The sequence below is a fragment of the Persicitalea jodogahamensis genome (assembly GCF_014651615.1).
GTDB lineage: Bacteria > Bacteroidota > Bacteroidia > Cytophagales > Spirosomataceae > Persicitalea > Persicitalea jodogahamensis.
In genome coordinates this window covers 2,392,532-2,450,202 of sequence record NZ_BMXF01000001.1, presented here as the reverse complement: position 1 = coordinate 2,450,202, position 57,671 = coordinate 2,392,532, and the positions used below count along the sequence as shown (strand labels likewise).

The 57,671-nt window shown below is 50.8% G+C and carries 43 protein-coding genes and 2 pseudogenes (2 of these 45 running past the window's edge); 24 read left to right on the top strand and 21 right to left on the bottom strand.

Going from position 1 to position 57,671, the window contains the following annotated elements:
• The 7 genes from IE117_RS10100 to IE117_RS10070 form a co-directional block, all read right to left on the bottom strand.
• On the bottom strand, window positions 1-2,851 hold the 5' portion of the coding sequence (locus IE117_RS10100; protein ID WP_189564148.1) for a SusC/RagA family TonB-linked outer membrane protein. 326 nt of this gene lie to the left of the window's left edge; the window shows 2,851 of its 3,177 coding nt (coding positions 1-2,851); it begins with the start codon at window positions 2,849-2,851; the stop codon falls past the left edge of the window.
• A gap of 702 nt (window positions 2,852-3,553) precedes the next feature.
• Complete coding sequence (locus IE117_RS10095) at window positions 3,554-5,131, bottom strand: RagB/SusD family nutrient uptake outer membrane protein (protein WP_229580611.1); 1,578 nt, start codon at window positions 5,129-5,131, stop codon at window positions 3,554-3,556.
• A gap of 29 nt (window positions 5,132-5,160) precedes the next feature.
• A complete protein-coding gene (locus tag IE117_RS10090; RefSeq protein WP_189564147.1) occupies window positions 5,161-8,307 on the bottom strand; it encodes a SusC/RagA family TonB-linked outer membrane protein in 3,147 nt (1,048 codons plus the stop codon).
• Between the two features lie 416 nt (window positions 8,308-8,723).
• Window positions 8,724-9,137 (bottom strand): RNA recognition motif domain-containing protein, encoded by a 414-nt coding sequence (locus tag IE117_RS10085; RefSeq protein ID WP_189564146.1) that lies wholly within the window; start codon window positions 9,135-9,137, stop codon window positions 8,724-8,726.
• Between the two features lie 60 nt (window positions 9,138-9,197).
• Complete coding sequence (locus tag IE117_RS10080) at window positions 9,198-12,047, bottom strand: family 78 glycoside hydrolase catalytic domain (RefSeq protein ID WP_229580600.1); 2,850 nt, start codon at window positions 12,045-12,047, stop codon at window positions 9,198-9,200.
• Between the two features lie 57 nt (window positions 12,048-12,104).
• Window positions 12,105-12,968 (bottom strand): phosphoenolpyruvate hydrolase family protein, encoded by an 864-nt coding sequence (locus IE117_RS10075; protein WP_189564145.1) that lies wholly within the window; start codon window positions 12,966-12,968, stop codon window positions 12,105-12,107.
• Between the two features lie 71 nt (window positions 12,969-13,039).
• The gene (locus IE117_RS10070; protein ID WP_189564144.1) at window positions 13,040-14,269 is read right to left on the bottom strand and encodes a Tm-1-like ATP-binding domain-containing protein; all 1,230 of its coding nucleotides are present in this window, start codon (window positions 14,267-14,269) and stop codon (window positions 13,040-13,042) included.
• A gap of 63 nt (window positions 14,270-14,332) precedes the next feature.
• Here IE117_RS10070 and IE117_RS10065 point away from each other — a divergent pair, with 63 nt between their 5' ends.
• Complete coding sequence (locus IE117_RS10065) at window positions 14,333-14,920, top strand: Crp/Fnr family transcriptional regulator (protein ID WP_189564143.1); 588 nt, start codon at window positions 14,333-14,335, stop codon at window positions 14,918-14,920.
• An 85-nt stretch (window positions 14,921-15,005) separates the two neighbouring features.
• Window positions 15,006-15,572, top strand: coding sequence for a DinB family protein (locus IE117_RS10060; protein WP_189564142.1), 567 nt, complete (start codon window positions 15,006-15,008; stop codon window positions 15,570-15,572).
• A 7-nt stretch (window positions 15,573-15,579) separates the two neighbouring features.
• On the opposite strand, the gene IE117_RS10055 is transcribed toward IE117_RS10060, so the two are convergent.
• Window positions 15,580-16,497: an LEA/WHy family protein gene (locus tag IE117_RS10055; protein WP_189564141.1), complete on the bottom strand. Its 918-nt coding sequence runs from the start codon at window positions 16,495-16,497 to the stop codon at window positions 15,580-15,582.
• Window positions 16,498-16,617: 120 nt separating this feature from the next.
• Between IE117_RS10055 and IE117_RS10050 the strand changes: the two genes are divergently transcribed.
• Window positions 16,618-16,851, top strand: a complete 234-nt coding sequence (locus IE117_RS10050) for a hypothetical protein (protein WP_189564140.1) — start codon at window positions 16,618-16,620, stop codon at window positions 16,849-16,851.
• Window positions 16,852-16,984: 133 nt separating this feature from the next.
• Here IE117_RS10050 and IE117_RS10045 read toward each other — a convergent pair whose 3' ends face one another.
• The 5 genes from IE117_RS10045 to IE117_RS10025 all read right to left on the bottom strand — a co-directional run bounded on the left by IE117_RS10045 (window position 16,985) and on the right by IE117_RS10025 (window position 21,210).
• Complete coding sequence (locus IE117_RS10045) at window positions 16,985-17,683, bottom strand: hypothetical protein (RefSeq protein WP_189564139.1); 699 nt, start codon at window positions 17,681-17,683, stop codon at window positions 16,985-16,987.
• 9 nt (window positions 17,684-17,692) lie between these two features.
• On the bottom strand, window positions 17,693-18,073 hold the full coding sequence (locus IE117_RS10040) for a GntR family transcriptional regulator (protein ID WP_189564138.1): 381 nt from the start codon (window positions 18,071-18,073) through the stop codon (window positions 17,693-17,695).
• Window positions 18,074-18,088: 15 nt separating this feature from the next.
• Window positions 18,089-18,874 (bottom strand): hypothetical protein, encoded by a 786-nt coding sequence (locus tag IE117_RS10035; protein ID WP_189564137.1) that lies wholly within the window; start codon window positions 18,872-18,874, stop codon window positions 18,089-18,091.
• 54 nt (window positions 18,875-18,928) lie between these two features.
• Window positions 18,929-19,762 carry an ABC transporter ATP-binding protein gene (locus IE117_RS10030; RefSeq protein WP_189564136.1) on the bottom strand — a complete coding sequence of 278 codons (834 nt, stop codon included), beginning with the start codon at window positions 19,760-19,762 and terminating at the stop codon, window positions 18,929-18,931.
• Window positions 19,763-19,932: 170 nt separating this feature from the next.
• A complete protein-coding gene (locus IE117_RS10025) occupies window positions 19,933-21,210 on the bottom strand; it encodes a hypothetical protein (protein WP_189564135.1) in 1,278 nt (425 codons plus the stop codon).
• A 138-nt stretch (window positions 21,211-21,348) separates the two neighbouring features.
• Between IE117_RS10025 and IE117_RS10020 the strand changes: the two genes are divergently transcribed.
• From IE117_RS10020 to IE117_RS09985, 8 genes are all read left to right on the top strand, one after another.
• On the top strand, window positions 21,349-22,566 hold the full coding sequence (locus IE117_RS10020; RefSeq protein ID WP_189564134.1) for a DegT/DnrJ/EryC1/StrS family aminotransferase: 1,218 nt from the start codon (window positions 21,349-21,351) through the stop codon (window positions 22,564-22,566).
• 88 nt (window positions 22,567-22,654) lie between these two features.
• The gene (locus IE117_RS10015) at window positions 22,655-23,581 is read left to right on the top strand and encodes an NAD(P)/FAD-dependent oxidoreductase (protein ID WP_189564133.1); all 927 of its coding nucleotides are present in this window, start codon (window positions 22,655-22,657) and stop codon (window positions 23,579-23,581) included.
• Between the two features lie 85 nt (window positions 23,582-23,666).
• Window positions 23,667-23,990 (top strand): DUF3817 domain-containing protein, encoded by a 324-nt coding sequence (locus IE117_RS10010; protein ID WP_189564132.1) that lies wholly within the window; start codon window positions 23,667-23,669, stop codon window positions 23,988-23,990.
• A gap of 103 nt (window positions 23,991-24,093) precedes the next feature.
• Entirely contained in the window at window positions 24,094-24,702 is a 609-nt protein-coding gene (locus tag IE117_RS10005) for an RNA polymerase sigma factor (protein WP_189564131.1), read from the top strand.
• Between the two features lie 79 nt (window positions 24,703-24,781).
• Window positions 24,782-25,891: a FecR family protein gene (locus tag IE117_RS10000; protein WP_189564130.1), complete on the top strand. Its 1,110-nt coding sequence runs from the start codon at window positions 24,782-24,784 to the stop codon at window positions 25,889-25,891.
• Window positions 25,892-26,073: 182 nt separating this feature from the next.
• A complete protein-coding gene (locus tag IE117_RS09995; protein WP_229580598.1) occupies window positions 26,074-29,433 on the top strand; it encodes a TonB-dependent receptor in 3,360 nt (1,119 codons plus the stop codon).
• A 38-nt stretch (window positions 29,434-29,471) separates the two neighbouring features.
• Window positions 29,472-31,181 (top strand): RagB/SusD family nutrient uptake outer membrane protein, encoded by a 1,710-nt coding sequence (locus tag IE117_RS09990; protein WP_189564129.1) that lies wholly within the window; start codon window positions 29,472-29,474, stop codon window positions 31,179-31,181.
• 91 nt (window positions 31,182-31,272) lie between these two features.
• The gene (locus tag IE117_RS09985) at window positions 31,273-32,829 is read left to right on the top strand and encodes a sulfatase family protein (protein WP_189564128.1); all 1,557 of its coding nucleotides are present in this window, start codon (window positions 31,273-31,275) and stop codon (window positions 32,827-32,829) included.
• A 67-nt stretch (window positions 32,830-32,896) separates the two neighbouring features.
• Here IE117_RS09985 and IE117_RS09980 read toward each other — a convergent pair whose 3' ends face one another.
• Window positions 32,897-33,079 carry a hypothetical protein gene (locus IE117_RS09980; RefSeq protein ID WP_189564127.1) on the bottom strand — a complete coding sequence of 61 codons (183 nt, stop codon included), beginning with the start codon at window positions 33,077-33,079 and terminating at the stop codon, window positions 32,897-32,899.
• 16 nt (window positions 33,080-33,095) lie between these two features.
• On the opposite strand from IE117_RS09980, the gene IE117_RS09975 reads away from it, so the two are divergent.
• From IE117_RS09975 to IE117_RS09950, 6 genes and pseudogenes are all read left to right on the top strand, one after another.
• Window positions 33,096-34,535 carry a sulfatase gene (locus tag IE117_RS09975; RefSeq protein ID WP_229580595.1) on the top strand — a complete coding sequence of 480 codons (1,440 nt, stop codon included), beginning with the start codon at window positions 33,096-33,098 and terminating at the stop codon, window positions 34,533-34,535.
• A 21-nt stretch (window positions 34,536-34,556) separates the two neighbouring features.
• Window positions 34,557-36,725 (top strand): acetylxylan esterase, encoded by a 2,169-nt coding sequence (locus tag IE117_RS09970; protein ID WP_189564125.1) that lies wholly within the window; start codon window positions 34,557-34,559, stop codon window positions 36,723-36,725.
• A gap of 39 nt (window positions 36,726-36,764) precedes the next feature.
• Window positions 36,765-37,865, top strand: a complete 1,101-nt coding sequence (locus IE117_RS09965) for a YncE family protein (RefSeq protein WP_189564124.1) — start codon at window positions 36,765-36,767, stop codon at window positions 37,863-37,865.
• 110 nt (window positions 37,866-37,975) lie between these two features.
• Window positions 37,976-38,932, top strand: a complete 957-nt coding sequence (locus tag IE117_RS09960) for a 3-keto-disaccharide hydrolase (RefSeq protein ID WP_189564123.1) — start codon at window positions 37,976-37,978, stop codon at window positions 38,930-38,932.
• A gap of 125 nt (window positions 38,933-39,057) precedes the next feature.
• Complete coding sequence (locus IE117_RS09955; RefSeq protein WP_189564122.1) at window positions 39,058-39,972, top strand: pirin family protein; 915 nt, start codon at window positions 39,058-39,060, stop codon at window positions 39,970-39,972.
• 167 nt (window positions 39,973-40,139) lie between these two features.
• Window positions 40,140-40,358: pseudogene (locus tag IE117_RS09950) on the top strand (VOC family protein); the annotation flags it as partial.
• Window positions 40,359-40,508: 150 nt separating this feature from the next.
• On the opposite strand, the gene IE117_RS09945 reads toward IE117_RS09950, so the two are convergent.
• The 5 genes from IE117_RS09945 to IE117_RS09925 form a co-directional block, all read right to left on the bottom strand.
• Window positions 40,509-42,287, bottom strand: a complete 1,779-nt coding sequence (locus IE117_RS09945; protein WP_189564121.1) for an AAA family ATPase — start codon at window positions 42,285-42,287, stop codon at window positions 40,509-40,511.
• A gap of 504 nt (window positions 42,288-42,791) precedes the next feature.
• Complete coding sequence (locus tag IE117_RS09940; protein ID WP_229580592.1) at window positions 42,792-43,916, bottom strand: sialidase family protein; 1,125 nt, start codon at window positions 43,914-43,916, stop codon at window positions 42,792-42,794.
• 163 nt (window positions 43,917-44,079) lie between these two features.
• Complete coding sequence (locus IE117_RS09935; RefSeq protein ID WP_189564120.1) at window positions 44,080-44,436, bottom strand: hypothetical protein; 357 nt, start codon at window positions 44,434-44,436, stop codon at window positions 44,080-44,082.
• 570 nt (window positions 44,437-45,006) lie between these two features.
• The gene (locus IE117_RS09930; RefSeq protein ID WP_189564119.1) at window positions 45,007-45,267 is read right to left on the bottom strand and encodes a glutaredoxin family protein; all 261 of its coding nucleotides are present in this window, start codon (window positions 45,265-45,267) and stop codon (window positions 45,007-45,009) included.
• Window positions 45,246-46,430 (bottom strand): cation:proton antiporter, encoded by a 1,185-nt coding sequence (locus tag IE117_RS09925; RefSeq protein WP_189564118.1) that lies wholly within the window; start codon window positions 46,428-46,430, stop codon window positions 45,246-45,248. Before IE117_RS09925 ends, IE117_RS09930 begins: the two co-directional genes overlap by 22 nt.
• A 509-nt stretch (window positions 46,431-46,939) precedes the next feature.
• Between IE117_RS09925 and IE117_RS09920 the strand changes: the two genes are divergently transcribed.
• From IE117_RS09920 to IE117_RS09900, 5 genes are all read left to right on the top strand, one after another.
• Window positions 46,940-49,057, top strand: a complete 2,118-nt coding sequence (locus IE117_RS09920; RefSeq protein ID WP_189564117.1) for a hypothetical protein — start codon at window positions 46,940-46,942, stop codon at window positions 49,055-49,057.
• Window positions 49,058-49,654: 597 nt separating this feature from the next.
• Window positions 49,655-50,851, top strand: coding sequence for a trypsin-like serine peptidase (locus IE117_RS09915; protein WP_189564116.1), 1,197 nt, complete (start codon window positions 49,655-49,657; stop codon window positions 50,849-50,851).
• Between the two features lie 8 nt (window positions 50,852-50,859).
• Window positions 50,860-51,330, top strand: a complete 471-nt coding sequence (locus IE117_RS09910) for a hypothetical protein (RefSeq protein ID WP_189564115.1) — start codon at window positions 50,860-50,862, stop codon at window positions 51,328-51,330.
• On the top strand, window positions 51,327-52,589 hold the full coding sequence (locus IE117_RS09905; RefSeq protein ID WP_189564114.1) for a lipid A-modifier LpxR family protein: 1,263 nt from the start codon (window positions 51,327-51,329) through the stop codon (window positions 52,587-52,589). Before IE117_RS09910 ends, IE117_RS09905 begins: the two co-directional genes overlap by 4 nt.
• 435 nt (window positions 52,590-53,024) lie before the next feature.
• Window positions 53,025-53,630, top strand: coding sequence for a hypothetical protein (locus IE117_RS09900; RefSeq protein ID WP_189564113.1), 606 nt, complete (start codon window positions 53,025-53,027; stop codon window positions 53,628-53,630).
• A gap of 167 nt (window positions 53,631-53,797) precedes the next feature.
• Here the strand turns inward: IE117_RS09900 and IE117_RS09895 are convergent.
• Window positions 53,798-55,183 (bottom strand): annotated as a pseudogene (locus IE117_RS09895) (M28 family peptidase).
• Between the two features lie 228 nt (window positions 55,184-55,411).
• Here IE117_RS09895 and IE117_RS09890 point away from each other — a divergent pair.
• Window positions 55,412-56,347: an alpha/beta hydrolase gene (locus IE117_RS09890; protein ID WP_189564112.1), complete on the top strand. Its 936-nt coding sequence runs from the start codon at window positions 55,412-55,414 to the stop codon at window positions 56,345-56,347.
• A 96-nt stretch (window positions 56,348-56,443) separates the two neighbouring features.
• Here the strand turns inward: IE117_RS09890 and IE117_RS09885 are convergent, their stop codons facing one another.
• Window positions 56,444-57,208 (bottom strand): Ig-like domain-containing protein, encoded by a 765-nt coding sequence (locus IE117_RS09885; RefSeq protein ID WP_189564111.1) that lies wholly within the window; start codon window positions 57,206-57,208, stop codon window positions 56,444-56,446.
• A 208-nt stretch (window positions 57,209-57,416) separates the two neighbouring features.
• Between IE117_RS09885 and IE117_RS09880 the strand changes: the two genes are divergently transcribed.
• A protein-coding gene (locus IE117_RS09880; RefSeq protein ID WP_189564110.1) for a Gfo/Idh/MocA family oxidoreductase crosses the window boundary here: on the top strand, window positions 57,417-57,671 show its start. The gene runs 1,155 nt beyond the window's last position; only the first 255 of its 1,410 coding nucleotides appear in the window; its start codon is at window positions 57,417-57,419; its stop codon lies off the right edge, out of view.

Genomic DNA, 57,671 nt, shown 5'->3' with positions numbered 1-57,671 from the left:
GGATGTCAATGTGCTTGGCATTACCGTAACCACCTGAGCTCATCAGCCCCTGGTATCCGCTATCATATACTTTTCCACCAATTTGGTACACCATGATACCGGAAAGTGAAAGACCTTTGAAGCTCAACGTAGTGGTTAGGCCTCCTGAAATCTTCGGAATAGATGATCCGTTATAGTGAAATCTTGCATTGTTGACACTGGTAGTCAGCGTGTCTCCCATTTCATTGATTAAGGAGTTAGCAGCAACGAAGTTCTCTGCCCGGTACAAGGCCTGGCCCGTAGCAGGGTCCACTCCTTTAAATTCCCGCAACCAGTAATCATAGATTGAACTACCTTCCTTCAGTTTTTTAGTACCGTCAATCACTTCGGGGTTTTCCTCGGGCATTTTGGTGATACGGTTTTTGTAGGTCGTAGCATTCATACCCAGTGTCCAGGTGAAATCACCCGCCCGGACAATATCACCGCTCAGTTCTAGCTCGACACCCTTGTTGTACATGGTACCAATGTTCCGGGTCTCGGTTTTGATACCGGCCGAAAGGGGCAACGGCACATCAAAGATCAGGTTGGACGACTGACGATTGAAATATTCGACGGTACCCGAAAGGCGGCTGTTGAGTACGCTAAACTCCAAGGCCACATCGAAAGCATTGCTTGATTCCCATTCCAGGCTACGGTTGCCCAGGCTGTTCTGCAAAATTCCCGCCTCAGCTGCGTTGTTCCAGCCAAGATTGTAAAGCGGCTGCCATGCGTAATAGCTGATAGAAGTACCCTCTTGGGTATTTCCACCACCATCGTTACCCGTTTGGCCGTAGGAGCTTCTGATTTTCAACAGGTTGATGGTCGGGATAGCTTTGATGAAGCTTTCCTGATCCAAACGCCAGGCACCGCTGATGGAGTAGAAAGTACCCCAGCGGGTATCCCGGAAGAATTTGCTGGAACCGTCGCGACGAACCGAGGCCGATACGAAGTACTTCTCATTGTAGTCGTAGTTGACCCGCGAAAAATAACCTTCTACGCGACGGATGTTGTAGCGCGAGTTCAGGTTGGTAGTATTGGTAAAGTTGATCAACTCCACGTTTCCGTCCAGAATCTGATTGGCGCGTGAGCCCGTCAGGTTGTTGTCGGTAACCTGGAAGTTTTCGTGTCCAACCAATACACCAACGGTATGATTGCCGAATGACTTGTCGTAGTTCAGCAGTTGGTTGAGGTTATAGCTTGCAATACTCTCAAACTCGTGCGTCGAGCGACCGGCGGGCGCACCATCCCCGATTTCCGGGTTGCCAAAAGTAACATTGTTGAGATTGGTCAAATCGACACCTACATTAGTCGTGAATTTGAAATCCCGCAAAAAGGAAATTTCGGCGTAGCCGCGTGCACCAATTACATTGCGACGGAAGAAATTCTGGTTCAGTTCCGTTTCAGCAATAGCGTGACGTCCACCGTACTGAGGGCGGTTGGGCAGGCCGAGGGCATTGAGGTTACCATAGTCATAGCGACGACGACCATCAGGCAGGGTCAGGAACTGACCGGGATTTGCAGGGTCGAAGGCATAGACGGGATAAATCGGCCCCATGTTTCTTGAAAAGAAGAATGGGTTCACAAAACTAGTGTTACCGTCCGCATCGGCCTGATTGGACTTCGTAATTGTCGCAGAGAGGTTGGCACCGGTTTTGAACCAGGACTTCATCTGAGAGTTGACATTCATCCGGCCCGTAAAGCGATCGTAGTCCGAGCGAATCAGAAAGCCCTTGTCTTTAAGGTAGGACATTGAGATGTAATAATCCGTTTTGTCCTGCGCACCGGAAAAACTCAAATTGACCTCGTCGCGGCTACCCTGCCGCATCAGTGGGGAGGTCCAATCCAGATCATCAGGACTATAGACAAGTTGTGCATTTGGATTAAACGTCCCGTCTGTACCAACTAATTGATCATTGGGAACATTATATATGTTGTAGCCTACTAACGATACCAAACGAGTCGATGCATCGGCATTTGCAGCAGGAAGCGCTACAGGATTGGTTGCCCGGTAGGCAACACTATTCCGGTAGGTCTCCCACATCAGCGGATAGTACTGTCCTGGACCAATGCGGTCATACTCCGGCAGAGCACGGGTGTTGACACCCTTGGTAAACTTCACGTTGATATTGTTTTTACCTTTCTGTCCTTTCTTGGTGGTAACCATCACCACGCCGTTCGCGGCACGTGCACCATAGAGGGCGGTTGAGGCAGCATCCTTCAAAATCGTGATGTTCTCGATGTCTGATGGGTTCAGGTTGGCGATGCTGGCCGTATAGGGAATTCCGTCAACTACGTACAACGGATCGTTACCAGAAGAAATAGAACCAAAACCCCGGATACGAATAGCGGGAGAAGCACCAGGCTGTCCGCTACCGGCCGTAGTTTGCACGCCCGCCGTAGTACCTGCAATGGCCTGAGCAAGAGTGGTTATAGGCCTAATGGCTATTTTTTCGGCACTGATTGTACCCGCAGAACCCGTGAAAGATGCCTTTTTAGCGCTACCAAAGGCCGTGACAATCACTTCTTCCAAATTAGCCACGTCAGGAGCCAACGAAACGTTGATGGTCGACTGCCCACCTACGGTAACCTCTTTTGCTAAAAATCCTACAAAACTGAAAGCTAGCGTTGCATTCCTTGAAGCGGCAAGGCTGTACTTACCGCTGGCATCAGTGGTCGTGCCGCGTGTGGTTCCTTTCACCACGACGCTTACGCCTGGAAGGGCGCTCCCGCCTTCGTCAGTCACGGTTCCCGTGACAGTCATGTCCTGGGCAAAGGCTGACATTCCTGTCAACATAGCTCCCAGCAACAGAATTAGTAGAGAAATTCTTCTCATTTTTTGGTTGGTTGGTTTGGTAGATAAATAAAAATTGAAAAAGGAAACAGAAGCCAAACGGCTTTTTTGTTGGTAAAGTAGTTGCTTATACAACTATTGGACAGACAAAATTTCGCGCAAATATAAGTGTAGAAAATTATTATTGGTCAGGTGATGAGTTTTTTTTTGAAGAAAAACATTATTATTATTTTTTATTAATACACCTACTTACTAATTGACTGTAAATAAGCATATTAATTTTTTTATATTTTAAGTATTTCAAGAAAGGAAATTCTAATTGTAGAGCTTTACTCCAGATTATTGCGGCAAGTATCGAACTACCCGATAGTTTGCACCCGGGTCTAAATCAGCTAGTACTCAACGGTTACGTAAGAAATAAGGCAGGAATTTCAGGTCCAGGCGGACAGTTTTTGTTCTAATGCAGTTTGATAGCAAAATCTGCTTTACCGCTACCATGTATACGTGTAGCTTTTTGCCAGAAAGCCTCGAAGGCTATGTGATGGGAAGGTCGCGATTCTTAGCCTTGACCCGTTTTTTTGACCCACTCGTGTATATGGTGCGGTCGTTGCGTACCATGACAGCCCCGAAATCCTGCAAGCCGTTTGAGACTAAGTTATTGATCCGCCTTCTGAAGAAAAAAAGGAGGGGAACCACTGTTGGGTCCCCCTCCTGCTTATTTCATAATTAATTTAGGCCAGGCTATCAATAGCCGGGATTTTGCTGGGTTGCCAGCGTGGGATTTCGTGAAACCTCATCCGCCGGGAATGGCCACAAAAAGCGATGGTCGCTGTAAGGAATAGCGGCGATCGTTTTGGTAAGCGTCGGCGGAGTCACGAAGTTATAGGTAGCGAAGGTGGCGTTTCCATAGGCCATTTTGGCTGGAATACCCCCTGTGCCGTATGCCGCCTCCGGCGCAAGCCGATGAATATCCGCCCAGCGACGCCCTTCGGCCAGCAACTCGATGCGACGCTCAACCAGAATTGCCTTAACGAAATCCACTTTGGTAGCAAAATCGCCCGCTGCGAATACGGCGCTTGCCAAACCTCTGCCACGGATGGCATTCAGGAGTGCCAGCGCGCGAGGCGAAACCGGGGCCGCAGACGCCCGTGCCTCGGCCTCGCTCAGGTTCAGAATGACCTCGGCGTAGCGGATGATCGGATTGTTGTCAGACCGATTGGTGTAGTCGAAGAACTTGGCCGTGTAGTAGCTGCGCGCATCTTTCACCAGCAAAGCACGACGAGCATCGTCGGCGGGCCACTCTTTCAGATTATACGAAATAGGGCTCACCCGGATCAGGCCGCGACCTCCCAGGGCAAGGTTACCCATCATGCTGGCTAACGCTCCGTTCACTCCGGGGTTATCCTGTTCGTTGTTCTCGATAGAGAATACCGCCTCTGCCGAAGCCTGGTTCTGGAAAGGACCCGCTGCGGTGGGCAGTAAGGCGAATCCACTGATGGGGCTCGTAAAGGGAGCCGATGCCGATACGATTTTGTTGCCTTCCGTAATCACCCCAGCCCAGTCCTGCTTGTGAAGCTTGACGCGCGTTTTCAGGGCAATGGCCGCTCCCTTGACAGAACGGAACACCCGCAGGTTGCCTGTACGGGTCGCGGGCAGGTTGGTTTCCGCGAAGTCCAGATCGGCCAGGATAAAGGCATAGTTTTCGGCTACCGTACTGCGACCAGTTGCGATGGCTTTATCCACTGTGGCGGGGGAAACTACCGCAAAATCACGAATGGGCATGCCAGGGTTAGCACCGTTATTGTCCGAATAAGGACGGGCAAAATGCGTCAGGAGCTCGTGATAAGCCAGTGCCCGCAAGAAACGCGCCTCCCCCTCGTAGCCCAGGGCTACGTCCTGGGTGATGATACCGTCGGTTGCGGCTTTTTGCACGCCTTCGATCGTCACGTTGCACTGGTTGACGAGCGTGAACAGCGTATTCCACATCCAAACGTTGTTGGCCGAAAACGGCGTGTAGGTACTTTCGTTGGTGATGGCATAGAAAAGGGCCTGGTTCAGCATGTCCTCGCCGCGCATCTCGCTTTGCTGCACGTTAGCCGCTCCGAAGGGATAGCCACGCACGACATTGCCCGCGTAGGTGCCACTTTGGGCCGCATTGTACATTCCGATGACCGACAGTTCGACCCGCTGGGGTGTGCTGAAAGCGGTGGTTTCCGAGAAAGCATCCGCTGGCTGCAGGTCGGTGATATCCTGGCAGGAAGTGACTGCCAGCAGGCCAAGTGCAGTTCCGAGCACTGCCCCGATCATTTTATTATTTGACATAACTATCATGAATTTCTGGATGATATAGATTAAAGTCCAATGCTCACGCCAACGGAAGAAGTCCGAATAATCGGGTTGGCGTTGGCATCTACGCCAAAGGTGCTGTTGCCCGTAGTGTTGATGCTGATCTCCGGATCGAGTCCTCTGTAACTGGAGAAGACGAACGGGTTCTGGAGCTGAGCGAATACCCGCGCGCTGCGGATGCCATTCTTACCCATTTTGTCCAGTAGGGTTTGCGGCACACGGTACCCCAGCACAATGTTCTGGATACGGAGGAAGTCTCCCTTTTCCAGGAAACGGCTGTCAGCGGCTCCCGTATTATTGATGGCCGACTCCCGACCGATCCACACCTTAGGCACTTCGGTCACCTGCCCGGCGGCAGTCCAACGATCCAGGATTTCTTTGCCGTTGTTCTGGAAGCCCATGTTGAGGAGCGTAGCCTGACGCGTTACGTTCATGATCATGTTGCCTCCCTGGTAGCGAGCAAAAATTTCGAAATCGAAGCCTTTGTACCGGAAATTGTTGGTCAGACCGCCCTGCCAGATCGGATTGGAGTTGCCTAGCAGCGTGCGGTCGTTGGTCGAGCTCAGGGTAGCCGCAGTGGCTACGTTAGCGGGCTCGCCGGGCACGAAGGCCTTATACGTGTTGCTGGCAATGTCGTACTGTACGATGTCATTGGTCAAGCCACCCTTGCCGTCACCTTTGTACCACATGGGGTTGCCATTCGCGGAATTGACGCCGGCCCAGGTATAGCCGTAGAATGAGCCAATGGGCTCTCCGATCCGGTTGATGTGGTAGGTGTAAATGATATCCTCGTTGTTGTTGAGGGCCGTGATCTCGTTCTTAATGTTGGAGTAGTTGAAATTCACGTCCCACTGGAAATCACCCCGCTGGACAACCGTCGCGTCGATCGACAATTCGATCCCCTTATTGACGAGTGCCCCGATATTCTTGTTGATGCCATTACCCGGCACACCGAGCGAAGGCGCGGTGGGTGCGAACAGCACCAGGTCGTCCACATCGTTCTTGAAGTAGTCGGCGGCAATTTTCACCCGATTGGTGAACAGCCCCAGGTCGAGACCAAAGTTGGTTTTGCGGCTGCGTTCCCAGCGTAGGTCGGGGTTACCCGTATTGTCGAAGGCGATCCCCGTTTGGGAAGCATACTGCGCGGCACCAAAAGTACCCAGGTAAGGGAAATTGCCGATGTCGGTGTTGCCCACCACAGCGTAGGAAGCTTTCAACCGAAGGTCGGAAACAACCCGACCGAGCGGGCTGCTTTTCCAGAAATCTTCTTCGGAAACACGCCAGGCGAGCGACCCTCCGGGAAAAGTACCCCGGCGGTTAGCCACGGGCAGGGAGGAAAGTGCGTCGTTCCGAGCCGTTACACTCAGGAAATACTTGTTGGCGTAGTTGTAGTTGATCCTTCCAAAATAGGAATCAAACGAATTTTGTATGAATCCGCCGCTGGACAATTGCGTGGAGTAACTACCGTCGATGAGGTTGTTTTGCTGAAAGAATAGTTCAGAAAAACCCTGGCCCTGCGCATCGATATACCTCGAAGTGCGTTTCTGGTATTCTACGCCAGCCACCACGTTGACGGTATGCTTATCGAAGGAGCGATTGTAGCTGGCGGTGTTCTGCCAGTTCCAGAGCTGAGTAGGACGGTAACGCTGAAAGATACTACCATTGGCACCGCGGCCATCGCCGTGGCGTGGGTCGAGGCTACGGAAATCGTCCTGCGTCAGCAAGTCCACGGCAATCTGAGAGCGCAGTTTGAACCCTTCGAAAGGAGAAATTTCACCGTAGGTATTGGCTATGATCCGGCTGTTGTTGGTTACGTACTTGTTGTTGGCCAGTACGAAAGCAATGTTTGTAAAGTTGTTGTCCACCGCCCGCAGGTTGGAACCCATGCCCAGCGCCGCTCCGTCCGGTGTGACATTATAGCCGCCGAAGCGTGTGTCGTTGGCATCGAAAGGAGAAACGTTGGGCGGAAGCCGTCCCGCACCGACTACGTTCCCCGACAGCGCGTTATCACCCGTGTTCAGGTTGTTGTAGCTAGCGTAGGTGTAGCTTAGGCTAGTACCCAATGTCAGCCACTTATTCACTGTGTGATCCAGGTTGCCACGGAAGTTGTAGCGCTTTTGGGAATTGGCTACGATCGGACCTTCGTTGTCGAGGTACCCCAGCGAAAAGAAATAATTCGTTTTGTCACTTGCCCCATTGAGGGACAGATTGTGGCTCTGCACCAGCCCATTACGGAAGATCAAGTCCTGCCAATCCGTATCGACGCCAGTCGGGTCGGCAATGGCCTGTACGGGTTGGCCTGCGTTGGTGTACTTTTCGTTGGCGATCTGCACGAATTCTGCCGCATTCAGCAGGTCGAGCTTGTTAATGGCCTTGTTTTGGCCCAGCGTAAAATTGTAATCCACCGCGACGCGTCCTTTGCTACCCCGGCCCCGTTTGGTCGTGATCAGGATTACACCGTTGGCTGCCCTTGAGCCGAAGATAGCCGTAGCGGCACCGTCCTTAAGTACCTCGATCGACTCAATATCGTTGGGGTTGATGTCAGCCAAAGGTGAGGCTTCACCAACGCCGCCAAATGAGTTGGTGGCCACAGGAACGTTGTCGATCACAACCAGCGGACCTGCTCCCGAAGAAATGGAGTTGGTGCCGCGGATGCGGATGCGGGGAGCCTGCCCCAACAGACCGTTGGGAACCGACACCTGTACGCCCGCCGCCCGGCCACCTAGCTGGCTGGCGAAGTTGGGCGTCACGAGACCGGAGATTTGGTCCCCCTTGATGGAGGTGAGTGAACCCGTCACGTTGGATCTACGCTCGGTACCGTAGCCGATGACGACCACCTGATCGAGTTGACGCGAATCATCGGCTAACTCGACATCAATTACGGAGCGGTTGTTGATCGCCACCTTTTGAGCGAGCATCCCAACAAAGCTGAAAACGAGCGTTTGGGTGGGTTCGGCCTGGATACTGTAATTCCCGCTGTAGTCCGTTTGGGTACCCTGATTGGTACCTTCCACTTGCACGGTCACGCCAGGAAGGGAAGAGCCATCGGAGGCCGCTGTCACTTTTCCCGAGACAGTCTTGTTCTGGGCAAAAGCCGACGGTCCCATCAGCATGGCTCCCAGACACAGCAACAATAGAGAAATTCTTCTCATACTTGAGTTGGTTGGTTGGATTGATTGATAAAAAAAGGTTAAAAGGAAAAGATGAAAATTACGGTGAATGGTAATTTCATGAATAAAATTAGTTGTCTGCACAAATAATTAACAGACAAAATTTCGTGCAAATATAAGTGCCGAAAATTACTTACAATCAAGTGCAAAAATTTTTCTTGAAAAAACAGCAGAAAAAATCTTTAATAAAAAGATTAAATAATCATAAAGTACTAGTATTCAATTATTTAAAAGAAAATGGACTTTAAGTATTTCAAGAAAAAATTTTATAATTAGACGAAACAGAATACAGGCGTTTATGTCTGGAGCGCCTGAAAAGGCAGTCCAGGATCACAACTGAATACGCTTAGATTCAGCTGGTACGGAAGTAGGATGAGATTGGTTTCAGTCCGATCGGACTATTTTTTTCTGAAGGTATTTTTTTTGCCGAAGCTGGTGCTCCCACCATCTGGCTTCCGGCTTGCACTTGCTTTTTTGCCGCCAGATTTATCATAGCGGTCATTTGAAAATTTGCCCTTGGGAAGAGGGGCTGGTTTTTCAGGGCGGCCACTGCTCTCCCGGCCCTCATCACGCTGGAATTTGGTTTCGTTTACCATCAGCGGCACGCCATCTATCTCGCGGCCATGAAGGGAAGCTATTGCATCGAGGCCCTGCAAGCGGTCGGGCATCTTCACAAATCCGTACCCTTTGCTCTGCTTGGTGTCGTAATCAATCACGACGGTAGCCGAGGAAACTACGCCGTACTTCTCGAATATTTCCTGCAGTTCCCATTTTCTGAGGGCAAGGGGTAGGTTTCCGACGAAGATTTCCATGACTTTCGACTTTTGGGTGAGATGGGTGAATTCTGCAAAAGTAGTTTTTTTTAGCCTTACTCACCTTTTGCTGACAATTTCGTAGTTCCCCGAGCCTACGAATAGCACCAGATAGCCGTTTGCCTGGCTTTCCACCCTGATGTCGGGCGAAGCCAGCGCTTCCTGCCCGTCCACCACTACCTGGCCCGCTGAATCGGCCGGGACAAAAACTTCTGCTGTAGTATTGACAGGTACGCTTACATTCATGAGTATACCGTCGCTTGTTTTTTGCCAGGCAGACAGGATGGGCCCACTGACACTATGATAGCCGGCACGCAATCGGTTGATTCGGTCGGAGCCTGATTTGGGATCAATCTCGGGTCGGATTCGGAAATGCCGGTATCCGGGAGCGAGCTCCTGAATACCCGCCGCGTTACCGAACATCCACTCGCAGACCGCCCCGAATGAATAGTGGTTGAAAGAGTTCATGGCAGCGTTGTACCGGAATCCATCTTCTTTGGTGTAGCTATCCCAACGCTCCCAAATGGTCGTGGAACCGTTGGCGACCTCGAAGCCCCAGGAAGGAAATTCGGTGCTGAGAAACAAATCGTACGCCAGACCGGAATGGCCCGTGGCCGAGAGCGCCGGTAGGAGCGGCTTGGTACCCAGAAAACCCGTGGCCAGCTTACCGTCGTTCTGTCGAAGAAGTTCGGCCAGGTACTTGCCCATCTGCGGCATCGATTTGGGCGGCACGATGTCCATGTAGATGGCATTGGCATACGCCGTTTGGGTATGAGCCATGAAACCTAACTTTCCGTCCACGTAACCCGCCCCGTCGCCGTAGGGCAGCGTATCGGTTTTGAAGCGGCCGTTAGAAGCCTGATAGTGATCAAGTAGGGCTTTACGCACCTTCTGACCCATCTCCTGAAAACGCTTCTGGTCGTCGGACTCACCAATGGCCCCGGCCATTTCGGCCATCATATCGGCGCAGTAGGCAAAGTAGAAGGATGCCAGCATGTCGGGTGGCGTTTTTTTGCCAAAAGACAGCCAATCCCCGAATCCACCCTTCGGGCTGAGGTCTTTGAAGGTAGCCTCGGTAAAGAAGTAGGTACCGTTACTCCGCTTTTCCAGGAAATCCATGAAATGCCCCATATTTACCCACCCTTCCCTGATTAGCCGGGTGTCGCCGTAGCTGCGGTAAACCTGGTAGGGGCAAATGATGCCTGCCTCCATCCAGCCCGGCGAATACGTGTCCGTTTTGCGCAAGTTTGGGCGTGGGGCATAAAGTGGATAAGCGCCGTTCTCGTACTGTGCGTCGTTGAGGTCCACCGTCCATTTGGTAAAAAAAGCGGACACGTCGCGGTTAAAAGTCGCCGATTTGACGTACACATGGGCGTCGGCGGTCCAGCCCATGCGCTCGTCGCGCTGCGGACAGTCGGTCGGGATATCAATGTAGTTGGAGCGTTGCGTCCACTCGATGTTGCTGTACAACTGGTTGACCATCGCATTGTCGGTTTCGAAAGTACCCACCCTGGGCAGCTCTGAACCGATCACCAAACCCTCGATCGTTTCGGGCGCAGGTGCCGCCCGCAAGCCGCTTATTTCAATGTATTGAAAACCTTTGTAGGTAAATTTCGGCATCCATTCTTCGCCGTTTTTGTCGCCTTTGAGGATGTAAGTATCCGTAGCCCGCGCCATGCGCAGATTTTCGGTCATCAGCTGTCCGTCGGGAAACAATTTTTCACCGTAGCGCAACCGGATGGTATCCCCTGCCTTCCCCTGCACGCGCAGCCGGATGGTACCCGCAAAATTCTGGCCCATGTCCAATATGTACGAACCATCAGGACGCCGGGTCTGGCTTTGGACGGTCAGGGTTCCGGTGATTTGTACCGGAGGTGCCGGGTAAGTTTGTACCAGGCGACCGGGACGATCGGGATACACTTCGGCCTTCTGCCATTTCCTGTCGTCGAAGCCGGACTTTTGCCAACCGGGCCATTCCAGCCGGGCGTCGTAAGTCTCGCCATGCATCAGGTCTGACTCCAGCAACGCCCCGAAGCTGGCTTTCCAGTTTTTGTCCGTGGCGAATGTTTCGGTATGGCCGTCGGGGTACTCTACTTCCAGTTGCGCTTTCAGAAGGGGTACTTTGCCGTAAAAAGCCCGCACCACCGGATTCTTGACTAACAAAGCGTATCCCAGGTACCCTGCGTACCAACCGTACGACAGCTGAGAGGTCAGGACGTTGGTCCCGGATTTGATCTGGCTGGTTACGTCGTAGGTCTGGTAGTACACCCGGCGGTCGTAATCAGTCCAGCCGGGAGTCAGGAAGTCATTGCCTGTTTTGGTACCGTTGAGAGAGAATTCATACAGGCCAAGCGCCGTCACATAAAGTCGCGCCTTGCGGAAGCCAGGTTTGACTTTGATCTCTTTGCGTAAATAAGGCGCGGGCGGCAACTGGTATATTTTACCCTTGCCCAGAGTATCCGGGTCGAGGCCAATCCACTGGGCCCGCCACTCATTCTTATCCAAAAGTCCCATTTCCCAGTGAGCGACCTCACTCCACGCTCCCGGTTGGCCGGCTTTATCCCAACTGCGTACTTTCCAATAGCAGATCTGGCGAGACGTCAGGGTTTTTCCGGCGTAAACTACCTGCGCGGTGGCGCGGCTGTTTACTTTCTCAGAATTCCACAAGTCTGCGCTCGGCTCCGTCAGCTTTTCCGGCGAACTGGCTACCAGAATCTGGTAAGCCGATTGTATCTGGTTGCGCTCCGGCGAAGTCAATTCCCAACTCAGCCGAGGCGCAACCACATCCGTAACCGGGCTGACCTTGTACTCGGTGCGGAGGTAGTTGGCTACCAGATTTTGGGCAGAGCCCCTGTTCAATCCAAAAGTTAGAAGAAGGAGTGCAGCAACAAAATAGCGGAGCGTTTTCAAGGGAAATGGCTTTGGTAAAACAATACCAATAGGACGCACAAAATGCCCCAATCTACCCTATTTATTCAAGGTTAACGCTTTGAACCGCCGCGTCAGGTCGGTCAGTGACTGCTCCACGCCCATGCGCTCCAATGACGACGCCCCCACGAAACCATGCATATCCGTTTTGTCCAGAATTACCCGGACATCCTCCGGTGTATTGACGGGACCGCCGTGGGCCAGGAAGAAAATATCGGGATTTATTGCCTTTCCGGCATCCATGATCGCCTGACTGCGCTCGATGGCTTCGTCCATACTACAGGAGGCTTCAACCACCCCAATGGAACCGCCGACCGTCGTACCTACGTGAGCGATGATAGCGTCGGCACCGGCCTCGGCCATCTGCGCGGCTTCCTCGGGCTTGCCTACATAGACGATCGAAAACAGATCCATCTTCGAAGCCAGCCGCACCATTTCTACTTCTTTGTCAAAGCCCATTCCGGTTTCTTCAAGTACCTGACGGAAATGTCCGTCCACGATGGATTGGGTAGGAAAGTTATTAATACCGGAAAAGCCCATATCCCTTACTTTCAACAGATGGTGCCACATTCGGCGGCGCGGATCGGAGCCATACACACCGCAGATCACCGGAACTTCTTCCACAACCGGAAGTACTTCGTACTCGCCAATGGATAGTGCCTCGGCGTTGGCGTCGCCGTAGGCCATCATCCCCGCGGAAGAGCCGTGCCCCGCCATGCGGAAGCGTCCCGAGTTATAAATGATTATTAAATCGGCCCCTCCCTTCTCTATGAATTTGGCGCTGATTCCAGTTCCCGCTCCGGCGGCGATGATCGCTTTTTGCTGATTGATCGTGTTTTGCAAGCGATCTCTTACTTCCTGTCTGGTATAGGGGTTTCCCTTCCCCGTCCATTGATTTGGCATTTCTTGGTTTTGAATGAGTGAGTGAAAAATAATTTTCAAGGTAAAACAATGGCTGAATTTTAATGCATCACCTACCTTTCAAGTGCCTGCGTTGAATGTATTTTCTCTAAGAGTTTTTTTACCAAAATCTCAGAAAAGGCTTGGTCATTAATATGATAATCGGCTTCGATTACTTCCAGGCCGGGTTCGGCATTTTCCTTTATAGAGTTAAACAAGGCTCGGTTCACCTCTGGATTATGAAAAATATCCCCTTCGGCGTCAATTTGGGAGAGGCCTTTCAGGGGTAGTACAATACTGGCGTTTGCCCCTTCCAGCTTACTTCCTATTTCTTTTCCCAATACCCTATTCTCGGCAACATCGGTGCGCATGAGCGTCACGTTGGGTGCCCAACTGTACAGTTGCCGGTCGTGGTACTTCGGCGGCACGGTATCGGGCTCGGCGTAGTTGACCATGTCGAGGCACCCCGGCACCACTACCTGCGGCACGTCCGCTTCGGCTGCGGCGGTCAGGCGGGCAGGACCGGCGCTGCACACGCCCCGACAAAGTTCGTCGGCGAGTTCGGTGGTTGTCACGTCGAGAACTCCGGCGAAAACACCCTCCCTGATCAGCGCTTCCATCGTTGATCCCCCTACCCCATTAGCGTGGAAAGCCATTACCTCGTAGCCCGCTTTTTCAAGCAGACCGGTGCATTGGTTGACGCAGGCGGTCGTATTGCCGAACATACTAATGGCGATACTGCCACGGTGGGTAGTTTTCTCAGAACTTTGCAAATTCGCCATCGCGCAGATGGCTGCCGCCGCTTGTCCGATAATCGGCTGGATAATGCTGTTTAGTCCCGCGACATCTACCACCGACGGCATCAACGTAATATCTTTATAGCCCATCGGCCGGGACAAATCTTTGGCCGCTAAGGTAGTAATACAAAGCTTGGGAATCCCCAACGGAATGCCCTGCATGGCGGAGAGCGCTATAAAAGTACCGCCCCCCCCGCCCATGCTGATCGCGGCTTTCAGATGCCCCCCGGCCACGAGTTGCCCGATGATTCCAGCTGCTCCCGCGCCCATTTTTGCGACAGCCTCGCCCCGGTCATTAGCCTTTCTGATTTTTTCCAGCGTCGTACCCGCGGCTTTCGCAACGGCTTCCGCTTCAATATCCACGGGGAAAGCGCTGGTGCTTCCCATCGTACCGGTGTTCATGGTTACGACCCGCTCGCCTAGTTGCAGAATCTGGTCGCGGAGGTACTTAAATACTTCGCCTTTCGTATCAAAACAGCCAAGAATTAGTATATACGGACTTTCCACGCTTTATTTTTGGAGTAAAAAAGAAAGTAAGTATAAAATCGCATGATGGTAGATTTTACTCATATGTCAACGATCGATACCAGTGCCTTGCGGGAGGCGGTCATGCGAATTCACCCGCTGAATGACGAGGAAATGAGTGATTTTCTGGCGGTATGGACCCCCGTACCAGCCAAACGAAAGGAAATTCTGACGCAGGCAGGCAGCACGGAGACAAACCTGTACTTTATTCAGAAGGGGGTACAGCGATTATACTACTTGGACAATGAAGGCCGGGAAGCTACCCTCATGTTTTCTTATGCGCCCTCGTTTGGCGGGGTAATCGATTCGTATTTCACGCAGCAGCCATCGCGCTATTACTACGAAACCCTCACGGCATCGGCCATGCTCAGAATGTCGGCTCAGGACATTGACCGGCTGTTGTCAAAGTACCCCGCGATCGAAAAAATGATCAGGATCGGCATGAGCGGCATTGTTTCGGGCCTCATGGAGCGGATGGTGGAAATACAGGCATACTCGTCCGAAGAAAAATTCCGCGCCCTGCTCAGGCGCAGTCCGCACATCCTGCAGATTGTGCCGCACAAGTACCTGGCCAACTACCTGGGCATGGATGCTACCAATTTCAGTAAATTGCTCAACCGCGTCAGGATTTGAAATGATGGTAAATACCAAGATTTTTCTTGCAAGGCATGCCGACCTTTGAGAAACAAATCAAATTTATTCCCAAAGCTTCCAATCAATGAAAAATCAGGCACTTATTCAATGGATCGAACCGCTGGAAGAGGTAGTTGAAGCACACCTGCTGAAAGCGACCAGCGTTTATCAAAACTTGTCAGAGGAAGCGCTTTCGGCCAAACCTGACCACGATGGCTGGTCGGCGGCCCAATGCATCTATCACCTCAATACGTACAGCGATTTTTATCTGCCAAGAGCCCAGAAAGCGCTCAGTCGGGTGACTCCCAGGCATGATAACCGGGAGTTCAGGAGTGGCTTTCTGGGAAAGCTGTTGAAAAACACGATCAAACCCGAAAACAAATTAAAACTTAAAGCCTTGAAGGCACATCGGCCCGCCGCTGATGTAATAGGAGCAACAACCGTGGCACAATTCATTGAGCATCAAGAGCAGTGGCTTCGGCTGATAAGTGAAGTTGAAAGTGTCAACCAACTCGACGCGCGGGTTGAGTCTTCCATTTCTTTTTTGATTCGATTCAAACTGGGCGATGTGTTTGCCTTTATGAAAGCGCACGACGCTCGTCATCTGCAGCAAGCCGACAGGGTTTTAGCTACGCTCCCGGAGAAAGTGTAGACCAGAGCTACTTTTTTTCCATCATGGCTTTCAGCTCCTTCAAGTCTTGCATGGTGCCGTCTACAACGTAGTTCAGGTCGCTGTTGTTGAGCATCTCGTTGTCTGAAGCCAGCTTGCATTTGAAGTTGAACTTGAAAGGCAGATCATTTCCCTGAAAGAGAAGTTGACCGCCAGTTTTGAGCAACTCCCCCATATCAATGGTGAAAGGCACTTCATAGATTTGGCTGCTGTTCTTGCCAACTTTTGTACCACCGGAGCTGGTACCTCTCATGATATTGCCCTGCTCTCCGACGTCGAGCGAGTAACTGGGATTCTTGAATTCCAACGTAAACGGGTTTTTGTTGGTCACCTGCAGCCTGAGCAGTACTTCGGATTGGTTCAGCCGAAATTTTTCCAGATTAAAACCGACAACCTTAACCTCCGGCAAATGGTATACAAAGGCCCGCTTATCCATCGCCAAGCGGAGCGTGTCTTTACCCAAGAAAGGCTTTCTCAGGTGAAATACTCCTTCAAAATGGTAGTCGGCGCTGTCATTCCCCAGCTTATCCTGTTGATTGACTTCGGCGATGAGGTTTTTGAGGTTCAGCTGCGTGGCAATGTCCAGCGAACTGCTATCGCTAGCCTTCACTACAAACGCCTTAGCGTAGTTGTCTTCAAGAATGACCGTCTCATTCATGCGGACTGAATAGGCCATGTCTGCCACATCCAGCCCAACAGGGAGCGGGTTGTGCAGGAGCAAATTCAGCGCCACATCCAGGGTACTGTCCGTAATGGCCCCAATGCGGACTTCCGCCATTTCAAGCCGGGGCTTTAAGCCTGATTCAGGATTACCACTTTCTTTTTTGTAGAAATACCAACCTGCCGCGCCAAGTAGAACAAGTACGAATACGATTAAAAGGGTTTTAGCGGTTGTACTGAGATTCATGAATAGTATGGGTTATGATTTGACCTGCTTGGCGAACAGCAGTCTCTGAATTTTCTTTGACTTATAGGCCAACGGAATGATTCTTTATGCAATTCCGTAAACCTATAAAAGCCTAAGACCATGAAAAAGATCATTATTAACGTGCCAGACCATCAATTTACATCTTTCATGCAAATGATGAATACCCTTGATTTTGTTCAAATCGAAAATCAGGATCAATTGGAGAATTCGCTCACTGACGAGCAGAAAAAAGCCTGGGAGAATGTCAAGATGGAATTTAAGTCACAGGGACTTGTAGAGGATGACGAGGAGAAGACTCGCCCGGTTGAAGCTTTGCTGAATGGATTGGACTAAATTTTATGGATCAATAGCTAATTCGCGCAGAGTCCTGTTTTCAGCCTTTTGCTAATCTTGCTTCATAAATTAAAAGGCCGCCCAGTGTTCGATTATGCTGAACACTGGGCGGCCTTTTGGCTAGTAGATGCTTTTATAAGTTAATATTTTTATTCAGGAGATTTCCCGGAAGCGTGACGGTTGAAGTACTATCGACCTGCATCTGAAAGGTTTTGAAGACATTTTTATCAGCCTGGAACGTGCTGCTATCCCGTACTTGCAGGCGAGTGCTACCAAGATGGTTATCCGTGAGTGCTGCCACATAACCCCGCCCTTTTGAAATTATGCTGAGGTTATCAAAACCATTGTCCGATAAATGCATCCCGCTTCCTGATTGAACCACACTGAAATCTCCACCCGGCCAACCCGTGACCTTACTTACAATTCCTGTCGAGTTGATGCCCGACAGCTCGGGGGCCAGGATGTAAATTCCCACGCCCTGATTAAGAGCCTGGTAAACGTCATAATGGGGATTGTAGACTTCTCCTTTCTTGAAATTTACGTAAAGTGTATCAGAAACTACCTCCCATTTTACGGTAGGTTTGCCCGGATAATCCTCAAATTCCAGGCCTCTGATTTCGAACTGCTTGCCCGGCCGAATTTGGGTCAGGGTGAAGTTGCTTCCCCGAAGCTTTATGTATTTAAAAGGTTTTAAAGGCTCTTTGGAGTAGCCGTAATAAGGGTCGTTTCGGTCGATCCGCGCGAACTCCTTTTTGAGAGAGAGATCCACCCCGACCATAGCGATGAACAAAAAAGAAAGTAGCCCGAGAAGTAACAGATTACTGGTTTTCATAATGTTTTTTTAGGTAGTTGACGGATATTCGACTGCTACGAATTTGGCGTAGCGGGTTCGTAGATCTTCCAGGCTGATATTCAGCAAATACATGGTTTTAAAAAACTCGGGCAACTCGGTTTCCAGAAAACGCTCTCTCCGGTCGGCCTGAATGAGATCAATTGCATTTTCCGCCGCCGAATACCCAATGCCCCGCTGACTGGAAATGATATTTTTAGCCTGTAAAAATTCGTACGTGCGAACTACCGTATTCGGGTTCACCTCCAGTGAAGCGGCCAGATCGCGCACCGAAGGTATACGCTCCCCCGGCGGCCAGAAACCCAGTAAAATCTGCTCGCTGATGTAGTCCGCAATTTGAATATAGATAGATTGTTTCTCTTTAAATTCCATTTTTTGGATACTGGGTTAAACTTCTTTCTCCACCAACCGCACATAGGTAATATACCAGAGTGCCAGCATAATAATAATCGGTAATCCGCTGACGAAAAGTTGCATTGACTCCGGAAGATCAACGTTATAAAATGGCCCTGCGTCATTCAGGCGTATTCGCCAGGAACTGAAAGGCGTGGCGGAGAAGTAGGTAGATGAAGGCATCATGCTTTGGGCCATGTAGTTGTTGGCCGCCGCCCCCAAACCAGCTATGACGATAAATGTTGCGGCAGTTTTAATGTAAGCGGCTTTTGTAAAGTACATTGCGCCAAAAAATACCACACTCTGGATGACCATCGTCAATGTGATAACAGTGTTTATTACTGATCCGGGAAGCCTTTCGTATTTGTCTTCACCGGAAAGCAAATGATTGTTTGCATAATCTATTGTCCAGAAATGCAGCCCCCAAGCGAGCAATACGAAGGGCACAATAAATGCCAGATTTAATACCAGCGTACTCAGGAACTTTTCCAATCGGGAAGCGGGCACCATCAGGGCAGCGATGGTGGAGTTGGTTGTATCGTATTGTACGAAAACCTGAATTGTATAAAGGCTTCCGCCAAAAAGTACCAGTAACAGCAGGGCTAGGCTGTGAAGTTCGCTAAGCGAAGTGCGGTATTCCGTGCTGAACATAATCGGGAGCATCATAAGCAGCAATGCGCCGACCATGACCCCTGCCATCAACAACTGATTCCGCCCTTTTTCGGCAATTTCCAGTCTGGTCATCAGCAGGAAGCGTTGAAAATCGAAAGTCTGGTTCATATGGGTTGAATTGATTAGTCGGTTTTTAGTTTCTGCGAATTCTTTATTCCTCTCTCACCCAAACATCTCCTTTATTTTTCCCGGATTCTTCATCACCGCATTGAACAGCTGTTCCAGATCCACGCGGCTCTCTTCGCGTTCTGAATTCTCTGTCACCGCATTGTAGCCGTGCAGCGATGGCTCGGCGTAAAGTACCTGCGTGTCGTTTTCAAGTTGGCTTCTGGTTCCAAAGTACAGCCGTTCGGCCACTGCTTCCAGATTGTGCTGAATTACAATCTGGCTGTCATCCAGAATGATGATGTGGTCGATCAGGTTGTCGAGATCGCGTACCTGGTGGGTGGAGATCAGCATCAGGCGGTCGGGCCGCAGGGCGGTGGAAACAATTTTCCGAAACTGGCTTTTAGACGGAATATCCAGGCCGTTGGTCGGCTCGTCCATGATAAGTACCCTGGTGTTGGTGGCCAGTGCGAAAGCAATCAGGACTTTCTTCTTCTGGCCAAAGGACATGCCGGTCATTTTGTTGCCTTCCGGGATATCGAATTCAGTCAAATAACGCAGAAACTCCGATTCGTCGAAGCGGGGATAAAATGGCGCAAGCGTTCCGGCGTATTGGTCCACGGTCACCGACGGCAGGTAGATTTCCTCGGGCACGAAGAAAACATCCTGCAAAAAAGCGGGCTGCCGTTTCTTCGGCTCGTAGCCATTTACCTCGATACGGCCACCGAATGGATAAAGAAGTCCGGTCATCAGTCGAAGCAGACTCGACTTACCCGCCCCGTTTTTTCCCAGCAATCCGAAAATATGACCGGGCCGCAGATCGAGACTCAGGTTTTCGAAAAGTAACTTCCGCTTACTGTACCCAAAGGAAACATTATCCAGATGAATCATAACCGTTGTAGTGTTCTAGTATAATAGTACACTACAAAAGTACCTAAGAAATTTTGATTTCCAAGTTTTTGTAAAAAAAGGGCCTAAATTTTGGGGTACCCGATGACAAACTACCAAAACGGAAGTGATCTCTCGGTTAGATTTTATAAAATAAGTTGGGAGGGCGAATATCAAAAACGCGTCGCGGCTTTCTCCCAAACCTCATGCGAGTTGATCGCGATGAAGGCTGCCAATGCCATCACGATCAGCACTACCCCAAACAGTGATGCCCATTGACGAGGGTGGTTTTCTTTTGGCCGAAAATCAGCACCGACCTTTTTGACTAAAAACCCAATCACGATCAAGTTAATCAGGTAGAGGTATTGCTCGATTCGGTAGGTACTTAGAAACGCTCCGGTGATCAGCCAGCTGCAAAAAGCATACAAAGCAAAGTGGGCGATAAAGAAGAAGTACAGTGGCTTGAAGGTGAGTGCGTCGGATTCTTTCCTTGAATGAAAAGTAAAGTACCAATAGAGTCCGGCGCCCATAATGGCAAGCAATGGCAATGCCTGCGTCAGGGTGATCAGTGCTTCGGCGTTGGCGGGATGAATGGATTCCACCATTTTCTGAACTCTTTCGGTACCGAAAGACTGATCCCACACAATGAGCGGAATGACCAGCACCAGCATTGTGATGGGAAACCAGCTCCGGGTCGGGGCTTTGGCGTGGGTACTTTGCTGCCAGTTGGCCGTAAAAGTACCATAGGCCATGCCCGCGCCCCCAAAAAATCCGATGCTATACTCCATCACATTCCAGAAATTGAAACTGATTTCGGAGGCAATTCCCAGTACATGCAGAAAATTCCCGAAGGCAAAACCAAACCCGCCCCCGAGTCCGGCATATACCGCCACGCGAAGCGAAGCCGCACGTCCCGAGCGAACCAGGTACCAAGCCAAGCCAATTGCCAGCCCCAGACAAGCCGCCCACAACTCAGATCGCGGGGGTGTCATGAGGTAACCCAACTGCTCAACCACGAAGAAATAAACGACGATGGCCATTGTGACCATTTCTGCCATCAAACCTGGCCAGGCTACTGGCTCCTCTTCGGACTCTTCGAGTACCAGACCAAAGAGCCCTCCGCCCAGAAAGCCAAACAATGATCCGATCACGAAAAGCATCATCAGCCCGTAATAGACATTCCCGAAATCGGACCCGCGGCCGTAGCCCACCACTACTCCGTAACTGATCATCCCACCCAGGCCCCAGCCAATGGCCCCGGCCAGGGCAGCTTTGAGTGCTTTGGGGTACCAATCAGGCCTTCGGGCCAACAGAATGATCGCCAGCGCCCCGATCCCCCCCGCCCAGGCGGCTCCCTGCTCGTGGCCGAACTGTCCGCGTATAGCCCAGGCCGTGCCGAGCGCCATACCAGCCAGCAGTAAACTCAGATAAAAGTTTTTGGAGTGCTTCATAGGAAAGGGAATAGTAAGGAGGGGTTGCCCTAAGTACTGGTCAGGAATAGGATTGGGCTATTTCGGTTGATTTCGGACGATTCCGTAGCCCGAACCGGGTTCTATTTCGTATTAAGTGCAAAATCGAAACCTGAAACCATGCCCGAATCTCTAGCCCTTCACGGCGGCCCCAAGGCTGTCCAGACCACCTTTCCCTGGCCGATCTTTGATGAAACGGAAGTACAGGCCGTGGCCGATGTCATACGCAGCGGGCAATGGGGAAATCCTGATTGCACAGGTCTGGTTGAGGTGTTTGAGCGGGAATTCGCCAACTACTGTGGTGCCAAATACGCCGTAAGCTGCGTGAATGGCTCGGTGTCGTTGCGGCTGGCGCTGATCGCCTGTGGCATCACGCCCGGCGATGAAGTGATCGGTCCTCCCTATACGTTTATCGCTACCGCTTCCACCATCATCGAAGCCAATGCCGTACCGGTTTTTGTAGACATCGATCCCGAAACCTACAATCTCGACCCTGCCAAGATCGAGGCCGCCATTACGCCCCGCACCAAAGCCATAATCCCGGTGCATTTTGCAGGACAAGCCTGTGACATGGATGCCATTCTGGACATCGCCAAGCGGCATAATCTGCGGGTTATCGAAGATGCCGCCCACGCCCACGGCGCCGAGTACAAGGGGCGAAAACTTGGGTCGATCGGAGACGCGGGTAGTTTCAGCTTTCAGTCGTCCAAGAATCTGACGAGTGGAGAAGGCGGCATCGTGATTACCAACGATGCGGACTTGTACCGCAAAATGGCCTCCCTGCGGAATGTGGGCCGACTTCCCGAAGGCGCGTGGTATGACCACTTCCTGCCGGGTTGCAACTACCGTCTCACACCCATGCAGGCTGTGCTGTTGTCGCACCAATTGAAGCGGCTGGACGAACAGACGAAGCTAAGAAATCAGAATGGCCTGTTGCTCAATGAACTACTGTCTTCCATTGAGGGCATTACGCCCTTGACCCGGGGCCACGGCGAAACGATGCACTGCCACCATTTGTACATATTCAAGTATGACTCGGCCCGCTTCCAAAATTTACCCAAAGAAAAATTTGTGGAAATGCTGGCCGCCGAGGGTGTCCCCTGTTTTAAGGGATACCCCTACCCTCTTTACAAACAGCCCCTTTTCCAGGAAAAAAATTTCATGTGCTACGCCCTGCCGGAGACTGCCAGCTACGCGGAGGTAGTATGTCCCGTGGCGGAGCGGGCTTGCGGAGAAGAGGCCGTCTGGATATTGCAACACGCTATGCTGGGGACGAGAGAAGATATGGCGGCATTTGCCTTGGCCATCAGGAAGATTCAAAATGCGGTCCGCATCTGAGTTCCTTTTTTGAGTTTGCCTCGAACTATTAAAAAATTCGTCGGGTTGTATTTGCAACAATGTTGCAAATACAACCCTTTCACAGTTTATGGAAACCAAAAAAATGTACGACGCCATCATTGTGGGCGGCAGCGTTGCCGGATTGAGCGCAGCCCTGGTTCTGGGCCGGTCGATGAGGAAAGTCATGGTTATTGACAGCGGCCAACCCTGCAACCGTAACACGCCTCACTCCCATAGCTTCATGACTCGCGATGGAGCTACCCCGGCCGAACTCACTTCCATTGCCCGGCAACAGGCCCTGGCTTACCCAACGGTGAGTGTAAGGAATGACAAGGTACTTTCCATCACAAAAATCAACGATGTTTTTAGCGCAAAAACGGAGCAGGGAAGCCACCTAAAGGCGCGTAAAATCCTACTGGCCACGGGCGTGTATGATATCATGCCTGACATAGAAGGGTTTGCCGATTGCTGGGGCATATCAGTTTTGCATTGCCCATATTGCCACGGCTACGAGGTAAAAAACCAGTCCCTGGGAGTGTTTATAGCCGGGGATCACCTCGAGATGTACGCCTCCCTCATTCAGCATTGGAGTAAAGATGTCACGCTTTTTACGAATGGAAATATTCTGACTTCCGTTCAGCGTGATAAACTCCGCTCCCTTCATATTCCCATAGTGGAAGTACCAATCGTTCGCCTCGACCATAATGAGGGTATGCTTCGCGCGCTTGAAATGCAGGACGGTACACGTTACGGAGTAACGGCCTTGTTCGCACCGACGCCCACCCGGCTACCCGGTGATCTCGCGCAGCAGCTGGGTTGCCAACTCAAGGAGGCTGGCCTTATTGAAGTTAATCCATCCGGCCAGACCTCGGTGTCGGGGGTATTTGCAGCGGGCGACAACAGCTCACCCATGCGACAACTTAGTATGGCCAGCGCAGCCGGAAATGCGGCGGGGGCCAGGCTGAACTTTGAATTGGTGGAAGACGATTTGATGGAACTCGGTAATTATAACTGATAGGGCGGCGGTGACCTAAGAAAAAATCAGCAATTTTGGCCCTTTCAACCCTCTGCCAATAGCCCGGTTTTCATCCTTTTCAACTATGCAAAAATACCTCACCTCATCAATTGGACGACTACGCCTTCTGGCCTTTTTGGAAGGTTTATCCTTGATTATTCTGATGTTTATCGCTGTTCCGGCAAAATGGATGATGGGTGCCCCATTGCTGGTGCAGGTGATCGGGCCTATCCATGGGGGGCTTTTTGTCCTTTTTGTGATCAAAGCGATTTGGGCTAGCGTAGAGTACGACTGGAAATTCACCCAAACTACCTGGAAAGTTTTGTTGGCAAGTATGGTTCCTTTCGGTACTTTTTACATCGACAAAAAAATTCTCAGTCCGCTTCATGCTCTGGTCGCCGGCAAGTGATCGAATTTCCCGGCTCCAGCTGACCAAAGTCATACGTTTGTCGCGGATTCAGTAGTTCATCGGCCCTGTTTCCTTTTCAGGATGAATTTATTCCTGAAAAATCTTGATAAAGGAAAACGAACACAGCGATGACGATGCACTCTGGCAGGCCGTACGGGCAGGTGATGAGCATGCTTTCGAATGTCTGTACCGCCGCTATTTTCGAGACCTCTTTCATTACGGAAAACAGTTTCTGCGTGACGAGTCGGCCATTAACGACGCCATACAGGACCTTTTTGTAGACTTGTGGCGTATCCGCCTTTCACTGGGTCAGGCGCGTTCGGTAAAGTTTTACCTAATGGCATCGCTGCGTCGCAAAATACACCGCTCACAACGGAAGGAGCGGCCTTTTGAAACGGCCTGGGAAGAACTTCCCGAGTCCCTGCTTCCCACCCAGTCGTCTGCCGAACTCATTTTCACGGCCCGAGAGGACAAAACGATTTTGACCAAAAAAGTGAACGCCTGGCTGGAACAACTACCACCCCGTCAGCGTGAAGCACTGCTGCTCCGTCATTACTACGATATGCCGTATCCGGAAATCGCTGAATTGCTCGATATTAAGGAGCAGACCAGTCGGAACCTGGTCCAGAAGGCATTGCATACGCTCCGAAAACACTCCATACTACTGGTAATCATTACATTAGAAACTATCTTTCAGTTTTTGGGAAAATAATCCTTCCCGGGAAGGTTGAAATCAGCGGCGGCCGACTCTATAAGGGCAAAAGGGAAATTCGCCCCTTTGACCTGACCGTATGCAGTACTCCGATTTCAAGCCCAACGAGTTTATCGAAGATGCCCGATTCAAGCAATGGGTACGGCATCCCAATGCCGAACTGGACGCATTCTGGCGTGATTTCCTGACCAAGCATCCTGAAAAAAGGCAGGATATCATCACTGCCACCAATTTCCTCCTGGGTATTGAGCAACAGGTCGAGGAAGGGTCCAGGGCCGATCTGCACGAAGATGTGGTTTTCGGGCGCATCCGGCAATCCATAGCCGATGAGCCAGCAGTCCCCATCCGGCAATTGCCACGCCGAATCGTATGGCTGGCGGCGGCCTGCATTCTCCTGTTGTTGGGGTATTTCCTGATCCCCCCTGAACTAATCCAAAGTCAGGAGGTAAGCTACAACAGCAACCGTCGGCACTCCACCGTTGCCCTCATCGAAAAAGTGAATGACAGCGGCTCACCCGTCACCGTTGCTCTGGCCGACGGAAGTACCGTAGTGCTGCAACCCGGAAGCCGCATCAGCTACGCCCAAAACTTCACCGTGCCCAAAAACCGGGAAGTGTACCTGAGTGGAGAAGCGTTTTTTGAAGTAGCTAAAAATCCGGACAAGCCGTTCCTAGTCTTTGCCAATGAGCTGGTTACGAAAGTACTTGGCACCAGTTTCAATGTTCGGGCTTATCAAAAAGATAAGGACGTAACGGTGGAAGTGCGAACCGGCCGGGTGTCGGTGGCTGTGGACGAAAAAATTGCCAATCAAAAGGAGGTAAGTACCCGGGAAAGGGAGGGTATTTTGCTGCTTCCCAACCAGCAGGCGGTATTGGCCCGGAAGGAAATCAGGTTGGTCAAGTCGCTGGTAAAAGCCCCTATCCTTCTGAGCGATCTCGTACCCGATCAACCTCACTATTCCTTCGTCTTCGAAGCGGTTCCCGCCACCCAGGTTTTCAAAACATTTGAACTGGCCTACGGATTGGAAATCGTGTTTGACAAAGATCTTTTTGACCGTTGCCTCTTCACCGGCGATTTGACGGATATGCCACCCTACGAAAAACTTGAACTTGTCTGCAGGAGTATCGAAGCCTCCTACCGCATTCTGGACGCTCAGATACTCATCGCCGGCAAGGGCTGCGAGCTTTGAATTTCAACCTAAACCTTTAACCTTCAAAATCATATGAAATAACATCTAGGCCTATTAAAAAAAAGAAGCTGGCGATGCACCACCATCACCAGCTTCGGAAAAACCCCTTCCTGTAAGAATCGCATCACAAGGATGCCGGGGCGTGTTTTGCCAAATCTGTGTTCAACAAAACTTTCAAAACTATGAAATTTAATCTCTATACCCAGCGCCTGGCGCTCAAAATCATGCAATGGTCAATCATACATCTGTGTCTGGCAGCCGTTTTTACCAACATTTCTCTGGCCGGTGACGCATCAGCCCAGGAGGTTCTGGACCTGCGTCTCTCAGTACGGGCTGTAGATCAAAAAATCAATACGGTGCTTTCTTATATCGAGGAAAACACCGAGGTAAAATTCTCCTACAGCCCCAACCTCATCAGGGCGTCCCGGAAAATAACCCTCAATGCCACCAACGAAAGGCTGGAGGTTGTTTTGGATAAACTGCTCACCCCACAAAGCCTGACCTATGAGGTGATTGGCAAGCGTATTCTGTTGAAGAGAAAACTACCCCCGCCGGCGGAAAAAGCAACCGGACGTGCCGACCTTGAAAATACAGCACTGCCCGTTGACCGAACCATAGCGGGCAAGGTGGCCGACGAACAGGGTGAAGCGCTACCGGGCGTTAATATTCTGCTGAAAGGTACGCAGCGAGGCACAACCACCGATCAGGATGGGCAGTATAGCCTGTCTATCCCTGATGGAGATAACGCGGCGACAACGTTGGTGTTTTCCTTCGTTGGGTACGAGCTGCAGGAAGTGGTGGTAGGCAACCGAACCACCCTGGACGTAGTACTGAAACCAGACCTGAAAGCGCTGGAAGAGGTAGTGGTAGTGGGCTACGGCACTCAAAAGAAAAGTGACCTGACAGGTTCGGTGGTGCGGGCCAACATCGAAGCGTTCCGTGAGTCGCCTAATGTGAACCTGGCGCAGTCGTTGCAGGGTACCGTGCCGGGCCTGAACATCGGACAGACAAATGCCGCAGGGCAAAACCCATCCATCTCTATTCGGGGACGGACCACCATCAATGGCAATCAAAATGTGTTGCTGGTAGTTGACGGGATTATTTTTACGGGCAGCATGAGCGACCTCAACCCGGCTGACATCGCCTCGGTGGATGTGCTGAAGGACCCCAGCAGCATGGCCATCTACGGAGCGCAGGCAGCCAACGGGGTGATCCTCATCACTACCAAAGGCGGAAAGCAAAAAGATTCCAAGCCTGTCTTTAACTACTCAGGTACTTACACTACCCAAACTCCCAGCAATACCCTGCACCTTTTTGACCGCGAAGGATTTATTAAAAAATCGGCGGACATCGACTGGCAAAAAGCCTATTTGGCACCCGATTACACTCAGCCCAATCCTGATTTCAGCTACGCCGACGTGGTCAATGACCCGCCGCTGCGGGAAGGATTTGAAAACGGCACCGATTACGACTGGTGGGGAAACACGACGAATCCAGGGTATATCACAGCGCATAATCTGAGCGTGAGCGGCTCGAGCGGCGAAACGTCCTACTTTATCTCAGGTGGCTACACCGACCAGAAAGGATTTATCATGAACGATAAGTTCAAGCGCGTCACGACCCGCATCAATTTGGAAAACAAAGTTTTCAAGTGGTTTACGCTTGGGGCGCAGACCTTCGGCACCTTTTCTGACTATTCGGGCGAATCGCCCACGCTAGGTGGAATCACGATTATGACCCCCCTGGTGCAACCTACGGATTCGGATGGCAACTATATCCTGAACCCCAACGGCACCAACAATGCGAACCCCTTCCTGGTGTCGGCTGCAGATGACTTTGACAAGCGCAATACCATTTTTGGTAATTTTTTCGCCAACATCGAAGTGCCGTTTGTCAAGGGGCTATCCTACCGCGTCAACTACGGCCACAACTACGCCTGGGATCGCCATTACAGCAGCAATCAATACGCTAACGCTGCCGCCGGTGAAGCCTACAAGATCAATTCCAATGCCTACGACTGGACCCTGGACAATATCCTGACCTACAAGAAAGCATTTGGTGAAGACCATCGCCTGGACGTGACGATGGTAGCCGGACGGCGTGAACGCAGGTACGAAACTACCAACGCCACCGGGTCTAACTTCAATAACCTCCGGCTAATCTACAACGATCTGAGCCTGGGAACGATCCAGCGCGTCACGTCGGGAGCCTGGGATGAAAGCTATCTCTACCAGACGGGCCGTATCAACTACGAATATAAATATCGCTACCTGCTCACCGCTACCCTGCGGCGCGATGGCTTTTCGGGATTTGCCGACAACAGCAAAACGGCCCTTTTCCCCTCTCTGGGCTTTGGCTGGGTGGTAAGCGAGGAAGATTTCCTCAAAAGCAGCAACACGATCACGCACCTCAAACTACGCGGTTCCTACGGCTCCAACGGCAACCTGGTAAGCCGCTACTCCTCGCTGGCGCGATTGGGAATCTATCCTGCCTATGTTCTGGGTGATGGCGGTTCCACTGAATTCGGACAAGTGGTCACGACGCTGGCTAACCCCAACCTCTCCTGGGAAACTACCACTGGCTTCAATTTCGGGGTAGATTTTTCAGTATTGAAAAACCGCCTGACGGGCAGCGTGGACTACTATCGCACCACGACCAACGACCTGATTTTCGATGTCTCTATTCCCGAAGTAACGGGCTTCGATAAGATTACTTCCAACGTGGGAAACATCGCCAATCGGGGGGTGGAACTGATGCTGAATGGCAAAATACTGGACAAGGGTGATTTCAAGTGGAATGCTAACTTCAACCTGGCCGCTAACCGCAACCGGGTAGTTTCGCTATTGGGGCTGGACAATGATAACGACGGGAAAGAAGATGACCTGGTCGCCAGCGGCCTGTTCATTGGTCAGCCGATTGGTACTATTTACGACTACGAGTCGGGTGGTATCATCCAGATCGGAGAGGAAGCTCCCTCGGGATTTTTCGCTGGTACCCACCGCATCATCGACCAGAACAACGACGGCTTCATCGATGCCAACGACCGCGTAATCAGGGGCCGGACAGAGCCCGCCTACAACTTCGGTTTACTGAATGAGTTCAACTACGGCGACTTCACGTTGCGCTTTTTTATCAATTCCATCCAGGGTGGCAGTAACAGCTACCTCGGCCAGAATATGCCGAACGGACTGGGTATCGGCGACAATATCCGACGCAACAATTTCTGGCGCGAGCTTGACTACTGGACCCCGGCGAATCCCGGTGCCCGCTACCGGGGCCTGGATCAGGGTGCTGCCACCGAATACAACTACTACGGCAACCGCAGCTTTGTCCGTTTGCAGGACGTTACGCTGGCCTACAACCTGAATGCCGGGCTTATCAATCGGCTGGGGATGAAGGGCGTTAAGCTTTTTGTCAGCGGGAAAAATCTGGCGACGCTCACCAAGTGGGTCGGCTGGGACCCCGAGACGGGCAGCGGACTGGATAGAAACGGAAGGCCTGTCATGAAGGGCATTTCCGTAGGTCTAGACGTGCGCTTTTAGTTGACAATTGAAATAAAACATTATTTAAATAATTGACTATGAAATCTTTAAAAAACACATTCCTCCCAGTCATAGTACTGTTCTTCGGCACGGTGGGCTGCGACGAAAAAGAAATTCTGAAGGAAGTACCCCTGGACTTTGCCAGTCCCGAGAATTCGTTCGTGACGGTGAGTGATTTCAATTCCGCCGTTTTCACTTTGTACGACCTCACGCGCCAAACGCTCTCCGACGGTGAACACCGTCCCATGGATTATCACTATGGCACAGACCTCGGCTATAACGGTGCCCAACAATTGAACGAGCGCTTCGGCAGCTACCCGGCTACGCTTACGCCCAGTTCCGTACAGACCACTTACCACTGGCAGCAATACTACAAGACCATTTCCAGCGCCAACATCATCCTCAATCGGCTGACGAAGTCCAAATTGACCGCTGCGCAGCAAAAAACCATTGAAGCCAAGGCTAAGTTGTTTCGCGGACTATCGTACCGAAACCTGGCTCACCTATACGGCGGTGTGCCCATCGAGCTGGAAGAAGTCGGATCACCCAAAACCGACTACGTTCGGGCCAGCCGCGAAGCCACGTACCAGCAGGCAGCCAAAGACCTTGAATTTGCGGCAGCCAACCTGCCTGGCATTACCCAGGTTAAAGACGGCGAGGTGACTAACCTTGCGGCGCAGCACATCCTGGCTGAAACTTACGTTTCGCTCAAACGCTACGCAGACGCCATCAAAGCTGCGTCCGTCGTCATCGACGATCCGGCTACGGCTCTTATGCAAAACCGATTTGGCAGCCGGGCCAGCGAGCCGGGCGACGTGTATTGGGATTTGTTCCGACGCTTTAACCAGAACCGTAGTGCGGGCAATACGGAAGGCATCTGGGTATTCCAGTACGAGGTAGACGTACCGGGCGGCGTGGTTCGGTCCTCGACCAAAGAAGGCCCGCAACTCGAGCGTGACTGTGGACCAAGACCGTACGCCTTCCCGTACAAAGACCCCACTGGCGTCACGCCATTTCTTTCACTGGGTGTGTCCGATTACACAGGCGGGCGCGGTATCGGCCGATTCCGGGGTACCGACCATTATACCTACGGAATCTGGCACTCCGACTGGAAAGACATGCGCAACTCAGAATTTAATTTCGTGCGCGATGTGGCTTTCAATAATCCCGCATCGGCCTGGTACGGACAGAAGTTGTCCGACCACCTTGCCATGTTCCGTCAGCGGACCGACGATACCATTCGTAATTTCTACCCCTACCAATCAAAAGTGACCACCCCCGGTCAGCACCCGGCCGAGCTTTTCGTGGATCCGGTGTTGAAAACCCTCAACGCCTCCGCTACGGGAACCACGTATACCGATCAGTACCACATACGGCTTGCCGAAACCTACCTGCTCCGTGCCGAGGCGTACCTGGGAGCAGGTGATGCGACCAAAGCCGCCGCCGATATCAACATAGTTCGGGCGCGGGCGAAAGCCAAACCTGTTACGCCCGCCCAAGTGACTATCGATTATATTCTTGACGAGCGGATGCGCGAGCTGGGCGTCGAGGAGAAACGACGTCTGACCCTGAACCGTCTTGGCCTGCTCTATGACCGCACCAAAAAATACTGCAACGGCCACCCGACCGCTGCCAACTACGGCGTAGACGTGGCTCCCCACAATAATCTGTTCCCGATTCCATTTACTGAAATCGAGCGGAATACAGGGGCAGTGCTCGAACAGAATCCCGGCTATTCGAGCAAATAAATTTTACCATAGTCTTTTCGAAGCCGATCTTTTCAGTAGTTGAAAACGGTCGGCTTCTTTATAATGGCAAATTATCTTTCCTACCAAAAACATGCTCTATCCTACCAAACCCGCTTTTCGCTTTCTTTTACTGCTAAGCATTGCCTTTGTTTTTTCCTGCAAAAACACGCCGCAGAAATCCAGTGAGACTGCCGACGGCAATACCAAAAAACCAAACATCCTCTTTGTCATTTCCGATGATCAGTCATACCCGCACACTTCGGCCTACGGCTATAAGGCGGTAAGTACCCCCGCCTTCGATCGCGTGGCGCGGGAAGGAATCCTGTTCAACAACGCCTTCTCCGCATCGCCGGGTTGCAGCCCCTCACGGGCCGCCATCCTGACGGGCAAAAACTGCTGGCAGGTGCGCGAGGCCGGTACCCACGCAAGTACCTTCCCCGCCGACCTCACCACCTATCCTGAAATATTGGCCCGAGCCGGTTACCTGGTAGGCTCCACGAACAAAGGCTGGGGTCCTGGCAAGGTAGTGGGCCGTGAGGATAATCCCGCCGGCAAAGCCTACAACAGCCGCAAACTCGAGTCGCCCAAGGAGATGAGTGATAACGACTATGCCAGCAACTTCGAGGAATTCCTGGCCGCCCGTTCCGGCGACCAGCCTTTCTGCTTCTGGTTTGGAGCTGCCGAACCGCACCGCCGCTACCCAACGGGCATCGGTGTGAAAACCGGCCTGAAGCCCGATCAGGTGAAAGTACCCGGCTTCCTGCCTGATGTGCCGGAGGTGCGAACCGACATGCTGGACTACATTTACGAAATTCAGTGGTACGACAGCCACCTGGACCGGATGCTCAAATCACTGGCAGCGAAGGGTGAGTTGGAAAACACGCTGGTCGTCGTGACTTCGGACAACGGAATGCCCTTCCCCCGGGCCAAGGCCAACTGCTACGAATACGGCATCCATATGCCGCTGGCAATTATGTGGGGGAATAAAATAAAGGGCGGCCGCACGGTGGACGATCTGGTAAGCCTGATCGACATGGCCCCTACCTTTCTGCAAGCTGCGGGTGTGGATGCCCCGGAAACCATTGGTATGGCGGGCAAGAATCTGATGACTATTCTGACGAGCGATAAGTCAGGACTGATAGACAAAAGCCGCCAGGCTGTGTTCTCGTCCCGCGAGCGGCACTCATCCTCGCGCTGGAACAATCTGGGCTATCCGCAACGCGCCATGCGCACGGCTGACTACCTCTACATCTGGAACGTTCAACCCGAACGCTGGCCAGCCGGCGACCCGCAGAAGTTCGAGGACGATGGAAAACTCGGCCCGATGCACGGCGGCTACCACGACATCGATGATTTCGACGAGTCGGTATTGAATACACGCCGCGACGACCCGGCCATCAGCCGTTACTTCCACCTGGCGGTGGACAAAAGGCCCGAGGTTGAACTCTACGACATCAAGAAAGACCCCTACTGCCTGAACAACCTGGCCGGAGAATCAGCATACAGGGCTACACGCGAAAAACTGGGCAATCAACTGATGGCTTACCTTAAAAAAACCAATGATCCGCGCATGAGCCCTGAGGGCGAAAAAACGTACGAATCATATATTCGGTATAGCCCGATCCGGACATTCCCCGAGCCGAAGTGATTCGGGTGGTCGGCAACCAGAAGCCGACACCCAATGTCCTGATGATTTGTACGGACGACCTGAACGACTACATCGGCGGGTAGGGGCACCCGGATGCCCCTACCCCAATCCCGACAAGCTTATCCGGCGGGGTATGGCCCAGTGGCAGCCGCCCAGGTACAGCCCTTCGCACCCGGCGAAACAGAAAAATGAGCCGGGCGCGGGCCACAGCCGGAGTAACCTTGCTTTTAAAACCAATGAAGTCTTTCAAAAAACAGTTTAAATCCGTGATCAGTATAGCCCCGGCGGTGGCTGGCGGACTGATCGTCGTTTTTCTGGTTTCTCTGAAACCGCGCAGTGAAGTACCCGCCCGGCCCAATGTCCTCTTCATTGCCGTGGACGACCTGCGACCCGAATTGGGCTGTTATGGCGACGGTCTGGTCAAATCCCCCAACATCGACCGCCTCGCGGCCAGCGGTTTGCTCTTCGAGCGGGCCTACTGCCAGCAGGCCGTCTGTTCACCTTCCCGGACGAGTCTGCTTACGGGCCTGCGGCCCGACTCCACCCGTGTCTATGACCTGACGACGCACTTCCGCACCACCGTTCCCGATGTTGTGACCCTCCCCCAGCACTTCAAAAACAATGGCTATGTGACCGCCTGGTGGGGCAAGCTTTATCACGCCAACCTGACCGACCCCATCTCGTGGACCCTGCAGGGCGAGCAGATGGAGCCCAAAAGCAACTGGCGGGCCTACGCAACCGAAGCCAGCAAGCAAATAGCCGCCCGCCACGACGGCGCGGGTCCGGCTTTTGAGCGGGCCGAACTACCTGACAACGCGTATCCCGACGGCAAAATCGCGGAGAAAGCCATAGAAACGTTACGGGCAATCAGGGACAAGCCGAACGCGGCCCGGCCTTTTTTCCTGGCCGTTGGTTTCTACAAACCTCATTTGCCCTTCAACGCCCCGAAAAAATACTGGGACCTTTACCAACGGTCCGACTTCAAACTACCCACCCGGCAGACACCGCCTGACGATGCCCCTGCCCTGGCCTCAACGGGCTGGGGTGAGTTGCGAAGCTACGCCGGCATCCCCGCCCAAGGTCCCCTCCCCGATGAACAGGCGCAGGAACTGATTCATGGCTACCATGCCTGCGTCAGCTACACCGACGCCCAGATCGGCAAGGTACTCGATGAACTCAAACGACTGGGATTGGAGGATAATACCATCGTGGTACTTTGGGGCGACCACGGCTGGAAACTCGGCGATTACGGGCAGTGGTGCAAGCACACCAATTTCGAAATCGACACCCGCGTTCCTTTGATGGTGCGCGTCCCGGGCATGAAAACCGCCGGGCAGAAAACCAGGGCACTGGTGGAAATGGTGGACCTGTATCCTTTCCTCTGCGACGCCGCCAACCTGCCAAAACCTGCCCATTTGCAGGGAGATAGTTTCGCGCCGCTTCTCGCCAAACCCGGATTGGCCTGGAAGGAATCGGCCCTCAGCCAGTATCCGCGCGGCAACGACACCATGGGCTACTCCCTGCGCACCGACCGCTATCGCTTTACAAAATGGGTCAAATCGGATGGCACCGTCGTAGCCGCCGAACTGTATGACCTGAAAAAAGACCCGAATAGCACCGCAAACGTGGCGCAGAAAAACGCGTACAGAACCCTTCTTCCCAAATTAGAAGCCCAACTTGCCAAAAAGAGACAATCCGCTTTGTAAGAAACATTGTTAAGTGAGCCCATGATCACAGGAGCCTTTATAAAAAAAGTAAGCATCTTTTTCCTTCTCGCTGGCTACCTGGTCTCGCCTGCCATGGCCCAGACGGAAGACCTTTCGGTTTTCAACTATTGGAAAATCTACGACGGTGCTCCTGCCACATCGCTCTACAAGCACCTGTATCAGCGGGCCGCCCGGCAATTGGGCGAGCGGGAAATGGCCATTGAAAAGCTAAAAACCAAAGGCGATTGGCAAAAAAGGCAACTATTGGTCCAAAAGAAAGTGACCGCCGCCCTCGGGCCATTCCCGCCGAAAACACCCCTCAATCCCGTGGTGACGGGTCGTATCGAACGGGATGATTTTACGGTGGAGAAGCTGTACTTCGAGTCGCAGCCCGGCTATTACGTCACTGGGGCCCTTTTTATTCCCAAAAACCGACCGGGCAAACTACCCGCCATCGTGTACACCTGCGGCCACACCGACATTGCTTTCCGGGGAGAGGTTTATCAGCGGGTTATCATCAATCTGGTCAAAAAAGGGTTCGCGGTACTTACCTTCGACCCCGTCGGGCAGGGCGAACGCATGGATTATCAAGACATTTCCAGGAGAATATCCGGCACGAGGGAGCATTCCTACGCCGGAGCGCAGTTGTTTTTAGCGGGTGTATCTCCGGCCAGCTACTTCGCCTGGGATGGCATCCGGGCCATCGACTACCTCATCAGCCGGCCTGAGGTGGATGCTTCGCGCATCGGCATTACGGGACGGTCGGGTGGCGGCACCCAGGCCACCTACATCGCGGCCCTCGACGACCGGGTGCGGGCTGCCGCCCTGGAATGCTACATCACGACCTTTGATAAATTATTGAGATCGCGCGGCCCGCAGGACGCCGAACAGAACCTTTTTCATGGCATTGCCAATGGGGTGGATCTGCCGGATTTCATTGAGATGCGCGCCCCCAGGCCCACGCTGCTCATCGGCACAACCAACGACATTTTCAGCATCCAGGGCTTCCGCGATGCTTACCAGGAAGCCCGGCGGACCTATCAGGCGCTCGGCCAGCCCGAAAATCTGCAAAAGGTCGAGGATGAAGCCGCGCACGCGTCCACCCGGAAAAACCGCGAAGCCGCTTACGCCTTTTTTCAAAAACACCTGAACAACCCCGGCAGCGAAGAAGATCAGGATGTGGACCTTTTCAGCCCGGCTGAGCTGAAAGTCATCACCGCAAAAGAAGCCGCAAAATTTGCCACGCGCGAAACACTTTTCAGCCTTAATGCCAGGTACTTTAATGATCTTTTACAAAAAAGAAAGGAGCTTCGGGGTGAAAAGCCACTTACACTGAAAGACCTGCGCGCCAGGGTAATCACCCGATCCGGGTACGAAACTCCAACAGCGGAGCGGGAAGCCATTTTTTCGGGACGGATTCTGCGCCCTGGCTATGCCATCGAAAAGTACCTGGTGAAGGGCCCGGGTGAATACTATATCCCGGTATTGCATCTGAAACCGGAGAATGGTCATGGGAAAACTGTGCTTTGGCTGGACGATCGGGGAAAGGCACAAGCCCTCGCGCTGGGCGAAACTGCCGACAGGTTGGCCGCTGAGGGCTACGAAGTACTTGCCGCCGACCTGAGTGGCATCGGCGAGTTGGCGACGGGCTACTTCCAGCAGGGTGATGGCATCATCGATGGCGTTCCGCTCAACTTATGGTTTGCCGGCATTCTCACAAACAAGAGCCTGGTGGCGGTCCGGGCGGAGGAAATCGGGGTATTGGCTGATTTTATCAGGACGACCACTGAACCGGACAAAGCGCTGGCCGCCGTGGCGACCGGAACGCTGGCGGCCGATCTGCTGCACGCGGCGGTGATCGACAACCCGTTTGAAAAAATCATCCTGTCGGAACCGCTGATTTCCTATCAATCGCTGATCGAAGAACGGCTGTACGATCCAAAGTACATGATGTCCTCGGTAGCCGGGGCCACGACCGACTACGACCTTCCCGACCTGGTGGCGGCACTTGCTTCGCGCAACCTGTTGCTGCTGAATCCAGTCGATGCAACGGGCAGGAAAATCAGCCAGGAAAAAATTGACGTACTTTATGCCGATGCCCTACTCCGGAGCGCTTCCGGTCAACCAGTCATCCGGCCGGACCAGAGTCCGGAGGAGATTAGCCCGGCGATTCTTAAATGGCTGGAATAATTCCAGGGTGAGGGGCCAAACCAAAATTCTGAAAGAACCATGAAAAACTACCGCTTGCTCCTTTTTGTCGCCCTTGCCTGCCTGACGACTTTCCCGGTACGGGCGCAGCAAACCAAACGCTACCTCTACGTAGTGACGCCCGGCGTACGAAACTACCTCGGCTACGGTGGCCACGGAATCAACGTCTTCGACATCGACGACAACCACAAGTTTGTGAAATTCATCGAGACGCCCGGCGGCATGAAAGCCGATGGCACGGTGTCCAACGTCAAGGGCGTGGACGTGAGTCTGGCAACAAATGCCATATACATCAGTACTTTGGAAGCGATCCAATGCTACGACCTTACGACCAGCAAACTCCGCTGGGAAAAACAGTACGAAGGCGGCGTGGACCGCATCTCCATTTCGCCCGATGGCGGCACCATCTACTCGCCTTCCCTGGAAAAGGAATTCTGGAACGTGCTCGATGCCCGATCGGGCGATATTATCACCAAAATCGTGACCAATTCCGGTTCGCACAACACCATTTACGGGCCCGATGGCAAGTACGTGTATCTGGCGGGCCTGAAAGCGCCGGTCCTCAACGTAGCCGATGCCAAAACCCATAAAGTGGTGAAGCAGGTCGGGCCGTTCACTGCCGCCATCCGTCCCTTTACCATTAACGGCAAACAAACGCTGGTGTATGTCAACGTCAACGGATTGCTGGGTTTTGAGGTCGGCGACCTGACTACCGGAAAAATGCTGCACCGCGTGACGGTCGAGGGCTTTCTGGTCAACGACGTGAAGCGGCACGGCTGCCCGAGCCACGGCATTGGCCTGACGCCCGACGAGCGCGAACTCTGGCTCTGCGACGGCGCCAACGAGCGGCTGCACGTCTTCGACAACACGGTGATGCCGCCCGTCCAGAAAACTACCATCCGCGTCCGCGACATGCCCGGCTGGATCACATTCAGCGTGGATGGAAAGTACGCCTACCCTTCCACGGGCGACGTGATCGATGTAAAAACCCGCCACATCGTGGCCACTCTGGAAGACGCTGAACACAATGCCGTGCAAAGCGAAAAGATGGTGGAGATTCACTTCCGGAACGGCAAGGCCGTGGCGATGGGCGACCAGTTTGGGATCGGGACGGTGCGGTAGTTTTACACCGCTCCTTTCCAAAATCCTGATGAGGGAATAAGCCTGCGAGTGCAGCCAGTCATTATTTACGTTTTTATCAGTAAATTGACGCCCTTCACTCAAAAAATCACATGAAAAGAAAACACGCAATCAGCCCCCGCCATTTTTTTGCAACGGCACTCACCGCCCTCTGGGCTATTTTTTCAATGAACGCACATGCCAAACCCCTCGCCAGCCCACTAGAAGGCCGATGGGACATCACGGTAGATGTAGCCGGCAAAGCCTCTCCTTCCTGGCTGGAAGTCAGCCATTCCGGGACTCGTACGCTGGTGGGAAGGTTTGTATCGGTTTCGGGCAGCGCCCGGCCTATTTCGGAGGTACATTTCAAGGACGGTAAATTCAATTTCTCGATTCCGCCGCAGTGGGAAAAAGGGGAAGGTGACTTTTCGGTAGAAGGTACTTTGGACGGCGATAAAATCAGCGGCACCCTGACCACGCCCGAAGGAAAAAAGCATAGCTGGACGGGCGTGCGGGCTCCGGCTCTGCGCCGGGCTACGGCTCCCGCCTGGGACAAACCCGTCAAACTGACCGAAGGCAATACGATAAAAGGCTGGCACGCCGCCGGCACCAACCAGTGGACGATCAAAGACGGGGTACTTAAAAGTGAAAAATCCGGCGCGAACCTCATCACTGATGAGAAGTACGACGATTTCAAACTACACGTCGAGTTTCGTATTCCCAAAGGCAGCAACAGCGGCGTATACCTGCGCGGACGCTACGAAGTACAGGTGACCGACGGCAAAGGCCTGGAACCCGCCGTCGATCAGCTGGGAGCCGTATACGGTTTTCTCACGCCCAGCGAGATGGTTGCCAAAGAGCCCGGCGAGTGGCAATCTTTCGACGTTACCCTCATTGGTCGCATGATCACGCTCGATGTGAACGGCCAACGCGTCATTACCAACCAGGAAATTCCCGGCATTACGGGTGGAGCCCTGGACAGCCACGAAGGCGAGCCCGGTCCACTCTACATTCAGGGCGACCACGGCGCGGTAGAGTACCGCAATATTGTGATTACGCCAGCGAAATAAGGTCAAGGGGGAAATTTAGTTTCCCCCTTTTTTTGTCCCCCCGGAGCCGTAGCGTAGGTGGATCTGCCAAACCCGCCGATTCGAAGTACCGGGACTCTGAGTTCAATCTACCTTTCTATACCCCTATGCTAGACCTCGTTATCGAAGCGCGAAAGGCCTCCATCGGCCCGGGAATGCACGTCCAGCGCATCCTTCCTTTCCGGAAGCGGCGGATGGTCGGGCCGTTTATTTTTATGGATCACGCCGGTCCGGTGACGATCGCCCCGCAGGCCGCCCAGTCTATGGACGTATTGCCGCATCCGCACATTGGGCTTTCTACGGTGAGCTACCTGCTCGGCGGGCAGGTCACGCACCGGGACAGCACCGGCGTGCAGCAAATCATTCGGCCCGGTGAAGTCAACTGGATGACGGCGGGACGCGGCATTGCGCACTCCGAGCGCTTCGAAGACCCGGCGGTACTGGCCCAGAGTACCCTGGAAATGATTCAGACCTGGGTGGCGCTACCCGAGAAAGACGAAGAATCGGCCCCGACGTTTACCAACTACCAGCCCGAGCACCTGCCCACCTACACCGACACGGGCGTATGGATGCGGCTGATTGCGGGCGAGGCCTACGGATTGAAAAACGAGGTAAAAACGCATTCTCCGCTTTGCTACATTCACGCAGTGCTGGAAGCCGGTGCCCGGTTCGGACTACCCCCGGAGCATAGTGAACGCGGGTTTTACATCGTCACGGGTAGCGTGGAGGTGGCGGGCCACACCTACGAGGCCGGGCGGATGCTGGTGTTCAACAAAGGGGCCGACCCGGTACTTGTTGCCACGAAGCCCACTACCCTCATGCTGCTGGGCGGCGAACCGCTGGGCGAGCGCTTCATCTGGTGGAACTTCGTATCGTCGCGCAAGGAACGGATCGAGCAGGCCAAAGCCGACTGGGAGCAGGGGCGCATTTTGCTGCCGCCTAACGACAACCAGGAGTTTGTGCCGCTCCCGCAGGACCGTTCGCGTCCGGCGGGTAGTCCGCCGCCGCAGGCGCTTTCTTAGGCAAGAAATACGCGAAAAATAGATTAATTTGGGCCTGAAACAGGTTAACATTGGCACGTTTCGGTCCCAAAAATTAATCCATATGGCAGACAGCAAAAATCAAACTGTAGAATCATCAGCCGCTGATCCCATTCCTAAGGTGACAGGAATGGGTGGTGATTGATTCCCTGCAGTGGAGTCCTTTAAAAAAAGTGGATAACTATTTTTCTCCGTCTAAGAAAGACTTCATGATCAACTACCGGGTTCAGAATATTGAAGGATTGGTAGCCAAACTCAAAGAAAATGGGGTGACCATCCTCGACGACATCGAGACTTTCGACTATGGCAAATTTATCCATATCATGGACCCGCAAGGCAACAAAATTGAACTCTGGGAGCCAGCTTAGGTACTTTCTGACCTTTGGATGCCGCAATTCGCGTTTGAGGGAAAGTGAAAAGTCGCCCGGAGGGCTAATGGATAGTGGTTACTCGGAAATATCCGAGCGACGGCGGGGGGGGCAGCGTGGTAGTAGAGTTGATAATTCTATTAAACTATGTTAATCGTGTAAATCTTGTAGCAAATTAAAAATGTCCATTGAGATGAATTCGGGATTTTCATTTATTACCTTATCAATAACGTTATGTATAAGCTTTTTATAACTCTCCAAAGGCTTATAAATTTCTTTTATCTTTTTTAACAACTCATGGCCATCGTGGTGCAAGAACCAGATTGGTATATCGATAGCTAATTCCCCATAATATTTCACTACTTTTTTGGCACTGTCTGTTGGCCTTATTGCCTTAGAAATATCTCCTAATACTATATCGGCTACATTTTGGAGTTTATTTTGAGAAAATCTCTTAAAATCAGAAGAAATTTCATTCTCTTCTAAATTAAAATAGCTATTATCAACGATTGCCTCTCTCAATAAAAAATTTGCTAATATCAAAGGATCAAAGATATAGTTTTCCAAACTATATCTTTGATTAAGTCCTAATACATGTATTTTATCATTACCATTATTTCTTTTATCCCAATCAATTATTCCATAAATAGTTTGATTACCATTTTTAGTAAGTCTATTTACAAGCAATTTTACTTGATCACAATTCCCTGAATCGTTCTTTGTTAGGCCAGAAGATATAAAATTCAATGATTTATCACTACGATAATCTTTCTTTAATTTTAAATAAACTTTTTTATAAAAATACTCATCATATTCACTTTCAACAAAAACTTGCCTAGTACTATCTGTATATATACTAAAAGAAGGAATACCAAAAGTCAATAGCTTCATAATTTGCTCCTTTGATCTTTTTTCTATTCTTGGCTCTTCTTTTTGCATTACATATAAAGCGTCTTCCGGAGCCATTGCAATTGTTGATGGTGAGTGAGTAGTCATTATGACTCTTACCCCTCTCTCATCAACAAATACATTCTGGATAACATCAAGGAGTTTCTTAGCCATTGATGGGTGCAAGGGCGCATCAGGCTCATCCAACAGCAAAAGGCTTGGAAAGGCTATGTTTTGTTTGGCATTATACAGTGCTAATGTTAGAGACATTAGTACTTTTTCGCCAGATGACAAATCATTGAAATTCACATTTACCCCATTTATTTTATTAACTAGTTTGAAGTGAAATGGAACATCTCTGTTTCCTTCAAGAGGATGACTTATTGAGTAGCCAATATCGGCTTCTTCAAATATTCTGTTTACAAATTCCCAAGGTGGAGGACCATATCTTTTCAAAAAATTACCCTCTGTTAAATATCTTTTCTTAATCTTTTTGTTATCATTCAAATATTGATTATAGTAATTGTCATCTTGTTTATCAAAGTATCTTTTAAATATTGTTGAAAAATTTTGATGAAAAATATCAATATCTTGAACTTGATCTATTGGGTAATATTCACCAATATCCTCCAAAGTCAATTCCTGAATAGCATCCTTCTCAGATAAATAAAGTACTCTATAAAGGACATTGGCATGAAATATGTTTTTCTGCAGGTGTTGTTCAATTGTAAGATGTGGATTAGTAATTTTCTGTTGGTGATAGTTTTGTATGGTATACCAAGCAGCACTAATTTCACTAGTCAAATTTTCTCTTCCGATTTGATATGATTCGTTTGGAGTCAATGAACCAGAATTAACATATCTTTTAGGGTTAATTTCATTCCCATGTTCATCTGTAACTACTACAATATTTTGACTAATAGCACTCAAAAAATGACTTTTCCCTGCGCCATTTATTCCAGATATTATCGTAAAGTTAGGCAATGTAATATCTATATTCGTCAATAGCGATTTATACTTTTCGTTCAGTTTAATATTCATTGATATATTTTATATACTAATCGTAAAATATTTTTTTATGAAAGACATATCTTTAAATCAATAGCGCTTTTGGTTACAAAACTCGCTGTAATCGCTTGACTATTATCAAATAAAAATAAGACATTTACAATTTAAACTATCTTAACCTTGCTCATTACAGCCGGAACGCACAGCACACAAGACTTGGTTCTTTTTCCTTTACTCGAATCTGGAACGCCTAGACGCGAATTTCCGAAAAAAAGCCCATATTTAACAAGCTGATATTCATCAATAAAAACTAACGCTGAGATATCCCCGCTAACCCTGATCTGTGATCGGGGTTGAATCTCCTCGCGTTTGCAACGCGAATACTCGCAAACGAACCATTCACTTAATAAGTTGATAGTTCATTATTAATACCGAAGCCGAGATATTCAGAAATTTTTCAAGTTCCCGAATCGTTTCCACGGTCAGCTTACGGTTGAGGACTAACAAGCGTAATATCCTCAATCCCGGCAACCCAGATCACTCAAATTCATCAAAAGGAACTTCCTGAAAAACGATGCTTTCGTAAGGGTTCTTTACACCCGCTTCGTAGAGGCAGGCCAGCGTTCCGTTGGGCAGCACCACCAGATTAGAATAGGCCGCAGGGCCTTTGTGCAGTACTTTCTTTACTTTCCAGGTTTTGCCCTGATCGTACGACAACCTCACGGTCATGTTCGTTCTTGACTTCTGGCTGGCGGGGTTGGAAAAGGCCAGCACAGACCTGCGCCCGTGGGTAAAAGACACCAAACTACCCTGACAAACCGGCTCGATGAGAGTGCTGTCCGCCACCAGTTCCGACCATGTTTCGCCCCCGTCGCTACTGGTAGACGTCTGCCGCACGCGGGTAGCGTTGTAGTTGCGCATATTCAGCAGTAGCTTCCCTTTGGGCAGCTCGGCTACGGTACACTCATTGACCATGTCGGTTGGCGTGGTGCCGCCCAGTTGCCAGGTCAGGCCGCCGTCATCCGAATGAATGCTGTGTGAATAGTACTTTTTCGAGGTAGCCTCAATATGATCGCAGGGAATCACCAGCCTCCCTGCATATTTCTTCGACTTCATCTGAATCCCGTTGCCCGGCCCGGTGGCATACCAGGTCCAGTCGGCCTTCTTTACGTCCGCCGTAATTTCCCGAGCCTTCGACCAACTCCTCCCCTCGTCGGTTGAGGAAAGCACAAATACCCGGCGGGTATCCTCGCTCGTCCCTTCGATGATCTGCTTTTCGTGGTCGGTACCGAGGTTCCAGGTAGCCAGCAGCACGATTTTTCCCGTGTTGCGGTCTACGACCGGAGCGGGGTTGCCACAGGTGTTGTCGGCATCATCCCAGATCAGCTGCATCTCTGACCAGGTTTTGCCCCCGTCATCCGATCGCTTCATGACCAGATCGATGTTTCCTGCGTCGCTGCCGCCATTTTTCCGTGCTTCGGCAAAGGCCAGCAAATTGCCCTGTTTGGTGGTGACGATGGCCGGGATACGGTAGATTTGGTATCCCCCTTCGCCGCTTTTGAAAAGTACCCTGGGATCTTGTGCGAACGCAGCTACCGGGAGTAAGCAGAGTAGCGCGATTATTCTTATGAGGGGTAGTTCCAGAGAGTACATTGGAAGCATAGCAAACGGGTCAGGATTGAAGGTAGGGTAATATTCGCAACCTACCATTTTATTTCCGATTCCAGGAGTACCAGGCCTACGCTAAAGCGTCTCGTCCCGAAACAGTGACACACAAATCTGTATCACTATCTCAGGACGAGATGCCTACGTACCATTTGACAGACTAGCGCTGCGTCTTGTAGTTGCCAGGGTTGGTTAGCGGGTTAAGCCGCGTCGGCGTTGGGTTTGAACTTCCGACAATCGACCAGCCAGCACGCTGTCTGTACTTGGGAGTGCTGGGCTGATAACTTTGCCTCGGTGCCGTGACGGAGCGGCGCACGATGCCAACCCGGGAAGAGTACCGACCACGACGCTGTATTTTTTGCAGCTCCTCGGCCTTTTTCGCTTTGTGGGGGTGCTTGTAGTTGTGTACCGACACGCCGGGATCGACTTTTATTTTTCGCTCGTCCTGAGAGAAGGTCTCCAGACTGCTTAGCAGTATCGCGCAAATGGTAATTACAAAGGTTTGGATGGTTTTCATGATTGGGTGGTTTTTCTAAATAAAAAAAATTGGAGAAAATTCAATTATTAAAATTGGGTCATCTCTTTATGACTGCAAATTTACAACTGTAAAAATACAAATGCAAGATTTATCATATTTTTAGTACAGAATGTCTTCTAACCCTGGTTTGGACTTGACGGGGGCACTACTATCTTACCCTGAGAGGGTATTGTTCGCCACCTAACCCGGCAACGCCCGATCTACGATCAGGCGTTGCATCACCGCTTGAAGAGCGATCCACGTATGAGCGTATTCGCACAAGCGGCCATTGCCTTTGCAAACTGGCGACAGACTCCCGATTGCGAACTGGAAAGAGCGTGGATTATCACGCCTGTCCGGGCCGAACGTGTTTTGAAGTAGTTGGTAAAAAGAGGTAGTTCTACCTTGATAAGGGGTAGTGATTATTGTTGTGTGGTCTGGGAACCACAAAGATAGGGCTTACTGCTCTTTGCTTTTTTAGAAGAAAGCCCTGTTCGGCGTTGAGAATAGCCTGGCGGAAACCCTCAGCGCGATCAATGCCGTGAGTTGACGGGAGAGGTGGGCCATCCCCTATTCCTCTATATTATTGTCTTTCAGAAATTTATTCAGCTCCTGGATCGTCGGATTTTTCAAATGTTTGCCGCCGAAAGTCACCGTGGGGAATTTCAATTCACCATGGTACAGATCCATGACGGTTTGCTTGGCCTGTTCGTCGGTTTCCACGTTCAGAAAATCAAAATCAATCCACTCGGCCTGCAGGTGATTGGCCAGGACAGCGGATTTAGGGCACCAGCCGGTGCCAAATATTTTCAGTTTGTCGCTTTGATCCATGGTGCTTTATCGAATTTATTTAACAATGCGTCGAGATTATTCAGGATGAATGGAGTCAGAATCATGGTCAGAATTGAAACTGAGAGGAATATCTGGTAGTTGGTTTCGGAAATAAGGCCCACGTCGAGCCCCGACTTGGACAGCACAAACGAGAACTCACCGATCTGGGCCAGCGACAAACCCACCGCGAGGGCGGTCCGGCGCGATACCCTAAGGGCCGTTGTCGCCAGAAAACCAGCCAGGATTTTTACAAACAGAATAAAAACAAACCAGAACAAAATAAGATCCACATGTTGCAGGAAAATGCGGTAATCCAGCAGCATACCCATCGAAATGAAGAAGAAGCTGATAAAGAGATACCGGAAAGGCACGAAGCACGAAATCGCCATTTTATTGTAATCCGTTTCGGCCACAATCAGCCCGGCTATAAACGCCCCCAATGCCAGGGAAAGGCCAAGCTGCGCGGTAAAAAGAGCAATACCCAGGATAATCACGATGGTAGAGAGCAGAAAAATTTCCTGGCTTTGCAGCTTCATGATGTATTTGAAATAGCGGGGAATGATAAATTTGGAGAGTACCCAGGCGAGCAGTACCATCGCAGCCAGCTTCACCACCAACATGCCAATCTCGAGCAGGGGATTGTCCCCTTTGCCGGCCAGAATCGGCGTCAGCAGCATGAGCGGCACAATCACAATATCCTGAAAAAGCAACATGGCCAATATTACTTTCCCGTGGGGAGTATTCAATTGAAATTTGTCCTGCATGGTTTTTACCACGATAGCCGTACTACTCAGACAAGTCACAAAGCCCCAGAAAATACTTTCATTGAGGGTCCTTCCTATAAGTACGATCAATAAGCTCGACACGGCGATAGTCAGAATTACCTGCAGAAATCCTCCTAACAGCACGTATCGTTGAATTTTTTTAAGATTCCCAAACGAAAACTCCAGCCCCACGCTGAATAGTAACAAAATGACCCCGATTTCGGCGTAGGCCTCCACTTCCGTGGCTTCCTCAACCAGGTTCAGGGTTTTGGGACTCAGCAAGATCCCCGTGAACAGGTAACCGATCAGGTGGGGGATTTTGAAAAAGTTACAGATATACACCACCACCACCGTGGCCGAGAGCAGAATAAAAATGTTAACGAGGATTCCTAATTCCATGAGTTGAGTATCTTATTTCGAGGACGGTTTCAATTGGCGGCTAATATAATGCAAAGAGCAGAATGACGCCCTTTCCAGACAGCAGAAATTGAACCCTTTATGCTGTTTTTGCACAATCGACCACCGTACCCGAAAGAACGGAATCAGCCGCAAAAGGCAAAGAGAAAGAAACGTAAGACGAAATAGAGTAAACCGTCAGACCACCATTTGGCTCCCACGAGGCCGCGACGGTAGTGAAATAGGGACGCCGGGTGGGGTAGTTTTACATTTGGCCTGTTTGAATTTTGGTACTGGTCGGGAATGCGTTTTGTGAAGACTATTTGCCGAAAAATCCGCCATCTGGCCCTTTACGGGCTCTGATGGCAGTTTTGGTATTCGATTTATAGGGGATGCCATGAAAGTTCCTGATCGAAGATCACGCGCTGGACATTTTTCGGTAGCCCTTTCTTTCTTGAAAACGGTATTGTTCACCGCATCCTTTTTTAGTACGATCCATCCCTCCTGTTGTCATGAAGTACCTCCTCCTGATTTTACTCTCCTTTCCATCCAAGGTATTTGCCCAAAACGTGGGTGACCGAAAATTTGTGCAGGAGGTAGCTACCGTCTATACCAATGAAAATGGACTACCCGCCGGTCCGGTGGATGAGATCAACTGGAAGGACAATTCCCTGACCGCGCTGGCAAACGGTAGCTGGTATACGTTTAAGAACGAATCCTGGGTTCCTGCAACGAGCAACTCTCCCGTCAGTAAAATCGAGAAAGCCCCCGTCCCAAAAGGAACCAAAGTACTCGCCCAGGTTCGCTACAAAAATGAGTGGGCGGTAGGCACGGATCAGGGACTTTATCTATACGAAGGAAAAAAGCCGGTCAAGGTATACCCCGCCGATAGCCGGTACAGCTGGTCGCTGCGGAACGTAGCTGCCCTCACCGTCGACTCGCAGGGGCGGCTCTGGTTTGGGGCCGATGAGGGCGCGGGGTACCTGGATGGAAATCAGTGGACGTTGTTCACGGGGAAGGAAGGCCTCCCCTACACGAAGTTTACCTGCGCCGCCGCCGGGCCGAACGGAACCGTCTGGTTCGGGACGGAGCGCGGGGCCATCGAGGCACAAAACGACTTTTTCCGGTACCGGGCCAGTCGGCGGTGGTTGCCCGACGACGACGTACTGGACATCGCCGTGCAACCCGACGGCACGGCCTGGTTCGCAACCCGCGGAGGCATCAGCCGGATTGAACCCAAAGAAATGACGCTGGAAGCCAAAGCGGCCTACTTCACCAAACAGGTGGAAACCCGTCACAACCGCATGGGCTTCATCGCCCAGAGCGAATTGACGAAACAATTCCAGATCGGGAGTTCGCAGGTGGCCATTTCGGACAATGACGGCATGTACACCGCCATGTACGGAGCGGCGCAGGCTTTCCGCTACGCGGCCACGGGCAGCGCCGAAGCCCGGGAACTGGCCATTCGTAGTTTCCGGGCCTGCAAATGGTTGGTGGACATCACCCATGAGCCCGGCTTTCCGGCTAGGGTCATTATTCCCGCCGAGTGGCACGAGCCGGTCAACGAGCAGTACGGGCACGAATACAACAAAAGACGCCAGGAAACCGACCCGCAGTGGAAGGATATTTATCCGCGTTTCCCGAAAAGTAAGGATGGAAAGTACCTCTACAAAGTCGACACCAGCTCGGACGAACTGGCGGGCCATTACTTCTTTTACGGCATCTACTATGATCTGGTTGCCAAAACCGAGGAGGAGAAACAGGAGGTCCGGCAGGTGGTGGGCGACATCACCGATCACCTGCTGCGGCATGGTTACAAACTCACCGACCACGACGGAAAAGTCACCCGCTGGGGTGATTTTTCGCCGGAGTACTTCAGTTCGGTGTACGGCTACGACCAACGCGGGCTGAATTCCATGATCATGCTTTCGTTTTTGAACGTAGCCCGGCATGTCACGGGCGACCTAAAGTATGACGTTGAGGCAAAAAAACTGCGTGACACCTACAAGTACCATATTTTTGCGCTCCATCCCAAGGAGTACTTTCCGGCCGAGAACGTGGTACCCTGGGACAACAATCTCTGCCTAATGAGCCTGTACGGTCTGTTAAAATACGAAACCGATCCTTCCCTGCTGCTCATGTACCGGCAATCGCTGGAAAACGCCTGGCTGCACATCAGCAAACAGAAAAATGCTTTTTGGGATACGATCTACGAAGCGCTGGCCAACGATTTCACCCGACTGGTGGATCAGAAGACCTTTGCCCGAACCGACCTCTTTCCCGAAAATCATCTGTACGCGCCCTCCGTGGTTAAAAACCATTATCGGGCCATCAACAACCCGGCATATATTCTGGAAAACCTGCAAAAGATACCCTTGGACCTGATTGGGTACACCATCCACAATACCCACCGGCTGGATGTGGTCCTGGATGGTACCCCCGGCCAAAGCGAGGACATGGGCTGGCGTACCGACGGCCTCGCTCTGCCGGTGGATGAACGCGCCCACGTCCGGCAGGATCGGGATGGCTTTGCCCTCAACGCCTCTGAAGGCGACGGCTACGCGGAACACGAGGGGACCTTCTTTTTGCTACCCTACTACATGGCGTTGTATCATAAGTTGCTGGATTAGCCGGGAAGTAGTTTCAATGGCTTGAAGCAGGATTAGTTCAGGGCGCAGTTTTCGGAAGGATACTGCGCCCTGCGTGTATATGGCACCGTTCAGAATCACCTTTTTGATATGGTTGAAGAAAAAAACTTACCGCTTGATAAGTTTTGGCGGGTGGTGTGTACCAGGTGATTATCCTTTTTCTTACATTTCCTAAGTGAATTTTTGAAATGTAGTATTGATCTATAGACAGACAGACAGATAAAAAGAGTGCAATCAAAGTTAATATTCTTCTTAGCTGCCTGATTCTTTAGAGGTTTTTCTTGTTTACATGTATTTGCTGATTGAGGTGAGTATTGTTTGGTTAATATATAGCCGTTGACAAGAGTATTTGTGCTCTAGTCTGTGTCTCCACAGCCCAGAGTGAAGATACCCGAGCCCGTCGGAGCTTTATCAACTTCATAATTGACGATTTCAAGTTTAGTTGGGAAGGTACTTTCAGCGATCGTTAATCAACGATCTTAATATATATCCATTGGATAATAAAAGTCGTCAAGTGTAAATAGAAAAAGAGAGATTTATTGTTTGACTTTACTTATAACTTTATTTTATTAGTTCATAATGGCCAAATCTCCATATTCAAAATTCTTTAAGAAAATTTGGTGGGCAAGTTTGGTAATCACGCTTTCTTCCTGCCTCTGCCTATCAACCGGCAAATCTGGCACCTTCCAATCAGTGTTGGATTCGCTATCCAGGCATTCAAACCACTCTTACGAGAAAATTGACGTTTTGTACAAAGAGATCAGAATCAGGGAAAAACATTCACTGCTCTCCGAATGGTTTAGAACAGGTGCATATCTCTCAGATTCAGTTTATACTGTAAGTGATTCAGGAATTGTATTTAGACTTGCCAGAGAAAAAGCTTACCAAACTAGTTATTTGCAAAATGTTAAAACGGACACACTTCTAAACGTCCTAAAAAGTTTGATCAAGATTCGCAAAAAGTCGCAAATTATTTATGACCAAGACAACCGTCGAGAAATAAGCGAAGAAACAAATCCGGAACGTGCATCACAATCCCAGCGAGTGGCATTAATCGTAGAAGCAATAAACATTACGTCGTTTTCACAAAGTCAGTCCAAAATTGCAACTAAACCATTCAAGGCCGTCGGCCCATACCCTATTTGTAATACAGAAGCTTATTTAGGTCAGCCAACCGGAGGAATCGGAAGCGGTGTATCTTTATCGTCTACTCTTTTCCTAACGGCAGCTCACTGTCTGAAGAAGTTGAATGACAGGCAAGTTTTGGATCGCATCCGGATCGTCTTTGGCTATTGGGGATTTAGAACAGGTGACGTTATTGTGAATAATAGCCAGATATATCGCATTAAATCCATTGTGAAGCGGATTGATCGGGATAGTGGTGATTACGCAGTTCTGCGACTAGAGCGTGAAGTTCCTTTGACTGGGCCGGACCTAGCTTATGCCTCCAATATCTCCCCCAATGACAGCGTCTATGCTATTGGCCATCCGCTTGGCCTACCTATGAAAATTACAGATAAGGCAATCCTGTTCCAAGCTGCTAGTTCCCGGCTGGTTAAGTCGAACTTAGATGCTTTTGCTGGTAATTCAGGCTCACCCGTATTTAATCAACGAAATGAGTTGGTAGGCATTCTCATTCGGGGTGGAATAGACATGCTGGTCAGGCCAGGTAGCGTCTGTGCCGAATCGAAGGTTTGTACCATGATTACAAGCGATGGTCCATGCTCCGGCGAAGATATTCTAAGTCACTCCGTTTTTAAACCCCAAATACCCTAAATACACCTATGAAAAGGCTAACATTGTACCTATTCCTCTTGGTCTGCATAGGCTGCAGCAATAAAGATTTCGAAAACCCACCACTCCAAATAAAGCTTAATGAGCCATTTGGTCTGCGCAACACACCAAGGTATTCCATTCCGGTAAACCAGCCTGACACAGCTGTTTTTGCAGTCTCAGATGGCAGTAGTTTCAGATTCGTCCTTACGGATGTTGTTGACCTGCGGTGTACGGCCTGCCTTACTCCCCAAAATAGCTATTATGTAGAACTTAGAGTTAACAACCAACCCCTCTACCTTGGTGAAATCGTAAATAATGAGATCCAAAGTCCGATATTCCCGGCTGATCTTCTTAAAAATAGCGTCCTCTTAAAAGGTTTTAGGCTTACGCTTCTAGATATTGAACTTCTACATACCAACGATAAGATCAATGCAAATGCCAAATATAAACAAGCCACTTTTATTCTCACCAGATTATGAAACATTATTCCTTACTTTTATTAATTATAATGTGTAACCTTTCCCAGGCTCAGCCTGATTCCGGAAGCTTAGCAAATGTGGTAGAAGCTTCATCCGTCCCTCCGGATTCAGCCATAAACCCTGGCTCCGTTAGCAGGTACTTTCAATATGAAGGTAAACCCATAGGTACCTTGGCCATTCAGATCGATCAGGATTTCTTCGTCGATTTTTTGGATAATCAAGACCGCAACTATACCCAGGGCACTGGCTTCTCATATTCGCAACTTTTCCAAGAGAAGACCAACTTTTTATTTGCCCCCCTAAATTTGTTTTATAGATTGAACGACTTGTTGACTTCATATCCAGAAAATAGCTCCCAAGATTTGCCCTCCACCATAGGCTTTGGCGTAACGGCCTTTACTCCCCTAAACCTTCGGGCACACTTACCCGAATACGGTGACCGCCCATACTCCAATGTTCTATACTTACAGACAACCCGGGTCAGACGGGTCTACCGTAGCGTGCGTTCTTGGTCAATGGTGTTCGGCCTTTTGGGCACGAACGTGGGTCGCGAATTCCAGAGTTTCGCACACGTGAATTTGTTTCAGGGACGAGGTATACCACTTGGATGGGATAGTCAGATTTCCAAAGGTGGTAACTTTGCCTTCCTGCTTCAGAACAATTTCAAGGCTCCAGTACGCACCAAGAAGTTTGATGCGGCACGTCAACGGGAAGGTTTAGATTTCTACCGAAAGCGTATTCGATGGGACGCCACGTACGGTGTAGAATCTGCCTTAGGGTATTATACCTATTTAGGCGCAAATATCGGCGCTCGTTTGGGAATGATTGACTTCCTGAATTTTAGCAAAGGTCAGAACACCATTCTGGGCTATGTCGATAAAAATAATGAGGTAACTGTTTTAGATGAAAACCCAGTGGTCCAGATGCCGGTCTGGGAGGTCTATTTATTTGCCAACGCATCTCCCAGGTTGTTTGCCCGTAATGTCCTCATTCATGGCCAGCACGGGGTACCATCCGGGTATGCCCTTGATCCCAAATTTATGAGCTCCTTTGTGGCAGAATTCGAGTACGGCTTAACTGTCAGCCGAACCCGTAAGGTAACAAAAGACAATAGTGATAATGCTCAAAAAGAACTCGTGTCACTGGATAACTTCCAAGTATCTGTTTCTATCAAGCAACGTACAGCTGAAATCCAGTATCCTACATTCATCCGCACTCACAGCTGGGGTATTGTTACCTTAGCCTTCCCTTTCAAATAATTTGTTTCAATCAGGTATCCCTAAAATGTCCAAGTTTACAATTTGGGTGGCACCTCATATTATGATGCCAAATCAAAGCGAGCTCGACATCTGTCGGAAAGCTAGTACTCTCTGACACTTTTCAATAATCCAAGCCAGTCTTTTAAAAACTATCCCTAACTCTGTGCAACTTTCTGCATCGGGCAGCAATCTTTGAATCAGACCATTCAAAAGCTAATCCTTTGGTGAAACACCCACCTGGCTATTACTGCTTTGTGAGGCAAATGCGACTCGGCAAGGATAAGCATAATAATAGTCCAAGCCATTTCAAGTGTGAATCATGCCTTTCCGGTTTCTCTCAGACAACTTTTACATATCGTTTACATTCTTTGACAAGTCATTAACCAAAATCAGGGACAATGATTTGTATGTTTGTTGAAATCCTTAAATATAAAAATGATGAAACACCTACCCGTATACGCTTTGTTGCTATTTGTTTCCTGCACTATCGGTAAAGGGCAAAACAATTCGGATCTGCCAAAAGCTGCTACCCGGGCCGAAACCAACGTCGTAGTCACCTCTTACCGACTACCCAATGCGACCGCCAATCGCGCCGATTTTTCTGGGGTATGGAAATTCAATGAGTTGAAAAGTGACCAAATTGGAAACTTTCCTATTTGTATTTTCGGCGGGCAAGATCATGTAAGATCAACTACCATGAAAATAGCCGAAGAGGCCGGTTTTCTAACTTTGGACGTAACTAGCCCGTCTGTTGATGGCGAGCTGGTTCCGAGACAAGAGAAACTGCTCTTCGACGAAAAAGAAAGGGAAGCTCTTGTGGTCGGAATCCCACGGGAGAGGTCTACCGCACGGTGGTCAGACGATGGCCAAACGATGAGGGTTTTCTCGGCCAGAACCTTTGATACCTATGGTAAGGAAGTAGCTGTTAATGTAACAGAGGTTTGGAAGTTGATCAACGAGGGACAGTCTATCTCTGTCCAGGTCAATGCGAACTCAGTCTCAGGTGAAAATACGATGCAGCTCGTATATGATAAGCAATGACCCGTTGGAAATACAGGGTTTGGCGCTGCCAACGGCAAGAGTCGGTGTTGGTATTACTTACCAACACCGACCTTAGCAAGTAAAGCGATTCATTCGTACTACGTATACCCTGCCACGTAATCACCCCCAGCTGCGACAGAGCGCCCATTCTGTTACCGGATCGGGGGCTAATCCAGCCCATACTTATCAATGAGGTAAATCATTGCCGCCATGGCGGCTCCTCCCATTTCGAGTTCCCGCTTGCTCACAGCATCGAAGGTGTCAGAAGCCGCGTGGTGGTAGTCGAAGTACCGCTGAGAGTCAGGGATCAGGCCCAGAAGTGTCGCTCCCTGCTGTCCCAGAGGACCAATATCGGCTCCTCCTCCACCGGGACCAATTTCGTGGATGCCATAGGTCGCAAACAAGGGCTGCCACGACTGAATCCTGGCTTTCCGGGCAGGCGTACCCACGATCCCGAAACCCAAAGGCGTAAAACCACCGCGGTCTGATTCAATGGCGGCCAGGTGGACTTCCTGCTTCTTTCTGGCGGAGTCCGCGTAGGTAACCCCGCCCCGCAGGCCGTTTTCCTCGTTCATAAACATCACCGACCGCAACGTTCGTTTGGGCGAGTACCCGAGGGTTTTAAGAATTCGCAACGCTTCAATAGCCTGGACACACCCGGTGCCATCATCGTGCGCGCCCTGGGCCAGGTCCCAGGAATCGAGGTGACCGCCTACCACAATGAGTTCGCCCGCCCCGGTACTTCCTTTGAGCTCACCGATTACGTTGTGCGACGGAGCATCGGGTAGGGTTTCGCAGTTTTGTTTGAAATAAAACTGGGTCGAAGGATCAGTTTTGATCGCCTTGCTGAGCAGCTCGGCGCCGTTGGTACTGATGGCGGCCGTCGGGATCAGTGGAACGCCCGTCCCGTAGCGCATGCCGCCGGTATGCGGAAAATCATCCATCCGGGTGGTCATGGAGCGAACGATGGCCCCCACGGCCCCCAGTTTGGCGGCTTCCGTGGCCCCATTGCCGCGTTGATCCACCGCTCCCCGGTAGGCGTCGAAGGTACTTTGCTCCGTTGGATCCATGGGACGGTTGTAGAAAACGATCTTTCCGGCTACCTTGTCTTTCCCCAAAGCGCGTAGTTCCTGAAAATTCCGTACTTCAATGATTCCCGCTTTTACGCCTGACGCAGGGGTGGCCACCGAGCCACCCAGGGCGGCGATGGGTACTTCCACCTTGGTATTTCCCGATTGAAAATAGGCCTGTTCGGAGGCTCCCCGCACCCAATGCGGTACCTGGGTACTTTGCAGGAACACGTTGTCAAAGCCTTCTTCCTCCATTACTTTCTAGGTGTACGTCACCGCCTTCGCGGCTCCTTCGGACCCGCTAAGTCTGCCGCCGATCTGGGTCGTAAGTACCCGCAGCCACTCGTAGGATTTTCCGTTCGCCAGAGCTTCATCGAAAATCTTTTTGATGAAAATAGAGTCGGTTTGATAGGGCGTCTGAGCCTGAGCGGTGGGCAAAGTACCGGTCAATATCAGCAAAATAAGGAGGTAGGGTTTCATCATCGTTGCAGGTGGTTTTGGTTTATCCGTAAAAATAAAAATCCCGCGCTGGTAAGCACGGGATTCGGAAGCGATTCTCCGAAAATAACAGAAAATCATCCGCGAATTTATAAACTCCGGTAGAAGTGAAAATAGGGAGCCTTTTTTTTAAGCGGCCCTTTCGTGCGACGGCAGCGCGCTGCTACTGCTTCTCTTCGTTTTTGAAAGCACCAAAGTACTTAGATCATCCCGATGCGTAGAACAATTCTCACTATATCAATCCTTTCGTTCCTTGTCACATTCTGCAATGGGCAGGTAGCGGATAAAATCAAAATAGAGAAAGTATATCTTGAGGAAGGCGACTCGACAAAAAATTACTACGTGCTGCTATCTCCACCCCGACTACCGTGGAAAGGGTACATAGCCTTGGTACCGGGTTTTGGAGAAACAGCCGAGGCAGTACTGACACAAACTGAATTGCCTGAGAAATTAGCCCTGAATGGGATTTTGACAGTTATACCGACTTTCCAGGATGGGGTACTTTCGTTTGGCGTGGACAGTTTAAGCCAGCGGACATTCACCACTATGCTGAAAGATGTGAGGTCTAAACATACGCTTAGCGACCAGAGATTTTACGTTGGAGGATTTTCAATCGGCGGGAGTTGTGCTATTAAGTACGCAGAAAATTCAATCGAAAAACCAAGTGCGGTTTTTGCCATCGATCCACCACTCGACTTCGAAAGATTTTATAACTCGGCGAAAAGGGATATAAGACTGTCCAGAGCAGGCAATGCCAACCCTGAGAACCTGTATATGATTGACCGGCTTGAAAAAGAAACTGGCGGAACTCCGGCAACGCATCTGTCTGGTTACTACCAACTCTCTCCTTACTCCTATTCAGACACAACCCAAAACGCCATCAAGAAATTGATACATGTACCGATAAGAATTTATGCAGAACCGGACATCAACTGGTGGATAAAAGAGCGTGGAGCAGACTTGACCGGCATCAACGTCACAGAATGCTCAGCGATGATTAATGAACTGAACAGACTTGGAAATGCCACCGCGACCTTGATAACCACCCAGGATAGAGGGTTCAGGAAACCACACAATGTAAGGCACCCCCATTCGTGGAGTATCGTCGATGATGATGAGTTGATAAAATGGCTGCTACAACAGGAATAGTAGCTGCCGGAAATAACGGGTAGTTCAGATGCCCCGTTTTCTGTTCGCCCCCCCCTGCTATGAACAAGATTTGACGGGTGTTATTCCTTACGGGAATCAGCGTTGCTCCAGGCGTCTTACCTCCGCCAGAAAGAGCGATTTGAAATCATCACTTTCAGTACTCAGCCTTCCGCCACTCTTGTACGGGAGGTAGATCACAATCAGCCCGATTGTTTCATGGACTTGCAGACCCACGGTAGCTTTCTCCGGATCGCTGTAAATAAATATGTTGTCTTCATTTTTTACAAAACTGTAACGCTCTTCCAGGAAGATAATCGACTCAGCGGCTACGTCCTGGGTATTGGCCAGCAGCAATGCTGCTGTGGTCAACTTATCATCCTCAAAAACGTAAACTACCTCCCTGAGCTTCTCGTTGGCAGATTTGTAGGAAACTTCCTGCGTTACCACGCCATCCTTTACGGTATTTGCGCTACTCTGACGTTCTCTGGGCTCTTTGCTTTCAACATTCGCCCGGTTCGTCCCCCAGTCCAGAACGGGCTCTTTGGCCAGGGTGCTGTAGGGTACGATGGTCACCAGGCTACTCAGGGTAGATGTGCCGTCAGTGGCCGTAATTGTAGTTTCACCGATTCGCTCAGCAAAGAAGATCCCGTCGGCATCAATGGTACCGACCTTCTCATTGCTGGATTTCCAGGTGAAGTCAGACGATGAAATACGTTCGCCGTTTTGCGTGAGTTCAAACCGGTAATCATCATCATAATGCAATTCCAATTCAGTGACATCAATGACCACCGGATCTACTTCGTCCTTCTTACAGCTGACTAGTGCAAGGCTGAACACGAAAACAAACAGTAGCTTTTGCATGGGTCCATTGTTTAGTGAGAACTGATTCTCCAATGTCAAAAGATTATTTTACAGGCCCAAACCGTTCACGAAACGGCGTGGCTTTGTATGTGTTGCCACCTTGAACGCCACCAGAAAGGACCTGCAAACCATGATAAAGCCATAAATCACAGGGTAAGCCTCCCCGCTTATCGTCTTTATCCTGAAAGGCAATCACAATTAATAAACCATGAACAGAAGAAACTTTGTAAAAGTGGGGGCTCTGGGAGCCGCCGCAGGTATATCCGTTGTCCCTTCACGGGTGATAGGAAAATCACTGGGCCACGTCGCCCCGAGCGACAAGGTCAACCTGGCTTGCTGCGGGATTGGCAACCGGGGCGGTGAAATCACCAAAGCACTGTACGCCACCGGACTGGCCAATATCGTGGCGTTCTGCGATGTCGATATGGGCGCTCCGCATACCCTGGAAGTCCTGAAAATGCAT

What these genes read in the sequence shown, in the direction of transcription:
- IE117_RS10095 (WP_229580611.1), bottom strand. Translation starts at nt 5,131, where the DNA reads ATGTCAAATAATAAAATGATCGGGGCAGTGCTCGGAACTGCACTTGGC.
- IE117_RS10090 (WP_189564147.1), bottom strand. Translation starts at nt 8,307, where the DNA reads ATGAGAAGAATTTCTCTATTGTTGCTGTGTCTGGGAGCCATGCTGATG.
- IE117_RS10085 (WP_189564146.1), bottom strand. Translation starts at nt 9,137, where the DNA reads ATGGAAATCTTCGTCGGAAACCTACCCCTTGCCCTCAGAAAATGGGAA.
- IE117_RS10075 (WP_189564145.1), bottom strand. Translation starts at nt 12,968, where the DNA reads ATGCCAAATCAATGGACGGGGAAGGGAAACCCCTATACCAGACAGGAA.
- IE117_RS10065 (WP_189564143.1), top strand. Translation starts at nt 14,333, where the DNA reads ATGTCAACGATCGATACCAGTGCCTTGCGGGAGGCGGTCATGCGAATT.
- IE117_RS10060 (WP_189564142.1), top strand. Translation starts at nt 15,006, where the DNA reads ATGAAAAATCAGGCACTTATTCAATGGATCGAACCGCTGGAAGAGGTA.
- IE117_RS10055 (WP_189564141.1), bottom strand. Translation starts at nt 16,497, where the DNA reads ATGAATCTCAGTACAACCGCTAAAACCCTTTTAATCGTATTCGTACTT.
- IE117_RS10050 (WP_189564140.1), top strand. Translation starts at nt 16,618, where the DNA reads ATGAAAAAGATCATTATTAACGTGCCAGACCATCAATTTACATCTTTC.
- IE117_RS10045 (WP_189564139.1), bottom strand. Translation starts at nt 17,683, where the DNA reads ATGAAAACCAGTAATCTGTTACTTCTCGGGCTACTTTCTTTTTTGTTC.
- IE117_RS10040 (WP_189564138.1), bottom strand. Translation starts at nt 18,073, where the DNA reads ATGGAATTTAAAGAGAAACAATCTATCTATATTCAAATTGCGGACTAC.
- IE117_RS10035 (WP_189564137.1), bottom strand. Translation starts at nt 18,874, where the DNA reads ATGAACCAGACTTTCGATTTTCAACGCTTCCTGCTGATGACCAGACTG.
- IE117_RS10030 (WP_189564136.1), bottom strand. Translation starts at nt 19,762, where the DNA reads ATGATTCATCTGGATAATGTTTCCTTTGGGTACAGTAAGCGGAAGTTA.
- IE117_RS10025 (WP_189564135.1), bottom strand. Translation starts at nt 21,210, where the DNA reads ATGAAGCACTCCAAAAACTTTTATCTGAGTTTACTGCTGGCTGGTATG.
- IE117_RS10020 (WP_189564134.1), top strand. Translation starts at nt 21,349, where the DNA reads ATGCCCGAATCTCTAGCCCTTCACGGCGGCCCCAAGGCTGTCCAGACC.
- IE117_RS10015 (WP_189564133.1), top strand. Translation starts at nt 22,655, where the DNA reads ATGGAAACCAAAAAAATGTACGACGCCATCATTGTGGGCGGCAGCGTT.
- IE117_RS10010 (WP_189564132.1), top strand. Translation starts at nt 23,667, where the DNA reads ATGCAAAAATACCTCACCTCATCAATTGGACGACTACGCCTTCTGGCC.
- IE117_RS10000 (WP_189564130.1), top strand. Translation starts at nt 24,782, where the DNA reads ATGCAGTACTCCGATTTCAAGCCCAACGAGTTTATCGAAGATGCCCGA.
- IE117_RS09995 (WP_229580598.1), top strand. Translation starts at nt 26,074, where the DNA reads ATGAAATTTAATCTCTATACCCAGCGCCTGGCGCTCAAAATCATGCAA.
- IE117_RS09990 (WP_189564129.1), top strand. Translation starts at nt 29,472, where the DNA reads ATGAAATCTTTAAAAAACACATTCCTCCCAGTCATAGTACTGTTCTTC.
- IE117_RS09985 (WP_189564128.1), top strand. Translation starts at nt 31,273, where the DNA reads ATGCTCTATCCTACCAAACCCGCTTTTCGCTTTCTTTTACTGCTAAGC.
- IE117_RS09970 (WP_189564125.1), top strand. Translation starts at nt 34,557, where the DNA reads ATGATCACAGGAGCCTTTATAAAAAAAGTAAGCATCTTTTTCCTTCTC.
- IE117_RS09965 (WP_189564124.1), top strand. Translation starts at nt 36,765, where the DNA reads ATGAAAAACTACCGCTTGCTCCTTTTTGTCGCCCTTGCCTGCCTGACG.
- IE117_RS09960 (WP_189564123.1), top strand. Translation starts at nt 37,976, where the DNA reads ATGAAAAGAAAACACGCAATCAGCCCCCGCCATTTTTTTGCAACGGCA.
- IE117_RS09955 (WP_189564122.1), top strand. Translation starts at nt 39,058, where the DNA reads ATGCTAGACCTCGTTATCGAAGCGCGAAAGGCCTCCATCGGCCCGGGA.
- IE117_RS09945 (WP_189564121.1), bottom strand. Translation starts at nt 42,287, where the DNA reads ATGAATATTAAACTGAACGAAAAGTATAAATCGCTATTGACGAATATA.
- IE117_RS09940 (WP_229580592.1), bottom strand. Translation starts at nt 43,916, where the DNA reads ATGCTTCCAATGTACTCTCTGGAACTACCCCTCATAAGAATAATCGCG.
- IE117_RS09935 (WP_189564120.1), bottom strand. Translation starts at nt 44,436, where the DNA reads ATGAAAACCATCCAAACCTTTGTAATTACCATTTGCGCGATACTGCTA.
- IE117_RS09930 (WP_189564119.1), bottom strand. Translation starts at nt 45,267, where the DNA reads ATGGATCAAAGCGACAAACTGAAAATATTTGGCACCGGCTGGTGCCCT.
- IE117_RS09925 (WP_189564118.1), bottom strand. Translation starts at nt 46,430, where the DNA reads ATGGAATTAGGAATCCTCGTTAACATTTTTATTCTGCTCTCGGCCACG.
- IE117_RS09920 (WP_189564117.1), top strand. Translation starts at nt 46,940, where the DNA reads ATGAAGTACCTCCTCCTGATTTTACTCTCCTTTCCATCCAAGGTATTT.
- IE117_RS09915 (WP_189564116.1), top strand. Translation starts at nt 49,655, where the DNA reads ATGGCCAAATCTCCATATTCAAAATTCTTTAAGAAAATTTGGTGGGCA.
- IE117_RS09910 (WP_189564115.1), top strand. Translation starts at nt 50,860, where the DNA reads ATGAAAAGGCTAACATTGTACCTATTCCTCTTGGTCTGCATAGGCTGC.
- IE117_RS09905 (WP_189564114.1), top strand. Translation starts at nt 51,327, where the DNA reads ATGAAACATTATTCCTTACTTTTATTAATTATAATGTGTAACCTTTCC.
- IE117_RS09900 (WP_189564113.1), top strand. Translation starts at nt 53,025, where the DNA reads ATGATGAAACACCTACCCGTATACGCTTTGTTGCTATTTGTTTCCTGC.
- IE117_RS09890 (WP_189564112.1), top strand. Translation starts at nt 55,412, where the DNA reads ATGCGTAGAACAATTCTCACTATATCAATCCTTTCGTTCCTTGTCACA.
- IE117_RS09885 (WP_189564111.1), bottom strand. Translation starts at nt 57,208, where the DNA reads ATGCAAAAGCTACTGTTTGTTTTCGTGTTCAGCCTTGCACTAGTCAGC.